The organism is Undibacterium umbellatum, from assembly GCF_014284125.1.
Taxonomy (GTDB): domain Bacteria; phylum Pseudomonadota; class Gammaproteobacteria; order Burkholderiales; family Burkholderiaceae_D; genus Undibacterium; species Undibacterium umbellatum.
The window spans coordinates 1-57,671 of the sequence record NZ_JACOFX010000006.1; the positions used below are offsets into that span (position 1 = coordinate 1).

Annotated in this window: 45 protein-coding genes (1 of these 45 running past the window's edge); 25 read left to right on the top strand and 20 right to left on the bottom strand. The window is 49.5% G+C overall.

Annotation, left to right across the window (positions count from 1 at the left end):
- Window positions 1–133: 133 nt before the first annotated feature.
- Both H8L47_RS13220 and H8L47_RS13225 read right to left on the bottom strand, forming a co-directional pair.
- Window positions 134–619 carry a hypothetical protein gene (locus H8L47_RS13220; protein WP_186954075.1) on the bottom strand — a complete coding sequence of 162 codons (486 nt, stop codon included), beginning with the start codon at window positions 617–619 and terminating at the stop codon, window positions 134–136.
- 39 nt (window positions 620–658) lie between these two features.
- A complete protein-coding gene (locus tag H8L47_RS13225; protein WP_186954076.1) occupies window positions 659–1,117 on the bottom strand; it encodes a hypothetical protein in 459 nt (152 codons plus the stop codon).
- A gap of 1,598 nt (window positions 1,118–2,715) precedes the next feature.
- On the opposite strand from H8L47_RS13225, the gene H8L47_RS13230 reads away from it, so the two are divergent.
- A complete protein-coding gene (locus H8L47_RS13230; protein WP_186954077.1) occupies window positions 2,716–3,195 on the top strand; it encodes a hypothetical protein in 480 nt (159 codons plus the stop codon).
- 230 nt (window positions 3,196–3,425) lie between these two features.
- Complete coding sequence (locus tag H8L47_RS13235) at window positions 3,426–3,974, top strand: STM3941 family protein (RefSeq protein WP_186954078.1); 549 nt, start codon at window positions 3,426–3,428, stop codon at window positions 3,972–3,974.
- A 34-nt stretch (window positions 3,975–4,008) separates the two neighbouring features.
- Here the strand turns inward: H8L47_RS13235 and H8L47_RS13240 are convergent, their stop codons facing one another.
- From H8L47_RS13240 to H8L47_RS13250, 3 genes are all read right to left on the bottom strand, one after another.
- Window positions 4,009–4,707, bottom strand: a complete 699-nt coding sequence (locus H8L47_RS13240; protein ID WP_186954079.1) for a phosphodiester glycosidase family protein — start codon at window positions 4,705–4,707, stop codon at window positions 4,009–4,011.
- 446 nt (window positions 4,708–5,153) lie between these two features.
- On the bottom strand, window positions 5,154–8,141 hold the full coding sequence (locus tag H8L47_RS13245; RefSeq protein ID WP_186954080.1) for a site-2 protease family protein: 2,988 nt from the start codon (window positions 8,139–8,141) through the stop codon (window positions 5,154–5,156).
- Window positions 8,142–8,373: 232 nt separating this feature from the next.
- Window positions 8,374–9,108 (bottom strand): helix-turn-helix domain-containing protein, encoded by a 735-nt coding sequence (locus tag H8L47_RS13250; protein WP_186954081.1) that lies wholly within the window; start codon window positions 9,106–9,108, stop codon window positions 8,374–8,376.
- Between the two features lie 201 nt (window positions 9,109–9,309).
- On the opposite strand from H8L47_RS13250, the gene H8L47_RS13255 reads away from it, so the two are divergent.
- The 8 genes from H8L47_RS13255 to sodC all read left to right on the top strand — a co-directional run bounded on the left by H8L47_RS13255 (window position 9,310) and on the right by sodC (window position 17,427).
- Window positions 9,310–10,272 carry a 3-oxoacyl-[acyl-carrier-protein] synthase III C-terminal domain-containing protein gene (locus H8L47_RS13255; protein ID WP_230413728.1) on the top strand — a complete coding sequence of 321 codons (963 nt, stop codon included), beginning with the start codon at window positions 9,310–9,312 and terminating at the stop codon, window positions 10,270–10,272.
- Between the two features lie 9 nt (window positions 10,273–10,281).
- A complete protein-coding gene (locus H8L47_RS13260) occupies window positions 10,282–11,286 on the top strand; it encodes an NAD-dependent epimerase/dehydratase family protein (RefSeq protein WP_186954083.1) in 1,005 nt (334 codons plus the stop codon).
- Window positions 11,287–11,378: 92 nt separating this feature from the next.
- Entirely contained in the window at window positions 11,379–12,137 is a 759-nt protein-coding gene (locus H8L47_RS13265; RefSeq protein WP_222616524.1) for an MBL fold metallo-hydrolase, read from the top strand.
- Window positions 12,134–13,507, top strand: coding sequence for a F390 synthetase-related protein (locus tag H8L47_RS13270; RefSeq protein WP_186954085.1), 1,374 nt, complete (start codon window positions 12,134–12,136; stop codon window positions 13,505–13,507). Before H8L47_RS13265 ends, H8L47_RS13270 begins: the two co-directional genes overlap by 4 nt.
- Window positions 13,500–14,657, top strand: a complete 1,158-nt coding sequence (locus H8L47_RS13275) for an ATP-grasp domain-containing protein (RefSeq protein WP_186954086.1) — start codon at window positions 13,500–13,502, stop codon at window positions 14,655–14,657. The genes H8L47_RS13270 and H8L47_RS13275 overlap by 8 nt, the downstream gene beginning before the upstream one ends.
- A complete protein-coding gene (locus tag H8L47_RS13280) occupies window positions 14,654–15,775 on the top strand; it encodes a GNAT family N-acetyltransferase (protein ID WP_186954087.1) in 1,122 nt (373 codons plus the stop codon). The genes H8L47_RS13275 and H8L47_RS13280 overlap by 4 nt, the downstream gene beginning before the upstream one ends.
- Window positions 15,772–16,791, top strand: a complete 1,020-nt coding sequence (locus H8L47_RS13285) for an aromatic ring-hydroxylating dioxygenase subunit alpha (RefSeq protein WP_186954088.1) — start codon at window positions 15,772–15,774, stop codon at window positions 16,789–16,791. Before H8L47_RS13280 ends, H8L47_RS13285 begins: the two co-directional genes overlap by 4 nt.
- A gap of 123 nt (window positions 16,792–16,914) precedes the next feature.
- A complete protein-coding gene (sodC, locus tag H8L47_RS13290) occupies window positions 16,915–17,427 on the top strand; it encodes a superoxide dismutase family protein (RefSeq protein ID WP_186954089.1) in 513 nt (170 codons plus the stop codon).
- 60 nt (window positions 17,428–17,487) lie between these two features.
- Here sodC and H8L47_RS13295 read toward each other — a convergent pair whose 3' ends face one another.
- Window positions 17,488–18,768, bottom strand: coding sequence for a GNAT family N-acetyltransferase (locus H8L47_RS13295; protein ID WP_186954090.1), 1,281 nt, complete (start codon window positions 18,766–18,768; stop codon window positions 17,488–17,490).
- 176 nt (window positions 18,769–18,944) lie between these two features.
- Here H8L47_RS13295 and H8L47_RS13300 point away from each other — a divergent pair, with 176 nt between their 5' ends.
- A complete protein-coding gene (locus tag H8L47_RS13300) occupies window positions 18,945–19,904 on the top strand; it encodes a ribonuclease Z (protein WP_186954091.1) in 960 nt (319 codons plus the stop codon).
- Window positions 19,905–19,921: 17 nt separating this feature from the next.
- Window positions 19,922–20,293 (top strand): hypothetical protein, encoded by a 372-nt coding sequence (locus tag H8L47_RS13305; RefSeq protein ID WP_186954092.1) that lies wholly within the window; start codon window positions 19,922–19,924, stop codon window positions 20,291–20,293.
- Between the two features lie 306 nt (window positions 20,294–20,599).
- Here H8L47_RS13305 and H8L47_RS13310 read toward each other — a convergent pair whose 3' ends face one another.
- On the bottom strand, window positions 20,600–21,775 hold the full coding sequence (locus H8L47_RS13310) for a serine hydrolase domain-containing protein (RefSeq protein WP_186954093.1): 1,176 nt from the start codon (window positions 21,773–21,775) through the stop codon (window positions 20,600–20,602).
- A 309-nt stretch (window positions 21,776–22,084) separates the two neighbouring features.
- Window positions 22,085–22,288: a hypothetical protein gene (locus tag H8L47_RS13315; protein WP_186954094.1), complete on the bottom strand. Its 204-nt coding sequence runs from the start codon at window positions 22,286–22,288 to the stop codon at window positions 22,085–22,087.
- A gap of 112 nt (window positions 22,289–22,400) precedes the next feature.
- On the opposite strand from H8L47_RS13315, the gene H8L47_RS13320 reads away from it, so the two are divergent.
- Entirely contained in the window at window positions 22,401–26,585 is a 4,185-nt protein-coding gene (locus tag H8L47_RS13320; RefSeq protein WP_186954095.1) for a hypothetical protein, read from the top strand.
- Window positions 26,586–26,723: 138 nt separating this feature from the next.
- On the opposite strand, the gene H8L47_RS13325 is transcribed toward H8L47_RS13320, so the two are convergent.
- Entirely contained in the window at window positions 26,724–27,443 is a 720-nt protein-coding gene (locus H8L47_RS13325; RefSeq protein ID WP_186954096.1) for a tetratricopeptide repeat protein, read from the bottom strand.
- Window positions 27,444–27,468: 25 nt separating this feature from the next.
- On the opposite strand from H8L47_RS13325, the gene H8L47_RS13330 reads away from it, so the two are divergent.
- Window positions 27,469–28,095, top strand: a complete 627-nt coding sequence (locus H8L47_RS13330) for an alpha-ketoglutarate-dependent dioxygenase AlkB (protein WP_230413729.1) — start codon at window positions 27,469–27,471, stop codon at window positions 28,093–28,095.
- A gap of 127 nt (window positions 28,096–28,222) precedes the next feature.
- A complete protein-coding gene (locus H8L47_RS13335) occupies window positions 28,223–28,948 on the top strand; it encodes an ATP-grasp domain-containing protein (protein WP_186954098.1) in 726 nt (241 codons plus the stop codon).
- A gap of 54 nt (window positions 28,949–29,002) precedes the next feature.
- On the opposite strand, the gene kynA is transcribed toward H8L47_RS13335, so the two are convergent.
- Both kynA and kynU read right to left on the bottom strand, forming a co-directional pair.
- Window positions 29,003–29,854: a tryptophan 2,3-dioxygenase gene (kynA, locus tag H8L47_RS13340; RefSeq protein ID WP_186954099.1), complete on the bottom strand. Its 852-nt coding sequence runs from the start codon at window positions 29,852–29,854 to the stop codon at window positions 29,003–29,005.
- 138 nt (window positions 29,855–29,992) lie between these two features.
- Entirely contained in the window at window positions 29,993–31,249 is a 1,257-nt protein-coding gene (gene kynU, locus H8L47_RS13345) for a kynureninase (protein WP_186954100.1), read from the bottom strand.
- A gap of 461 nt (window positions 31,250–31,710) precedes the next feature.
- On the opposite strand from kynU, the gene H8L47_RS13350 reads away from it, so the two are divergent.
- From H8L47_RS13350 to H8L47_RS13360, 3 genes are all read left to right on the top strand, one after another.
- Window positions 31,711–32,187 carry an Lrp/AsnC family transcriptional regulator gene (locus H8L47_RS13350; RefSeq protein ID WP_186954101.1) on the top strand — a complete coding sequence of 159 codons (477 nt, stop codon included), beginning with the start codon at window positions 31,711–31,713 and terminating at the stop codon, window positions 32,185–32,187.
- Window positions 32,188–32,220: 33 nt separating this feature from the next.
- Window positions 32,221–32,697: an NUDIX hydrolase gene (locus H8L47_RS13355; RefSeq protein WP_186954102.1), complete on the top strand. Its 477-nt coding sequence runs from the start codon at window positions 32,221–32,223 to the stop codon at window positions 32,695–32,697.
- A gap of 366 nt (window positions 32,698–33,063) precedes the next feature.
- Window positions 33,064–33,804: a hypothetical protein gene (locus H8L47_RS13360; protein WP_186954103.1), complete on the top strand. Its 741-nt coding sequence runs from the start codon at window positions 33,064–33,066 to the stop codon at window positions 33,802–33,804.
- A gap of 80 nt (window positions 33,805–33,884) precedes the next feature.
- Here the strand turns inward: H8L47_RS13360 and H8L47_RS13365 are convergent, their stop codons facing one another.
- On the bottom strand, window positions 33,885–34,391 hold the full coding sequence (locus H8L47_RS13365) for a hypothetical protein (RefSeq protein ID WP_186954104.1): 507 nt from the start codon (window positions 34,389–34,391) through the stop codon (window positions 33,885–33,887).
- Window positions 34,392–34,496: 105 nt separating this feature from the next.
- Here H8L47_RS13365 and H8L47_RS13370 point away from each other — a divergent pair, with 105 nt between their 5' ends.
- Complete coding sequence (locus H8L47_RS13370) at window positions 34,497–35,054, top strand: GNAT family N-acetyltransferase (protein WP_186954105.1); 558 nt, start codon at window positions 34,497–34,499, stop codon at window positions 35,052–35,054.
- Here H8L47_RS13370 and H8L47_RS13375 read toward each other — a convergent pair.
- Window positions 35,026–36,024 carry a type II secretion system F family protein gene (locus H8L47_RS13375; RefSeq protein WP_186954106.1) on the bottom strand — a complete coding sequence of 333 codons (999 nt, stop codon included), beginning with the start codon at window positions 36,022–36,024 and terminating at the stop codon, window positions 35,026–35,028. The genes H8L47_RS13370 and H8L47_RS13375 overlap by 29 nt on opposite strands.
- A 215-nt stretch (window positions 36,025–36,239) precedes the next feature.
- Here H8L47_RS13375 and H8L47_RS13380 point away from each other — a divergent pair, with 215 nt between their 5' ends.
- A complete protein-coding gene (locus H8L47_RS13380) occupies window positions 36,240–36,743 on the top strand; it encodes a glycine zipper 2TM domain-containing protein (RefSeq protein WP_186954107.1) in 504 nt (167 codons plus the stop codon).
- Window positions 36,744–36,803: 60 nt separating this feature from the next.
- Here H8L47_RS13380 and H8L47_RS13385 read toward each other — a convergent pair whose 3' ends face one another.
- Window positions 36,804–37,898 (bottom strand): serine hydrolase domain-containing protein, encoded by a 1,095-nt coding sequence (locus H8L47_RS13385; protein ID WP_186954108.1) that lies wholly within the window; start codon window positions 37,896–37,898, stop codon window positions 36,804–36,806.
- A gap of 141 nt (window positions 37,899–38,039) precedes the next feature.
- On the opposite strand from H8L47_RS13385, the gene H8L47_RS13390 reads away from it, so the two are divergent.
- Window positions 38,040–39,419, top strand: a complete 1,380-nt coding sequence (locus H8L47_RS13390) for a tetratricopeptide repeat protein (RefSeq protein WP_186954109.1) — start codon at window positions 38,040–38,042, stop codon at window positions 39,417–39,419.
- Between the two features lie 106 nt (window positions 39,420–39,525).
- Window positions 39,526–41,079 (top strand): murein biosynthesis integral membrane protein MurJ, encoded by a 1,554-nt coding sequence (gene murJ, locus H8L47_RS13395; RefSeq protein WP_186954110.1) that lies wholly within the window; start codon window positions 39,526–39,528, stop codon window positions 41,077–41,079.
- A 21-nt stretch (window positions 41,080–41,100) separates the two neighbouring features.
- Here the strand turns inward: murJ and H8L47_RS13400 are convergent, their stop codons facing one another.
- Window positions 41,101–42,024 carry an alpha/beta hydrolase family protein gene (locus tag H8L47_RS13400; protein ID WP_186954111.1) on the bottom strand — a complete coding sequence of 308 codons (924 nt, stop codon included), beginning with the start codon at window positions 42,022–42,024 and terminating at the stop codon, window positions 41,101–41,103.
- 177 nt (window positions 42,025–42,201) lie between these two features.
- On the opposite strand from H8L47_RS13400, the gene H8L47_RS13405 reads away from it, so the two are divergent.
- From H8L47_RS13405 to H8L47_RS13415, 3 genes are all read left to right on the top strand, one after another.
- Window positions 42,202–42,792, top strand: coding sequence for a TetR/AcrR family transcriptional regulator (locus H8L47_RS13405; RefSeq protein ID WP_186954112.1), 591 nt, complete (start codon window positions 42,202–42,204; stop codon window positions 42,790–42,792).
- 782 nt (window positions 42,793–43,574) lie between these two features.
- Window positions 43,575–45,194: a hybrid sensor histidine kinase/response regulator gene (locus tag H8L47_RS13410; RefSeq protein ID WP_186954113.1), complete on the top strand. Its 1,620-nt coding sequence runs from the start codon at window positions 43,575–43,577 to the stop codon at window positions 45,192–45,194.
- Between the two features lie 55 nt (window positions 45,195–45,249).
- A complete protein-coding gene (locus tag H8L47_RS13415) occupies window positions 45,250–48,924 on the top strand; it encodes a response regulator (RefSeq protein ID WP_186954114.1) in 3,675 nt (1,224 codons plus the stop codon).
- A gap of 229 nt (window positions 48,925–49,153) precedes the next feature.
- Here the strand turns inward: H8L47_RS13415 and H8L47_RS13420 are convergent, their stop codons facing one another.
- The 5 genes in view from H8L47_RS13420 to H8L47_RS13440 are tightly spaced (at most 17 nt apart) and all read right to left on the bottom strand, a layout consistent with a single transcriptional unit that may run on beyond the window.
- On the bottom strand, window positions 49,154–49,942 hold the full coding sequence (locus H8L47_RS13420) for a YfaP family protein (RefSeq protein WP_186954115.1): 789 nt from the start codon (window positions 49,940–49,942) through the stop codon (window positions 49,154–49,156).
- A gap of 17 nt (window positions 49,943–49,959) precedes the next feature.
- Window positions 49,960–50,739, bottom strand: coding sequence for a YfaP family protein (locus tag H8L47_RS13425; protein WP_186954116.1), 780 nt, complete (start codon window positions 50,737–50,739; stop codon window positions 49,960–49,962).
- Window positions 50,736–52,502, bottom strand: a complete 1,767-nt coding sequence (locus H8L47_RS13430; protein WP_186954117.1) for a DUF2300 domain-containing protein — start codon at window positions 52,500–52,502, stop codon at window positions 50,736–50,738. The genes H8L47_RS13425 and H8L47_RS13430 overlap by 4 nt, the downstream gene beginning before the upstream one ends.
- Window positions 52,480–57,141, bottom strand: a complete 4,662-nt coding sequence (locus tag H8L47_RS13435; protein WP_186954118.1) for an alpha-2-macroglobulin family protein — start codon at window positions 57,139–57,141, stop codon at window positions 52,480–52,482. Before H8L47_RS13435 ends, H8L47_RS13430 begins: the two co-directional genes overlap by 23 nt.
- A 9-nt stretch (window positions 57,142–57,150) precedes the next feature.
- Window positions 57,151–57,671, bottom strand: partial view of a DUF1175 family protein gene (locus tag H8L47_RS13440; protein ID WP_230413731.1) — the 3' portion only. Its footprint extends 205 nt past the window's final position; only the last 521 of its 726 coding nucleotides appear in the window; its start codon lies off the right edge, out of view — the gene reads right to left on this strand; its stop codon occupies window positions 57,151–57,153.

Consider the following 57,671-nt stretch of genomic DNA (forward strand, 5'->3'; position numbering starts at 1 on the left):
ATCCAAGCATGACTGGGTGATCGGGTCGCCACTGTTGGATTGAGCGAGCGCAATATATATTTGTATAGCTTGCGGTGAAAGACCTTCCAAATTCATCCCAGAAAGATATTTTTCTTCGTCGGTCATTGCGATATTAGTTATCATCCATATAGAGCAAGCAGCCCATGTGTTTATCGTCGATCGCGCAGAAAAAAAGTTCCACGGTATGACCAACCAGAGGACTCCAACTTAATGAGCTGAAGTTACCATCAAAATGGAAATTAACAAAAGTATGTGGACTATCAAAATCCTTTAGGAATTCCGTCGCAATTTTTTCTAGATCTTCATTTGAATATTTCTGAGACGAATACATAGACATTTCATTTTGCAGCAAACAAATAAGGCTGGGTATTCTTTCGTGCTCATCAATTTCATGCAAAATCTGAGGATGAATTGCAATACGTGTTTCCCCAAGACCGTTGAGTTGTTGAATCGCTTGCTCGTTACCAAATAGAGATACGATAGATGAGGCGGTTTTTGCTCCAGTATTGTTGGCAAAATATTCGATTGCCAAATACCCATCGCACCATAGCTCTTTGTAGTCATCAAGAGTTGCCTTAAATGAGGCTGGTATTTTCAAGTAGACGCCCCTAATTTGATCGTTGACACTTTGGGATGGTTACTCAGCAGGAAGATCATTGCTGTTCCAATCATCTGTGAAGCGTTTCCACGACAGACCAACTGCTTCAAACTCATCGCCATATTTGCCCTTGTTGACACCTAGAAAGCGCAAGGCTTCATTTATTGCATTTTGTGATAAGACAAGTGGTGAAATGACTTTTCCTTCTGATAGCAGGAAGTTTGCTTGTGTTCCATCTCCACCAAAAAATTCTGCTTCAATGTATGCGGCTTTGCAGCTTTCACTTAGGGTTTCACATAGATCTAGCAACTGTGGAAGGATGTCTTTGGCATCTCCATCGGTAAGCGGGCAATGCGGTATACCATAGAAATCTTGTGCTGCAGTTGTTATAGGAATCATGTCAATGCCGCAACGAAGGCGCAGAACTTGAAGTTTTTTTAGAACAATATCTGGAAAAGTACCGGACTTTGCGACAACTGCTTGAAGTGTGTAAGCCATGGAAATGTTTAAATTATGGGTGGACCAAAATATAGTTCTTGCTGGGCTGTTAAAACCTGAACGTGTGGATGGGTGTTTCTATATATACAGAACCAGCTACGCTTCTTCAACAGCATGCGCGACTCGTTGTAGCCCCGATTGTGCGTATTCTACAACACTGGCGTTTGCCTGCCGTCGATAGACCAAAGCCTCAAAGGTTCACCCTACACGTATCGATCTGCAAGCAAATTGCATCCATCGAAATCCATTTCACCCCCTGGCGCGCAGACATCCCCCCACCACGCCTGCCCGCTAAATAGGTCGCTTTTTACTCAAATATGCGTCACCAGTTAGGGTCAAGCCAGGCTTACGTTTGCGGCCGCATGGATGGCACCAAACGCTGACGCAATTTGACGCAAATTTCATGTGATGAGCACCGTAACCGTTTCGGTATTCGAAACGGTTGATTAGCTGAGGGGTTAAGCACCTCAGTTGTTTTTATAATAGAAACAGTTGTACAGATTATCTGTACGGTCATGGAAAAATGTCAGTTGAGGTGATAATCCCCTCAACTGACATTATAATAATCACAGTCGATTTTCTGAGTTATTGGGGTTTCCCCAATAATTGGCGTTGTACCAGCCATCGAGATGATCTCCATAGTTCCGAGATTAGGACTGTCAGTCGTCAAGGCTTGCCCGATAGCGGGTTTCTCTTCCATCCATTGGGGTTTCCCCAATGGTTCTATGCCATTTCAACTATGGTGATTATCACCATGATTGGGGCCAGTTGTGGCGATTATCCCCACAACTGAAACCGTTTTGAATGGCAACCATCATGATTATCCTGGTAGTTGAATACGGTCTGTATATAGGAAAAACCCTAGTTTTCCCTAAATTTGGGACGGCCTCGGGAAAAAGGTAACCAAGGTAATGGCATCGATAAACCATTGTTAAGTGACTGATTTATATAGATTTATCTGGTTACTTTATTTGGTAACTTTTGGTAATTGAAAAGGTAACTTATTTTTAAGTCTTTGATTTATAAGGATATCTATAAATGAAGAAAATACTCTTTATATAGGTAACTAGAATACCTCTACATTACCTTATTATTACCTTTTGTTATTTGCTGGAAAGCCTTACGTATCAAGGGTTTTCGCGGTTTTAGGAATTTCAGTTACCTAGGTTACCTTTTTCCCGAGGGGTACTTTATTTTAGAGTTGCCCTGCTTTTATGCTGCAAATTCCCATTCGACGTAATATTATTGCGCTCGAAGATTGTTGCTCATTTATGTATTGTCTTCTATGTGGCTGAGGGGGGAAGTGTAGATTTTGTAGGTCATGCTACGAAAAACTTACGAACTTTTCTTGTAAGTAATTGATTTTAAAAGAAATGAGATTCCTGTCGGCGGGACCAGTTTTGGCACTAACTCCAGATAACATCGGTTAATTTGGGCTAAAATTCATTAATTCTGATGCGTGTTGTATTAAGTATGCAGTTCGAATGTCAACTTCCCGTCAAACTTTCTTCTCGTAATTTTACTGATTCCCAGGTCTTGGTGACCATCACCATCTTGTCTGGATTTGTTATCCAGATAAATTTCTCATTGAGGTTGCAATGTATTTCTGGAAACTGGATTTATTGAAGAAGCAATTGATTGCAAAGGGATTAACTGAGGCTCAGAGTTATTCCTATATGCTGGTGTATGCCATTCTCAGCGCAATAGCAATCGAGATGATGGCATATGTCCCCCACGAAACTGTGGATGGCTGGACTTATTTTGCGTCCATCATGAACATATTGATTCCTGCGATTGGCACGATGATGGCTTTTAAAGCCAATGGCGGTGCATCTGGCACGCAATTTTTGCCCCGTTATGTCAGTATTTCTCTGATCTCTTCCATCCGTTATCTGGTATTGATTCTCTTGTTGATGATACCGCTGACCACAGCCGCGATTGTGTCGCAGGGAGTAGTCGATATATTCGAGAGCCGGGTGTTTGACCTGCTGTTTCAGGCAACTTACGCTTTGCTATACCTATATATAGTCAAACAGATGCGTGAAGTCGCAACGGCGCAAACCGATGTTGAAAATTGAAGCTTATTCAAATCCCCAGGATGGCAACGCCATCCTTAATTCTCTTGATTCCCTTGAATCAAACATTGCCTGAAATAGACATTGTGTAGCTAACAATGCTTGCAAGTGGCCAGGTAAAAAAAATTATACTAATATTCCTCTGTTCCTGAGTTTCACCGGAAATGATATTTCTGGCTTTCATTTGAGAATATGCCGTCTTCAAGGCGGATCAATCAGAGCGACAGAGGATTATGCATACTGAAGACGAAAAAGTCATCGAGTTAAGTAAAACCAAATTGCGGTTATTGGTCGCTGGCTCCATGATATTTGTGATCATGGGTCTCTGGATGGTGCTACTTGATAGTTCTCAGATTGCCTCTCAGCGTCGTTACAATAGCCCAGTCCTGACGTATGGCATAGGTACAGCAGGCATTCTGTTTTTTGGATTTTGCGGCGCTGTCGGCATCAGAAAATTGCTGGATAAAAAGCCTGGCCTGATATTAAATTCCTCAGGTATTCATGATAATAGCAGTGCTGTCTCGGCGGGTTTTGTCCCATGGTCTGAGGTTATTGGTTTCAGCATTTTCGAAATGCAAAAACAGAAAACACTTGTTATCATCGTCCGCGAACCTGAGCGTTACATCGAGGCTGGTGGCGCCTTCAAGCGCATGCTTAACAGGATGAATTACAAGATGTGCGGCAGTCCTGTCGCTATTTCAGCCAATTCTCTCAACGTGGGATTTGATGAATTGCTGAAAATCTGCAATGCCTATTTGTACAAATACCAAAAGAATATCTGAGCAGCTTACTTGTTTATTTTGGTGGGGCGGTAGCTTATCGCACTACGCCAATAATCGGCCCCAAATCTACGGTGCTATCGTTACGGTCAAGGTCGACAGAATAAATGCCTGAAATACTGCCATCCAGGTACAAGGCGTCCTGACAGTGTAATGTGTCTCTGAAAAAGCTTGCCATTTCATGAAAATTGACTGGCTGCTCGCTGATGACGAAGATAGCTTTTTTGCCGATGACGCCAACGCCGTTGCGCTTTAACCGAGAAGTTGATTCAGGCCTGAATGCAGGATGAACCTGGCCCTTTCTCAACAACAGGGGCCCAGACTGTGTGGCGAGCAAAACACCATTGGCAATGGCTGGATATTCTGAGGATTCAATCACTTGCGGCCCGGCTTGCGTGAGCAGAAATACACCATTTGGTTTCAGAAAAAAATTGCCCCAGGCGTCTGCCAGGTTCAGTGCCGACACCTGTTTGGCATTTTGCACATACAAACCTACGGGTGAATAATCAGAGTGGTACATGCCCGCATTCATGGCAAAGCGTAATTCCTTGTTTTTGCCTGCCAGCCATGTCTTTAAAGTATCGAAGCGCTTGAAGCCCTTGCCGTTTTCATCATTCAGGAATAACTGCAGTTCCTCGTGTTCGGTATCAACACTGATAACCGTAAAGCGCGGGTCGGCAGCTTGGCATGTCAGGCTGAACAGCAGGCAAGCCAAAACAGAAATGAAGGTTTTCATTAAATGATACCTGGAGGCGTGAAGTGACGGCAGAGAGGTCTATCTCCATTTTACAGCATGCGTATGCCTGACTTAAATTCAGGCATCATTGAATATTTTCTCTATGGTAACAAGTTGAAAGAGCCTGAATTAAAGTATCAGTTTGCCGTGCAAATCGTCAGCGTTTACAGGACCAAGTGCAGCCGTGGCCATCCTACTGCAGGCCGGCGTAACCAAATATCTCGTGCAGTGCCTATGATGCCGGAGGGGAGTAATTGATAGAAAATATTTGCAAATTGCACTGGAAAATTAACGCGTATCGATGTTGAGGAAGCTTATGCAAAAAGCATACGATTGTTGTTTGCAGATAAGTCTTAAACGTGAAATATCTTCATGTCAGATCCAACCGGTGATAAGGGCAAGTGCTGAAACGCAGTAAATTTCTGACCTCGCATTAACATGCAAAATTAGCGCGGTATTTGACTCGTATTTAAGCGTGGCACGCACCTGATTTCTCTTTGCTCGATATTGAGCAAGGTTTGCTGAAATTGACTCTTCCATGCACTGCCATAGTTGGTGATCTTGCATATAGGCTCGGTGTTGCCAGGTTTTGTATTACTAAAATCGCGGCGTGTTTTGTGCTGATTTTCAAGCAGACGCCCGGCGATTTTATTTGCCTCATCTTGTTCACCGCTTGCGCGCAAGCTTTCTATCAGCATCAGATCTGCCTGATAATTGCTGGCCGGTTGGGCGCGCTGTATGAAAAAGTCCATCAGCCAGTTGCCTGTGCCCGGTGATTGTAGCAGGTTCAAAAACTGCGCCTCTTGCCTGGCCTGAGCATAGTCTTTTTGCAGCATGGCGATCATCCATTTGATTTGATGATTTTCCCTGTACATCGTGTCAGCCTGCCGGCGATTTTTTGCTTCGGTGTTGTAGGAAGCCAGCAGTTTTATGGCTTCTGCAAATTGCTTCTTACCGACCAGTAACCAGGCCTGATCCACCTTTAAGGAATGGCAGAAATAGTTGTCAGTCTTTTTTTCAGCGCAAGCATAGTCATTGGCTGCCAGTTGTAATTCTTGCGCAGCTTCGTCTGCTTTGCCAGACATGTAATAGCTGCGCGCAAGCATTTGATGTGCTTGCAGGAGTTGGGTGTCGTCCTGGCTCTTGTCTTTGGAGAACAGCTTGACGATTTCCTGTTTCAGTAACAGGTGTGCCGGATTATCTGTCTCTATATCTCTTGCCTGTAATACTTGGGCGAGTAAACGTGCATCTTCTTTGTCGCCCTGAGCATACAGTCTAGCACGTAAAACTGCCTCTGCTTCTTGCAGGTAGTTGGCGATGTCGGCATCATTTTTTGCTGCGCTTTCCAGTTCATCTTGCCCGGACCAGTTGCGTAAAGCGATAGCCATGGCAAAGGCCGCATCTGCGTGATGGTAGGTTGCCTGCACCGAGTTATTATTCTCGGCATAGTAAATTTTGGCGATGCGCAGCGCATCTTCTGCGTCGTTGTCGCTGGCTTCTTCCAGTGCGGCCTTGAGTATTTTTGCTCTTTCATTGCCCTGTGCTGCGGTGATTTTGTCAGCGCGAGCCGACCTCAGCATACTTTTTTCTTCTTCCCATGTGCTGGCAGTACCCTTGACGTCAGTCTTAGCCACATTGACGGCTTGTACGGGATTTGTCGATGCCATGAGCGAAGACAAACCTTGCCCGGCCATTTTCAATATGGTATTGGGTGCAGAGTAGAGTAAGCCAGACAATGCGGCGATGGGCAGGATAAGGCAAGTCAGATAAATGGCTATTCCTGCGCTGCTCTCACGCCATCCTGGCAGACCACCCAGATAGCGCGACAATAAACTCTGGCCTACTTCAAGCTTGCTGCGATAGGTCCAGTTTGCAAAACTGGCTTGATCAAGAAAGTCGTACAAATCACCAGCGGCATTGGCAAAGTCCATGTGATTGGATGGTCGGGCTTTTTGCCTTAGTAGCAAAGAAGCAGCTTTGGCAATTTTGAATTGAAACTGGGCGCTGATCAATATCACCAGACCCAGGCCCAGTAATACTTTGTCATTGATATACATGCCGTAAGCTAACATAGCCAGACTGCTGGCCAGTGAAAAAACAAAGCGCAACCAGGGCAGGCGAGCAATGAGTAATAATTCTATGATGCGCCCGCCATCCAGCGGTAACACAGGCAAGAGATTAAAGCCATTGACCAGCAATGATGCCAGGGCTGCCATGGTCAAATACGGGCCCCATGAGGTGTTCATGATGCCTGGCTCCCAGACAATCAGGGCAAAGCTGCATAGTGACAATAGCAATCCTGGCATCGGGCCTGCCAGATAGACCAACATATGTGTCAAAGGACGAGCTTCGTGTTTTTCACCACTGGTGATGCCACCCATGCCAGGAATGAAAAACACCTGTACATCTCGAAATCCTGCCAGCTTCATTGCCAGCCAGTGGCCGCCTTCATGCAAGGCAATCACGCCTCCGATGAGTAATGCGCCAGTGATACCCCACCACCAGGATCCCAATGCCAGGAAGACCAGGGCAGACAAGCTAAAGCTTGCGTATTGGTACCAGCGCGGCGCCAACATGGAGCGCAAGGTGCACAGCGTTCGTACAAAAGAACAACGGTCGCGCAACTGGCGCGCTGCCAGCATATCCGTTGTAAGCGAAATTGTGTTTTCTGAAGCAGCGCTTCGTGCACTTTGCTGATTGATTTTACGCATATTCCACGCCATTTTCATCGCTGGAAAAATACGAAAACCATAGATCGTTTCATCACCACGTTGCTCGCGTTGATATACCTTGCCCTCTCGTTCAAGGCGCACGAGCCAGCGATCTACCAGGTTCTGTGCAATTTTTGGCGCGTCCGCGGGGTCACTGCGTTGCACCGTAATCAGCTCGCGCACATGCAAATGCGTCGCTAGTTGTCCGGCAAATTCTGCGCTCTTGTCATCAATCACACTGACCCGTGCAGGGAAGGGCACCATGGTTTGCAGCATGCCGTTTACTGTTAGCAAGGCCTTGCCGTCAATGTATGTGTTCCATAGATAGATGGTGTACGGGCGTTTATCTACAGTGGCTTCAGTAAGTACAACTTCTGCATGGACATCCTGGCCCAGATGGTGATAGACATCGATGTAGCTGACCGGGATATCATCAGCCGCCACGATGGAACGTTCGCGCCAGCTATGCATGTAGCGAAACCCCGCCTGCTCCATTTCCAGGCGCGCCTCATCGAGTATAGGCAAGAGATCACCGCTGGCTGCGCGCAAACACGGTGTTTTGCGTGGCGCCCACAATTGCAATTTCAGTAAGCGGTTCACGCCTATCAGCAGAGCCAGCACTTGCAATATCAAAAAGACGGCTACAACCGTCACACCCAAACCCCACCACAGGTCCATCCCAATTTCCACCCAAGTCTCCACCAGCAAAAGTATCAAGCGCATTGTCAGCTATATGGCTGGAAATTGCGAGGGTATGAGTTGGATTGAAGAATAAATCAATCGATTTGATATGTGAAATGGCTTGCCAGCCAATCTATCATGCGTATTTATTTGCCATTTTGATAGTATTTATTCTTGATTGTTCGTCCTCGTGAATTGCTGAAGTTGCATGGCTTATGAGTGTATTATCGTTGAGGGCATCTGCGCTCGATTACAAGCTGAAATGCCATTCGTTCTATTTTCTGCGCAGTGTTTTAAATACTCTTGGTTCCCAAACGCGCATAGCAAACAGTAACCCAGTACCATGGCGCTGTGTCAGCGGCACGGCCAAGCTTTCCTGATGCAGGTCAGCAAAATCCTGCTTCAGCTTTCTTAGTTTTGCCTGGAATTGCATGGCGGCAGCTGGTGCCAGCATGCCATTTAAAAAAACGAAACTGTCATTGGCTGCGTGAAAGCCATCGTCAACGAAATCTCCCAGTGCCTGTTGCCGGAATAGTTGTCTTATTGGCCCTTCTGGCAACCAGTCAAAATCGCGGCTGACATTGAGACGTATGCGATTACCTGGCAACAGGTCGATTAACCTGAGCCTGTCGAGATGCAGTAGATGCTGCAGACATGCAGTTTCAGAAATCTGATAAGTCTTGATGACATCTGCCATGCTCCAGTGATTCAGCGTGCAGACTGCCACTAGTAACAATATAGAGTTGGAAGCCAGTTCTTTTTCTTGCTGCAAGCTCAGATGTACGATATGCGGCTCATCAATGGCAGCTTCATTGACCAGTTCCTGTATTGTCAGGTTGGCGAGTGCAGCCAGTTGCGTCAATCTTTCCAGCGATAGGTTGCCATTTGAGAATATACGTTTGACCGTGGGTTCGGACAGCGACAGTGCTGAGGCGATTTTGCGGTAAGTGTAGCCGCGTGATTTTAGTAAGCGCTTTAATGTCGCCAGCAGGCGTTTAGCTTCAGTCATGAGAGAGTTGGACGGTGATGATATTAAAATTGGTATCAATATTTGATCCTTCTTGGATTATATGCCATCGGTTTTAACGGAAATATTTATTTATTTGATGCTTTTGCTTATGATGAGTTCATTATATGAATGTGCCGATTGGATGTTAGCCGTATGGAGAATTACTTGCACACGCGTCATGTCAGAATCATAGGAAGTGGAATGGCTGTACCAGCATATGAAGTCAGCAGTGCTGCGTTGGATGCCAAACTGGGTTTGCGGACAGGAACGAGTCTAAAAAAAACCGGGGTGCGCAGGCGCTTTCTCTCGACTACAGAAACTGCTGCACAACTTGCAGCACATGCTTGCACCACAGCATTGGAAGATGCCGGTCTGGTCTGGGATGAAATTGATTGCTTGGTTGCTACCTCTGCAACCATGGACCAGGCCCTGCCTTATAACGCCGCGCTGATTCATGCGGAGCTAAAATTGTCTGGTCGCCGCACGACGACTTTTGATATTGGTGCCAGTTGCATGTCTTTTTTGACGGGTCTGGATACTATGAGTTACCTGGTCGAATGTGGTCGATATAAAAATGTGATGCTGGTTTCATCCGACATTGCCACTTTTGGACTAGATTGGAATAATTTGACTGAATGCGGTATTTTTGGTGATGGTGCAGCAGCGGTAGTGATACGGCGCTCATTGCCGACGGAGTCTTCTTGCATATTGTCGTCGCGCAGTGTGACAATATCTGCAGGGGTAGAGCATTGCAAAATACCAGCCGGTGGTTCTCGCTACCATCCACGCAGGATGTTGACGTCGATTGATCCCTTGTCAGTTTTCCAGATGGAAGGGCGCTCGGCCTTCAAACTCATTGCAGCGGAAATGTCTGGTTTTGTAGAGGGTTTGCTAGAGACTGCTGATGTGAACATGAGACAGATCACTAAGATAGTTCCGCACCAGGCCAGCCAACTGGCCATACATCATCTGACCAAACGTCTGGAAGTATCTAGTGAAAAAGTCATGAATATTTTTGCAGACTATGGCAATCAGGTTGGAGCTTCTTTGCCGACTGCGTTGCATCTTTGCAGAACAGGGCAGCAAGTGCAAAGAGGTGACCGCATGATGTTGATAGGTTCAGGGGCAGGCCTGACGCTGGGTGGCATGGTGCTGGTTTACTGATGTACTGATATGAAAATTCTCATAACTGGTGGAACAGGTTTTCTTGGCCGGCATTTGGTATGGCAACTGGCGAGAGACGGTCATGAGGTCTTGTTCACAGGGCGCAATGCAGATGTTGCCCGCAGCATAGTGCTGGCTGCAGAAAAGCCGGTTGAGTTCGTGCCTTTGGAACATGGCAGTAAGCATGCTGGCGTACAATTACAGGCTTGCAGCACTGGAGCTGATGTACTGGTACACAGCGCTGCACTGACTTCGCCTTGGGGTAGCCAGTTTGCCTTTCAAAATGCCAATGTAGCGTCCACCAGCGAAGTGCTGGCGGCATGCCACGCAAATGCCATTCCTTGTCTGATCAATATTTCGTCGCCCAGTATTTATTTTAATTTTTGCGATCAGTTGGGCATACGTGAAGACATTGCCTTGCCATCAGGCGTGAATGAATATGCGCGCAGCAAGCAAGAGGCTGAACGACTGGTCATGGCTGCGGCTATACCCTTGCGTGTGATACTCAGACCCAGAGCTATCTTCGGCCCCTGGGATAATGCCTTGCTGCCGCGCTTGCTACGCCTGTTAAGATATGGGCGGTTACCATTGCTAAGAGGAGGGCGAGCTTTGCTGGATATGACTTATGTTGACAATGTTGTTCACGCCGTCAAGTTGTCCATAAAGCTGGCACCATCAAACGGAACAGAGGTATTCAATATATCCAATGGCGAGCCGATTGCCGCTGCTGACCTGTTTGCAAAAATGGCGGAGCAATTTGGCATTCCCTTGCAAACGGTAAACAGGCCTTATTTCGTGGCTGACCTGTTTGCCCGCTTGCTGGAATGCGCCGCAAAGTTTCGGCCACAATGGGAGCCACCATTTACCCGCTATTCGCTGGCAACCCTGGCTTATTCACAAACCCTGGATTTATCCCGCGCACGTGAAGTGCTGGGATATAGCCCCATCGTTACCCTTGATGAGGGCATAGACCGCACCGCGCAGTGGTGGAAGCAGCAAGGCTTGCAGGCATGATCACGCCACGCCTTCAATTCCATTGGCTGAAAGCCGGACACTGCAATCATCCAGAATGTGTCGCCATGCGTGGTGGGCGTTGGCAGAGCGTGATGTTTCCAGCCCTATGTGGATTGCTGATTCATCCAACACGCGGGAATATCTTGTTTGACACTGGCTATAGTAATCATTTCCTGCAGGCTACCCAGCCATTTCCTGAGCGCCTGTACCGCTGGACGACGCCGATGACACTGGCACCAGAAGAAGTATTGACGCAGCAACTGGCACAATTGGGCATACAGTCTACAGATATTAACTATGTGGTGATTTCGCATGTCCATGGTGACCATATAGCCGGACTGCGTGATTTTCCCTATGCAAAATTAATCATCTCGCGCGTTGAATACGATAGTGCCAGCAGCATGTCGCGCTTGGGTGGTTTGATGCATGGGTTTCTGTCCGCATTGCTGCCACCGGACTTTGCTGAAAGGGTGATTTTTGTCGAAGATAGTGTCAGCCTGAATCTGCCCGCTGAGCTTGCCGCGCTTGGCACCGGTTTTGATATTTTTGGCGATCGCAGCCTGATTGCCATACCCTTGCCCGGTCACTCCAAAGGGCAGATAGGCGTCAGCTTCAAGCGCCATGATGACAGGCGGATTTTTTTGGTTGCCGATGCCTGCTGGTCTATGGGCGCGTTGAAAAACAATCAGTTGCCGACCTGGTTTGCCAGCCGCATTTTTAGCAATGTCAGGCAATATCAACAAAGCTTTTTGGGGTTGCGAAAAGTAAGCACCATAGCCGATGGCGCAGTGTTGCTACCATCACATTGCCAGCAAAGCTGGGAGTATTTGAATGGCGGTCAGCAAACATGAAATTGACTGATTTTTGCAGGCTGGTATTTCATTTTGTCAGGACGCGCTGGCTGTTACGCTTTTCAAGCAGAGCTGCAATGCGCGCCTGGCAGGGAAAAAAGATTGCAGCCTTTCTCAAACAGCAATTGCCATTGACGCCATTTTACAAAAAGTATGCTGGTTTGACTTTGCAGGAATTGCCTGTGATTGATAAAGCCATTTCGCTGGAATATTTTCAGCAGATGAATGTCGCCAATATTAGTCTGGAGCAGGCCAGTGCCATTGCACTGCAGAGTGAAAGCAGCCGTAATTTTTCTGCTGAACTGGATGGAATTACCGTTGGTTTGTCCAGTGGTACTCAAGGGCCACGCGGCGTATTTTTAACTTCGCGTAAAGAACGCGCCAAATGGGCAGGCATCATGATGGCTAGAGCCTTGCCTGCAGATTTGTTGTTCAGCCTGATCTTTCGCTCAGCACCAGTCAAGATAGCATTCTTTTTGCGGGCGAACAGCAATCTTTATACTACCTTGAATAGCAAGCGCATCCATTTCAAGTTCTACGATTTGTATAAAGGTGTGGATGTACATCTGCCAGAGCTGGAAGCGCAGTCACCAACAATGCTTGTCGCCCCAGCGCATATCTTGAGCGGGCTTGCAGAACTGAAATTAAAGGGTGTTTTGACCATCTCGCCCCAGCGTGTCATTTCTGTGGCAGAGGTATTGGAACCCGACGACAAGTGGCGCATAGAAATTGCGTTTGGTCTGCCTGTACATCAGCTTTACCAATGCACAGAAGGTTTTCTCGCCTACACTTGCGAGCTGGGTGTCTTGCATCTGAATGAAGAATTTGTCCACATAGAACCAGAATGGCTGAATCAGGAAAAGACCCGCTTTGTCCCCGTCATCACTGACTTTACCCGCCTTACCCAAAAAGTCATACGCTACAGGCTCAATGATGTATTGCGGGTTCGTGATACGCCGTGTCCATGTGGTCGTGCCAGTCTGGCGCTGGCTGCAATAGAAGGACGTTGCGATGATATATTGTGGTGGCAAAAGCGCGATGACCATGAGCTGGCGGCAGTGTATCCTGACATGCTCAGGCATGCAATTACCATGGCATCGATTAGCTTACCTGATTACCGACTGGAACAGCATGGCAATGAATTGCGGATTGCCATCGATTCAGGCGAAGTTGAAATGATGAATGAAATGACTGTGGCGATCACTGGCCTGGCGGGCCGTCTGGGCTTGCGAGCACCCACTTTGAAAAATATGGCTTATGTGCCAGGTGAGGTTAGTAGCAAGCGCAGGCGCATACGCTGCGTCAGTCGACCTGACATACCTGACATACGACGTGTCCTTGAAGAAAATACAGAGGTAGTGCATGCCTAATGTCTTGATAATGGGGGGCAGGGCACCAGCAGCACTTGACCACGCGCGTCGGTTTTCCCAACAGGGCTGGGCTGCTTATATCGCAGACAGCGTACCTTGCCGTTTGTCTGGCTGGTCATCGGCGGTCAAAGCCAGCATACAACTGGCTGCACCCAGCCAGCATCCCCAGGCATTCATTGATGACTTGAATCGCACAATAGCGCGATATCAAATTGATTTGCTCATGCCTACTTGCGAAGAAGTGTTTTTTCTATCGCGCTACAGAAAATACCTGCCTGCCAGCGTCAGAGTGCTGGTCGATGATTTTGATAAACTGCGCACTCTGCACAGCAAATGGCATTTCCTGAAACTGGCAGAGCAATACGGCGGCAACCCACCACTCAGCCGCCTGGTCAGCAGTGTTAATGAGGCCCGTGCGTGGGCGGGTAATACTCCCTTGGTGCTCAAGCCTGAGTATTCACGCTTTGGTGTGCATGTCCGTCTTTATCCACAAGGCATGCCTCACAACTTGGCTCCATTGGGGCAGCAGGGCGCATGGGTAGCGCAACATTTCAAGCCCGGACGCGAACTCTGTTCATACAGCGTTGCTGATCAGGGACGCTTGCTGGCCCACGTCGTGTATGAGCCCAAACACAGGCTGGGCAAGAGTTCCAGTTTTTACTTTGCACCCTATGATGCGCCGTTGATACGTGAGTTCGTCGCAAAGCTGGTAGCGGCAATCAACTACACAGGACAGATATCATTTGACTGGATAGAATCGCAGGGCGGTATCCCCAGCGTGATTGAATGTAACCCCAGAGCTGTCAGCGGTGTACATCTGTTTGGTATGCAGGATGCACTGCCTGCCGCCCTTGCAGGCCAACTGGATGACTGCGTGCAGCCATCAGCAGCAACCCCACGCATGCTGGCAGCCATCATGCTGAGTGCGGGTCTGATACAGTCCATGCGAGAGAGGGAATTTCGCGCATGGTGGGCTGACTACAAGGCAGCGGGTGAAGTGATAGGCGTTGCACAAGATCGCTTGCCATTGCTAGGTGCATTGGCTGATATGAGTTCATTCGCTCTGATGGCATGGCAACAAAAATGCTCCATGCGTGAAGCCGCAACCAGAGACATAGAGTGGGATGGACAGGAGTTGGCCGAACCATGATGCTTGTTGAGCAAAACCAGATAAACCATGAATTTACTTCCGGCGCGGAGAAGTTCGCACAAATTCATGCTAGCGATGCACATGCTGTATTGATCAATAATGTGCACGCAGATATGGATATGTTGCGGGTCGATGGTCTGGTTTTTCCTGTCACCGTGAACTCAGGTAAATTCAATGATGCCTGGGTGTGTTCCCCACTGACGACCTACTGGCGTTATGCGCAAGAAGAGATGTCACGCTATGCTCATGTCATGGGAAGGTTTTTGTTTTCATCGATCTGCCATGTGTACGGATATTTATTGAAGTTTGCCAGGATAGATAAGGCTGTCACCATCAATAACTGGGCCTTGAGTACCAATATCTATCCCGCTCTCGCTAATGAGCAAGTGTTAATACAGGTGATTGCAAGCGCAAGCGCGAAATGGCCAGATCATGGCATCTGGTTCCGCTCACTGAACAAGGAGCTTAATGCTGACTGGATCACTGCCTTGCGTGAACAGGGCTTTACGCTGATACCAAGTCGTCAGGTATATCTATTTGAGGATCTCAAAAACGGTATCAGACAACATGCGAATTTACAGCGTGATATGCATTTACTCAAATCAACCGAACTATCGCGCGTCTGCAATTGCGAAATTCGGCAGCAGGATTATGGCCGTATTGCAGAGTTGTACAAGCTACTTTATCTCGATAAATATTCACAGCTCAATCCAGAATATACAGCCAGTTTCATGCAGGCCTGGCATGCGGTCGGACTCTTGCATTTTTATGGTTTTAAATCGGCCGATGGTGTGTTGCAAGCCGTTGTCGGTTTATTTCAAATGCAAGGTGTGGTGACTGCACCCATAGTTGGCTACAACACTGCATTGCCGCGAGAACTTGGTTTGTATCGGTTACTGATGGCCGCTGTATTTGAGCATGCAATCAAAAACAATATGATCGTCAATCTCAGTGCCGGTGCTGCGCATTTCAAGCGCTTGCGTGGCGGTAAGCCGTCCATTGAATACAGTGCAGTATGGTCTGTGCATTTACCCATGCGAACGCGGATAGTTATTGCATGCCTGGGCTGGCTGACGACTAAAATAGGCATTCCTGTCATGAAGAAATATCAATTATGAGCGGCCAGTGGAACCCTGCTGTTTATGCATACTGGTTTGTTGCTGCTTGTAGTGCAGACCTCAGACAAAAACCAATCGCCGTGACAGTACTTGATAAACCATTGACACTGGTACGCTTGCAATCAGGTGAGTTGCTCGCTCTTGAAGACCGTTGCCCGCACCGGCAAGTGCCCTTGTCGCAAGGCCAGGTGACTGCTGAAGGTTTGCAATGCCCATACCATGGCTGGACCTTTGGTAGCGGCGGACGCTGCATCAAAGTTCCCGGTTTGCCACTACAGGCTTGCCTGCCGCAGGTGGGGGCGCGTGCATTTGATGTCAAGGAATTTGATGGGTTGATCTGGGTCAGGCTGGCCAGACATGGCCATGTCGAAAGTGATTTGCCTAAGCTGGTTACTGATTTGCCTACGGGTTCCAGACGGTTTCTGTGGCAAACCAGTTGGTCTTCATTTATCGTCAACGCACTGGAAAATTTCCTTGATCCCCTGCACACGCATTTTGTTCATCCAGGTCTGGTACGCAAAGACACCCAGCGCCACAGCGTGGAAGCAGTTCTCACAGAGACTGCAGATGGTTTTGTAGTGGACTATCGAGGGCAAGTACAGCAATCCGGCATACTCTATCGCTTGTTCGAGTCGCCTCGGATCTCTGAGCGTGCTTACTATACACATGCTGGTTCGACGCAAATAGAATATTGCTATCAGGATGGCAGCATCGTGCGCATCAGCCTTCATTTTACTCCACAGTCTGCGGATGTGACACATGTGTTTGCCACCATGCATATTGAGAACCGATGGGCACCGGCCTGGTTATTGCGTTTACTGGTATGGCCTTTCCTGAAGCGGGTTGCATCGCAGGATGCGCATATGCTCGCCTTGCAGACGCAAAATTTGCATAGGTTTCCAGATGCTTGCTATGCCTCCACGGAGCTTGATCAGGTGCGTCGCTACATTGAAAAATTCTGGCTGGATACTGAAATCAAGCTGCCCTCAGGCAATAGTATTACTCTATATTTGTAACACCATGTAATGCTGGGCTATTAGTGCCGTTCCTAAATTGCCAATCGCATGCCAGTCGCGTATATTTTCAATCCTTACGTCGCGATGTAGACGTTGATTGAATTTCTTTAAGGTAATAACTCCATGAAAACCAAATTAATTTTCTCCCTGTTAAGCGCCTTGCCGCTGATTGCAGCGGCAGATGTAACAGTGAACATGAATCAGGTAAATGAAGCCGGTGTTGGTAGTAAACTGGGGCAGATTGTTGTGTCTGAGAGCAAGTATGGGTTGGTGTTTACACCTGCCTTGGCTGGCTTGACACCTGGCTTGCATGGTTTTCATGTGCACCAGAATGCGGATTGCAGCAGCAAGGAAAAAGATGGCAAGCTGGTTGCAGCGCTGGGTGCTGGTGGCCACTATGATCCAGAAAACAGTAATCGCCATGGCACACCGTGGGGTGATGGTCATATGGGCGATTTGCCCGCTCTGTATGTCGATGCCAGTGGCAATGCCGCTCAACCTGTACTGGCACCGCGCTTGAAAATGGCGGATATCAAAGGCCGGTCCCTGATGATACACATAGGCGGTGACAATCACTCAGATCATCCGGCAGTATTGGGTGGCGGTGGTGCGCGTGTGGTGTGCGGCGCATTCTGAATCTGATTTGTCAGCAAGACTGTCTCAGGTGTTGAGCCGGAAACAGTCTTGATGTGAGCTTCAAGTTGGTGATTCGTTTTTTGCCGCTTTTTCCTTTTTGAAGGGATTGCGGTCTGGCGCATCATCATGCTCTATGCCTAGCAGCAAGCGTTTCATGAGTTTGTTGAGGACGGGTTGGCGGTGGCGTACGAATACACCAAAGGTTTGTGGTTTGGCACCCAGCGCTGCTTTGGGTTCCAGCGCTGTGCGGCCATAAGAAATACGCTTGCAGCCAAGGTCTATGGCGTCGGCGATACCAGCATGCAGCAAACGCAGGTAAATCGGTAGTTCTTCTGCGGCAGTGCGGTCAAAGCCGATGTGATATGCAATGGCAGTTTCACCATCTGCGATGGAAATCAAAAAACCCAGCAAGTGCCCTTCGCGCTTGATGACGCTACAGCGGAATTTGTCGCCTGCGGCAGCCTGAAGTACAGGAAAGTACTCGGGCAGTAATTCAAATGGGCGAAAACTGGCATTCACTTGCACGGCTTTGTATAAGGCAAAGATGTGGTCGAGTACTGGTGTCAGGTCATCCAGTCTTTCCAGCGTGCAGCCGGCTTCATCCATGGGCTTGAACACGGCATTGCGAATGCCGCTGCGGTATTTGGATGCCAGGCTGGCCAGGTAGTCATCGTAGTTTTTCCATGCCGGAGCAAGGTCCAGCACCATGTTCGGTTCTGTTTCTACATAGCGATAGCTAAGGTTTTCCAGATGGGCTGCCTGGTCTATATAAGGATCATGCAAATCCTTGATCATGACAAAATGGGTCTTGCCTGCAAGTTTTTCTGCCTGACGTACGCGATACAAGACTTCGACAACCCCATGCCATGCCAATTTTGGATCGACATCCCTGGCAAAGGCAATGCCATGCTGGCCGAAAGTCAGGAAATTGCCGCAACTGAGTATGCGCTGCCTGGCATGCTGGGCCAGTTGATCCAGCGGCAATCCCCACTTCTTGTCTGTATCTGCCGGCTTTTCCGGGCGCGCTTGTGCCAGACTGATGTCGGCAATTTGCATATAGACTGCCGCCACCAGTTGACGATCTGTACCCGTGCCATCGAAAATCAGGGCATAGCGGGCTGACAGGTTGAGTGGCAGCACTTGTTCAAGCGCCGTCAGATATTCAAGCGACATGAAAAAGCCGGATTGCGCCGCCAATTCTTGCCATGCTCCTGCATCCAGCATGCTGATGGAGTCAGCAATGGCATAATACAAGTCAGCAGGGCCACGCAGACGCTTGCGCTCTTTCTGGCGTTCCCTGAGAGCGCTGGTAATCGATTGCAGTGCGGCAGGAATTTTCATGTGTCAGACTCAAGATGAATGGTGAGTTTGCATCATAAGCGTAAAACTATCTGTTGAACAACGCATAGAACAGGGTGTCGTCGCATATAGTGAAACAATTTGCAACATCAGTAAATTTTCATCATTAAAGCCAATAAAGTGTGCATGGACAGTTAGCCATCAAGTAAAAGGAATTTGTGGATATTTTATTTTTAGGCACCTCCGCAGGTGCGCCAACCCGCCAGCGCAATGTAAGTGCTTTGGCTTTGTTGCCTGATCAGGGCAGCGCATGGTATTTGATTGATTGTGGTGAAGCTACCCAGCATCAGTTATTGAATACTCCATTGTCGGTACATGGCTTGCAAGCGATTTTTATCACGCATGTGCATGGTGACCATTGTTATGGTTTGCCAGGATTGCTGGCCAGTGCTGCCATCAATGGTCGCAAAACACCTTTGCAAATCATCGCACCGGCAGGCATACAAGCCTGGCTGGAAGCTACTCATGCGATGTCGGAATCTTTTTTGCCGTTCGAATTGCAGTTTATAGCGGTCGAGGAAATGAAAAGCTGGCAAGACCATACAGTGACAGTGCAGGCGACCATGTTGTCGCATCGCGTACCTTCATTCGCCTATCGCTTTACTGAAAATCATACTGAAGCTGTGTTGGATACTGCCAGATTACAGGCCGAGGGTGTACCTGCGGGCCCCTTGTGGGGGCGTTTGAAAAAAGGAGAAGATATCCTTCATGAAGGCAAGACACTGTCCAGTGCTGATTATCTGCACTACCCCTATCCACTGCGTGGCATCATCGTCGGCGGTGATAATGATCAGCCTGACTTGTTGCGCGAAGCCAGTGCAAAAGCGCAAGTGCTGGTACACGAAGCCACCTATACGATAGAGATAGCAGAGAAAGTGGGTGAGCGTGTGCAGCACAGTTCGGCCGCTGCAGTTGCAAGCTTCGCGGCCTCGGCAGGCGTGTCCAATCTGGTGTTGACACATTTCAGTGCCCGTTATCAGGCAGACAGCGAGAAGTCGCCATGCATCAGTGAGATACAGGCTGAAGCGGAAGCGCATTATCAAGGTAATTTATTCCTGGCAGAAGATTTTGCGCGTTATCGTCTGGATAAAACAGGTGTGTTAAGTAAGTTGGCTTAAAGGATACTGGAAACGCTATGATTGAATTTATCTTTGAAGTGTTACTGCAACTGGTTTTTGAAATTGTTGAAGCGGTGTTTTCTTCTGGAGTGAAGCGTAGCAGGCAGACACGGCTACCACTTTGGTTGAGCGCAATCGTGTATGCCGGGTTGGGTGTCTTCGCCGGTTTTGTGAGTGTGTGGATGTTCCCCCAGGCTTTTTTACATGGCAGTATTGCCCGCATTGCCAACTTATTGTTGACGCCAGTGCTGATGGGTTTCCTGGCCGGCGCGTTTGCCGCCTGGCGCGGCGGGGATCAGCAAGGTATCTTTCTTAACCGCTTTGCCTGTGCTTATTTGTTTGCGTTGTCCTTGGCGATTGTGCGGTTTTTTGTGACTCAACATGCCTGATTTTTTACGCTTGTCCGCACTCCGCTTGTCGTTTTGCGTCCTTAGCCTGGCTTTGATGACTTGTTCCAGAACTGCCTCTGTAACCAGTCTGGACAATGATAAGTTGACGGGCCTGGTTTTCAAGGACTGAAAGCCAGCCGAAAAGGATAAGGCGATTGCTCATCCTTTTGTCAAAGTGAAACAGGATAGTAAGGGCAAGCAAGTGTTTCGTTACGACTCCGCTACTGAGCAGTAGCAACTCAGTAGCGGAAAACATTTGCTTCCCGAATGGTAGTGCCGTCGCCACAGTAGCGACATCGCTTTTGCTTATTGAGGTAATAGCGGGCGCAGTAAAGAATCTGCAAATTCATCCAGCTTGTTCATGACGCTGGGGTCATAGCAGTTGCAAGCGATAGCCAAAGCAATGTTCTTGCTGGGGATAACTCTGTTGCTGGCGTAATAGGTCAGTTCCGTACCATTATGCAAGCTGACATTGCCCAGGCCCTGGGCATTGACTACATTCCAGCCCAGACCATATTCATCAATCGGGGTATGCATAAGCTGGAAATTCGCCTTGCTCAAATAATTGCTTTGTCCTTGCAAACCACGCAAGTGTTCACGCAAAAATACGGCATAGTCGGCCAAGTTCAAATTCAGGCCGCCAGCAGCGTTGATGAAAAATGCGTAGCGTGGGTCAATGACTGGTGGCGTGACTGTCCATTTACCTGCAACCAAGGTATGTCCGGCATTATTGTTGATGCCAGCATCTTCAGGGAATCCAAAATGAGCCTTGATGTTAAGGGGGGCGAATACTTCCCTTTGCATCAGGTTTTCATAGCTGTCACCACCAGCAATTTCTGCCATCAACCCGGCCAGGGCATAGCCTATGTTGGAATATAGCAGCTTGCTATTGGGGGCATATTCTGGCGCATCCTGTAACAGTAGCACGGCTAATGCGCGACGGTCTGCCAGCAAATCGCCAGACAGCAAAGGCAAGGCTTTTTCTATGGTCGCTTCATTCACTTCGCGCGGCAGGCCCGAGCGATGACGTAGCAGTTGTTCTACTGTGACATTCAAATACTCGCGGCGAATTTGAGTGCGCCAGGCTGGAAACACTTCGACGATGGTCGTGTCCCAGCGCATTTTCTTTTGCTCTACCAAACGGCCTATCATGGTCGCCGTAGCTGCCTTTGTCAGTGAGCCAAGCTGGAACAGATCAGTGCTGAGAGTAGTCTTGTTGCTATTGATTTCCCTGGTGCCGGTGACCACACTTTCTACTTTATCCTGATTGACTATACTGACAGAAATCGCAGGCAAGTTATTGCTGCTGCGGAAGCGTTCGACTTCAGCACGCAAGGCTTCGCCAGTTAATAGTGCTATCGGCTTTTGCACTTCTGTGGTCGCGGCGGTAGTAGGCGCCGAAGGGGTTGAGCTGCCTCCGCAGGCAGTCAGTATGCCGCAAATGCAGACTGCAAGCAGTGTCAAATTCAAGCGTGTATTCATAGTCCAGCCTTATAAAGTAGGCCGTCAACGTCATCCGTATAAATGAAGGTCAGCGGCACTTTGGTGAAATACCAGGGAGCCAAACTTGGGGAGTGTTTGGGATAGTACAGCGGGCGCAGTATTACCATTTCTTTGTCAATAGACTATGGTTTGGTGCAAGGTATAGTTTTTTGAAACGCTGAGTACCGTTTGGCAGAACTTGCAATGACAGTCTGGCGGGATGTGATGTCGATGCCTCAATCTTTACTGCTGAAATAAAGCTGCTGCCAAAATTGCCTTTGCAAAGCCTGATCTTGTCTGGCATATTTTTTACTGCTGTGTAAGTCCAGTATATAGATTTGCCCAGCCGAATTTATATGGGAGCGCAGGAAAAAAATAGCGCCAGCGGTACATAGGGCCAACACTGACAATAGGGCAGGCATAGACTGGCAGATCAGCACTGCGCAGTTTGCTGTCTTGTGCAGTTTTATTTTCACATAGTTCATCTGCCAATTCTGAGGCTGCGTTTGCCATGACTCATGGTGGTGAGTAATAAATTGTATTCCTTGTGGTGATTGTAAAATATGCCACTATAATTGCTCTTACTTTATGCAAACGCTCGGGTAATAATATGCTGAAAAAATGGATGACTTTCCTGCTCCTCGCATGCAGCAGTATTGCCAGCACTGCTGCAGAGTTTCCTGTGAGTGCAGTGCCTGATCCCTTGAAAACATGGGTGCCATGGGCACTGGATGGGGTAGAGAATGCAGGCTGCCCGCAGCTAGGCCAGGCAAATGACAAGCAATGCGTATGGCCAGGCGTGCTGGAAATCAAGGCCCATGCCCAAGGGGCGAGTTTTACTCAGGAATTAGAAGTCTTGCGTGACACCTGGGTTTACCTTCCTGGAAATGCGCTGCATTGGCCGCAGGATGTCAGTGTGGATGGGAAACCGCAGCCAGTCATCGCGCGTGAAGAGCTACCCATCATTAAACTGACACGCGGTACGCATAAATTGGCTGGACGCTTTTTCTGGTCTGCCGTACCAGAATTCTTGCCTTTGCCTGACAGTGCGGCCTTGCTTAAACTGGAATTGAATGGCAAGCCAGTGAGCTTCCCGGTGCGTGATGAAAACAATCAACTGTGGTTGCAGCGCAAGGCAGAAGCTGACGCTGGTGAGCAAATTCAGTTAAGGACTTTTCGCAAAATCACCGATGGCGTACCCATCATCGTAGAAACATATCTCCGCCTTGAAGTATCTGGCAAGGGGCGTGAAGTCAGTCTGAGCCGCGCGCTCTTGCCAGACCTGATCCCCTCGGAACTGCAATCGGCCCTGCCAGCTGTATTGCAGCCTGACGGCAGCATGAAGGTACAGGTAAGGGCCGGCAAATGGGATATACGCCTGCTGGCACGCCATCCGGGCGCTGTTAAAAATCTTGCTCTGCCTGAGGGGAATGGATTGATGGCGGAAGAAGAAGTCTGGTCCTATGAAGCAACACCCATGATACGTACTGCTGCGATAGAAGGACCATCCACAGTAGATCCCCAGCAAACGACATTGCCACAAGAATGGCGCAACCTGCCTGCTTATCTCATGCATGCCGGCAGTACATTTGGAATCAAAGAGATACGTCGAGGTGACAGCGATCCGGCACCCGACAAACTGTCCATACAACGCCGTCTATGGTTAAGTTTTGACGGTTCCACCCTGACCATGAGTGATCAGATCAAGGGCGACATTAGCCGTTCCAGTCGTCTCATCATGGGTGATATAGCCCAACTGGGGCGAGTCAGCCTGTCCGGACAAGATCAGTTGATTACCCGTGGTAATGATAAACTGGCGGGCATAGAAATCAAGCGTGGCAACATCACAGTAAGTGCAGACAGCGTGGTTGGCAATGCCACACGCAAGTTATCTGCGGTGACCTGGCAGCAAGATTTTGATAAGTTAGGCATAGAATTGATATTGCCTGCTGGCTGGCGTCTATTGCATGCGGGAGGGGTCGACAAGGCAGAAGGGGCCTGGTTGTCACGCTGGAACTTGCTTGATTTTTTCGTTGTGCTGGTGATTGCGCTGGCTGCCGGAAAACTGTGGGGCAAGCAATGGGGCGTGCTTGCCTTGTTTGCTCTAGTGTTGTCCTATCAGGAGATGGATGCGCCACGCTACTCATGGATAGTCTTGTTGGCGCTAACGGCTATTGTTCGGGTCTTGCCATCTGGACGCTTTCAAATCTGGATCAAACGACTGCAGCAAGCCAGCCTGCTGGTGCTGGTATTGTTGAGCCTGGCATTTGCAACCCAGCAAGTGCGATCGGCTTTGTATCCCGTGCTGGAAACGGATGGTAACGCTGACTATGGATTTCAGCGTGCTCAAGTTGATGAAGCACCTGCGCCCGCTGCATCAGTTGCCGTGCCTGCCGAGGTTAATGCGCAAGTGCAGGGCGGTGCGGAAGCACCGCCGCCCCCTCCTGTGATGAATGAAGAAAGTATGCCCATTCAAAGAGACGCAAACAAACTTGCCAAAGCCAATGCAATGAATTCATATAGCATGGTCAGAGCCAAGTCGGCAACTGGATCGCGATCCACCAACTACCAGGCTATGGACCCAGATGCCAAAGTGCAGACCGGGCCAGGTTTGCCGACCTGGAACAGGCGTTCGCACCGTCTGATCTTTGATGGCCCGGTCAAACAGGATCAGCAACTGGATCTGTGGCTGTTGCCGCCTTGGGCGAATAAAATACTGGTGTTGCTGCGCCTGATTTTGTTGGGGGTCTTGCTGGTTTGTGTAAGTGATCTCTGGAAAGGTCGAGGGCGCGGACCAGGCAGTGCCAATGCAACTGCTACCAGCGGGTGGCGCTGGCGTGGTTTGGGCAAAACAGTGTCCATCGTGCTTATCAGCAGCCTGGCTGCCCTGGCGAGCCTGCACAGTGAACCTGTGCAGGCACAAATGCCCAGTAAAGAACAACTGGAAGAACTCAAAGAGAAACTCATGCGGCCTGCCGAGTGTCTGCCAGACTGCGCAGAAATCTCGCGCATGCTGGTACAAATCAATGGCAACAATGTCAGGTTGGGTCTGGATATCGATGCTGTCATCGAGACGAGCATTCCTTTGCCAGGTGGCATCAAGCACTGGCTGCCAAGTGATGTGCGTCTGGATGGCAAACCTGCCTATGTGCGTCGTACCGGTGACGGAACAATCTGGTTGTTGGCACCAGCAGGGCGTCACAGACTGGAACTGACCGGCGAGTTAATGCTAAGTGATACCTTGCAGTTGCCGTTGCCGCAAAAACCAAGGCGTGTTGACATCCTGGCTGATGCCTGGGATGTTGCAGGTTTGTCTGACGACGCAGGTGTTGCAGATACCTTGCAATTCAATCGTCGCGTCAAAGCCAGCAATAAGACAGAAACCTCAGCCTTACCCAGTTTTTTGCATGTCACCCGACGCTTGATATTGGACAAGGAATGGCAGGTGGAAACCACCGTGTCGCGCCACACTCCTCTGGGTCAGCCTGCTCTTGCACAAATCCCCTTATTGCCTGGTGAGGCAGTGACCACCGCCGGTTTGACAATCAAGGATGGCATGGTGGCCGTTAACCTGGGGCCTCAGACAGATAGCATCGAGTGGCGTTCAAATCTACCTCAGTCTGCGCAGATCAAACTCAGTATTGGCAAGCAAAGCAATTGGGCTGAGACATGGATAGTCGCAGCCTCAGGTATCTGGCATTTGAGTGCGACAGGTCTGCCGCCACTGGCCAGCGATGCCAATAGCGGTGAAAACGATGGCGAACTGGTGTTCCGACCCTGGCCGGGCGAAACGCTTGCCCTGAATGTCGAGCGCCCGCAAGCCATCGCTGGTCAAACCCTGACCATCGATCAAAGCAGGCTGCTGGTCAGCCCTGGCAGCAGGGCAACCGACTATCAATTAAGCTTGCATTTGCGTAGCAGCCGTGGTGGTGACTATACCCTGACTCTGCCAGAAGGTGCAGTCCTGCAGCGTGTCAGCATCAATCACCAGGTCAGGCCATTACGTGCAAATGGCAGGCAACTGGTGTTGCCGGTTATGCCGGGTGCCCAAGACATAGAAGTGCAATGGCGTCTGGACCAGGGCATGGGAAGCAGTTATACAAGCGCTTCCGTCAATTTGCAGCAGGCGAGTGTCAACAATACGCTGCAATTGAAGTTGCCACATGATCGCTGGTTATTGCTGGCTAGTGGCCCCGGCATGGGGCCTGCCATCCTGTTCTGGGGCAAACTCATTGTCTTGCTGATGGTCGCTGTCGCTCTGGGGCGTTTTGCCGGTTTGCCTGTGACTACCCGCCAATGGCTGCTGTTGACACTGGGTTTGACACAAGTTGCCTGGTGGAGTGCTGCCCTGGTCGTGGCCTGGTTCTTTGCCTTTGCCCAGCGTGCAAAAATGGCCGAAAGTACGACCGCAAGATGGTTATTCAATCTGCGTCAATTGAGCCTGGTCGTCCTGACCATGATAATGCTTGGGGTTTTGCTGGCCGCAGTAGAAAGTGGTTTGCTGGGGCAGCCTGACATGCAAGTCAGCGGTAATGCATCCAGTGCGCATAATCTGATCTGGTATCTGGACAGAGCAACAGCGGATTTGCAAGCTGCCTGGGTATTGTCCTTGCCCATCCTGGTCTATCGCGGCCTCATGCTGATCTGGGCGCTATGGCTGGCCTGGTCATTACTGAGCTGGTTGAAGTGGGGCTGGGCTGCATTTGCCAGTGGCCGTTTATGGAAACAAAAACCACGTGTACTTGAAGCTGGAGGTTCAATGCCTGAAGTGGCAGCTAATGTCAAGGCGCAAGCCGCCGATAACTCGTAGTGATGAAAAAAGTCAGGGGTTGCGATCAATCCCTGACTTTTTTTATGAGTCCAGAGTAGCAAAGTATTTGCTTGAATGATCATCACTCTCTGATCTTGTGCGAAATGCTGCGGCGGGATCAAGCATACAAATATTCCGTTATTTTTGCATTTCCTGTACCTGCTGCAGAAATTGTTGAAATGATGAAGCATGCTCAGGGAATCGACTGATCCCCTCAGCAAAAATTTCTTCAGCTGCGGTCAATTTGCCCAACCTCAACAAGCATTCTCCCTTGGAAAAGAAGGCGCTCATGCCATCAGGATTAAGGTAAAGAGAAACTTCGAAATCCCTGAGTGCATATTCATAGAGAGCTAATTCCATGTAAGTGAAGGCACGGTTATCTACGGCTTCAAAGAATAAAGGGAAAAGTTCGATGGCCTTGCTATATTCTTCTATCGCCTCGATTCGCTTGCCTTGATCACCAAGAGCATAAGCATGTTTGTAATGCTCACTTGCCTGGTGAATGATTTCTGAAATTTCTTGACCAGTGAAGTTCGCATAGCGGGGGAAATCAGTGTGTTTCAGGTACTCGACAAAACCACTCAGTTCTTCTTCTGTTGCCTGGGTATTGCCTACTCGCTCCCATCCTGAATTGAAGTTTTTTGCGTCAATCGGAGCGTGCCACACTTTCACTTTGGCCGCCTTCAAGGATGCCAAATCCGGTTTGTTGAAAACTGATTCATACGTCAGGCAATGCGCGGTAGCTTCCCCGTCTGGCCACGAGTCCAAGGCTAGAATTTTCATGGCTATCCAGCCTGGCTTTTTTTCGCGAATGATCAGGTCACCTGGGGTGAGGGCTATTAGTTGTGTGACTTCCACTTCAGGTTTCCTTTATTGAATTGTTTTGATTGGCAATCGCAGTTTAATATATTTCTATCTTTTGAATGCAAAATGCAATAGATTGACATCTTTCCATTGCAATCAAATCTCTTCAGCACTTATGCAAGCGCCAGCAATTTATTTAAAGCCAGATTTCCTCTTCGCACCAGAGGTCTTATTTTCCAAACTTGAAAATGAAATCATCTGGGATGAGAGAATGCGCGCCCGTAAGACGGCGAGCTTTGGTGTGGCCTATGATTATTCTCAAATATCGTATGCACCGACACCCATGCCAGATTTTTTACAAGTGATTTGTCTGGCTCTGGAAGATGAGTTGGGCTTCCGTCCCAATAACTGTCTGTTGAACTTTTACACTGACGGTAATTCGTCCATGGGTTTTCATTCAGATTCGACTGATGAACTGGCAGAGGGTAGTGGCGTTGCCATCATTTCGCTAGGCAGTTTGCGTCATATCGCCTATCGCAGCAAACAAGATAAAAACCAGGAGTTTTCATATCCATTGCTTCCCGGAAGTTTGTTGTATATGTCTGCAGCCATACAAGGCGAGTGGCTGCATGCCATTCCTAAAGAAGCAGGTGCTGGCGCGCGGATTAGCATGACGTTCAGGAAAATTAAGCGCTCCTGTGGATGACAGCGAGGCCCTTTGCATCTCTGGAAAAAATGCGTGGGAGATGAGCCTCTTTTAAAAATAGTTTAAGAATTTTATGCACTGGATTATACAAAATAATATCTTCTCAGAAACAGGTTGGGATCAGTTGTTGCAAACGATCGATCGCTTCGGGATTTCTCATTCTGTTCACAAGGTCGTGCCATTTGTTGGCGAGCTGGAACCGCCAGCAACTATTGGTCATGATAACGTCATTTGCATAGGTTCCTATTCCATGCGTCATGCTGCCAAACGACATGGCTGGACGCCTGGGGTATTTGATTTGTTCGAGCAGGATTTCGGCCAACAACTCAAGCATTGGGGTGAGCATATGCTCAATGCCAGTTCAGTTATCAGTAGTTTTGCCGATGCGGTTTTTACCGATGATTTCATGTTCGTACGCCCATGCAATGATTCCAAGTATTTTGCTGGACGTGTATTTTCACGCGAAGAATTTGAAACCTGGCAAATCCAGGTTTGCGATTTACAACTTGAAGATGGAAGCAGCCTGACGCCGCAGACCTTGATACAAGTCGTCAAACCTATCCTGATTTACTGCGAAGCGCGGTTTTGGGTAGTCAAGGGGTGTATTATCACCAAGTCCATTTATAAGCGTGGTGACCGGGTGATTTATTCGAGTGAAGTGGATGACAGTTTCACGCAATATGTGGAGGAGCGCATTGAAGAATGGCAACCGCATGAGGCATTTGTCATTGACGTGTGCGATACCGAGCTTGGTTTGAAAATTGTTGAAATCAATACCTTGAATTCATCAGGCTTTTATGCCGGAGATGTGCAAAAGCTTGTGCTGGCACTGGAAGAGGCTTTTAGCGTTTGACTTACTCGTGCAGAGGAAGACCCCTCTGCACGAGTATCGACTTTTCTTGCTTTCTTACAGCGCAGTCCGCAATGCAAACAATTCCGGGAACAACACCACATCTAGCATCTTGCGCAGATAGCTGACACCTGCAGTGCCGCCCGTGCCGGTTTTGAAGCCGATGATGCGCTCTACTGTAGTGACATGACGGAAGCGCCAGATGCGGAAGGCGGTTTCCATGTCCACCAGTTTTTCTGCCAGTTCATACAAAGACCAATATTTTTCTGGTGTTTGATAGACTTGCAGCCAGGCTGCTTTGACGGACTCATTGGCGACTATGCCTTGCGACCAGTCTTGTTGCAAACGGTCTGCATCAATCGCAAAACCCTGGCGTGACAAGAGCATGATGGCTTCATCATAAATAGACGGTGTACGCAGAGAAGCATCGAGAGTTGCATGTACTTCTGGCTTGCTTTCATGGACAGTCATCAGGGTGGCGTTCTTGTTACCCAGCAGGTATTCCAGTTCACGGTATTGATGTGACTGGAAGCCTGACGATGCACCCAGGTAAGGGCGTATTGCCGTGTATTCGCTAGGCGTCATGGTGGACAACACATCCCAGGCATGTACCAGTTGATCCATGATGCGGGCCACGCGTGACAGCATCTTGAAGGCGGGTGGCAAATCATTGCTGCGTATATGCTGGCGCACTGCATGCAGTTCATGCAGCATCAGCTTGATCCACAGTTCACTGGTTTGATGCTGGACGATGAACAGCATTTCATTGTGATTGGGTGAGCGTGGATGTTGCGCCGTCAGTATCTGGTCCAGGCCCAGATAATCGCCATAGCTCATGGATTCGCTAAAGTCCATTTGTGCGCCATGCCATGCCATGGGGCATTTGCCAGCTTGTTCGTTGTTGCTCATGAGGTTTCCTTAAAATGTTTTCTACCTAAAACCATATTACACAGAGACGGAGAGGTCGCACAGAGAAAGGCGAAGAGCTTTTTATGCATTTTGTTCTTCTTTGCTTTTCTCTGTGTCTCTGTGTTGAGGGGTCTTGAATCAAGTCACTGCATTTCGTTCAGCGTTGGCATCGTAGTCTTTGCTGTCGAGTATATCGCGCAAGCCTTCTGCTGCATCCCAGACATCGACAAAGCTAGTGTACAGCGGCGTAAAACCAAAGCGCATGATAGCGGGTTCGCGATAGTCACCGATGATGCCGCGATTGATTAGCGCCTGTATCACGGCATAGGCATGTGGGTGTTTGAAGCTGGCCTGGCTGCCGCGTTGCTGGTGCTGGCGAGGTGTTACCAGTTCCAGTGGGTGTGATGCACAACGGGCTTCTACCAGGGTGATAAACATATCCGTCAGTGCCAGCGATTTTTTGCGTATTGCCTGCATATCTGTCTTGCCAAAAACATCCAGTCCACAGGCAACCATAGCCAGTGACGTAATTGGCTGGGTACCGCACAGGGCGCGGCGTATGCCAGGCGTAGGTGTAAAACCCGGGTCCATGGCAAAGGGGCTGGCATGACCCCACCAGCCAGACAACGGGTGATGGAATGTCTCTTGATGACGTGCAGGCACCCAGATAAACGCAGGCGAGCCAGGTCCGCCGTTCAGGTATTTATAAGTACAACCAACGGCAAAGTCAGCATTCGCGGCATTCAGTTGTACAGGAACTGCGCCAGCAGAATGGGCCAGGTCCCACAAAATCAATGCGCCATGTTGATGTGCAAGGGCAGTGACGGCAGTCATGTCATGCAGATAGCCAGTGCGGTAATTCACATGCGTGAGCATCACCAGTGCCGTGCTGTCATTGATGACTTGCGGCAGTTCTTCTGGAGAGTCGATCAACTGGATTTGATAACCACGATTTAGCCAGCGGGCGATGCCTTCCGCCATGTAGATATCAGTAGGGAAGTTGCTGCGTTCGGTAATGATGGTTTTGCGTTTGGTATCAGCCGTCTGTATCTGCAGTGCTGCGGCGATGGCCTTGAACAGGTTGACGGATGTCGTGTCGGTGACGACCACTTCATTGACTTCAGCACCAATCAAGGGAGCGAGTTGATTGCCCAGGGTGGATGGCAAATCAAACCAGCCAGCGGTATTCCAGCTCTTGATGAGATCAGTGCCCCACTCGCGGGTAATGACATCTTGCGCTTTTTGCAGGGCTGCCTTGGGGCGGGCACCGAGGGAATTGCCGTCAAGGTAAATCACACCGGCTGGCAAATCAAATTCTTCACGCAGGGCTGCCAGCGGATCTTGCATATCAAGCTTTTCGCAATCGCTGCGGGTGATAGTGGTGGTTTGTGTCATTACAACAGGCTCCTTAGTATGTGGCATCGGGGGCTGGCATCAAGCCCGGCAAGTTTTTTACAGACAAATCAATTCATGGTCTCAAGAAGCGATTTCGCCGGAGACGATGACTCGTGGAAAAATATGCAGAGATTTTATGCCGGATTGTCTGAATTTTTCTTGCAAATTGCAGTGTGAAAATCAAAGTTAATAGAATATTCTGCCGATTATATTTAAGATTTTGATATAAAATGCATTAATGAGTTTTTGCATTGCGCAAAGGCACCAGATTGTTTGTGTTTTTGCAATTGCTTGCTCTTCTCATCTGCTAGTAATAATAGATTAAAAGACACAGGCCCCGGCGAGATAGATAAAAGGAGGGATGCTTGCAAGTAAGCTTTTCTGCATCTTTTTTTCTCAGTGTGTCCTCTGTGCCTCTGTGTTGAGAGGTTTTGTCATCAATAAATAAGTAGATTAGTCAAATGCAACTCGACGCCACCGATCTTAAAATCCTCCAGCAATTACAGGCCGATGGCCGCATCAGCAATCAGGAGCTTGCTGATAAAGTTTTTTTATCCCCGTCATCCTGCTTGCGTCGCGTGCGCATGCTGGAAGAGGCTGGCATCATCCACCATTATTGCGCTGTTATTGATGCTGCTGCAGTCGGGCTGGAAGTGGATGCCTTTGTTCAGGTCACTATGCGCCGCGATGTGGAACAATGGCATGAGAACTTTTCGCAAGCGTTACTGCAATGGCCGGAAGTCATCGGCTCTTATATCATCACTGGCGACGCCAATTACCTGTTGCGCGTGCGTGCCCGCAATCTCAAGCATTATTCTGCTTTTGTGCTGGAACGACTTTATAAGACGACTGGCGTGCTTGATATACGCTCGAACATCGTGTTGCAAACTTTAAAGGATACACAGCAAATCGCGACCAGCCTGCTAGTGGCTGAATAATATTCTCTTCTACCGCGTTACCATCACTCTGCCATGATTTCCTTTGATATTGACGAGTATCGTTACAACCTGCGTGCAGCCGCCATCATTCTAGATGGCGACAGGGTGCTGCTGCACAAAATCGAAGGCGATGCATTCTGGTGTGTACCTGGTGGCCGGGTAAATGCAGGAGAGCTCGCTTCCAACACGGTGGTGCGGGAGATGCAGGAAGAATTGTCAGAACCTGTTAGCTGTGAAAACCTGTTGTGGACTGTTGAGAATTTTTTCTCTTATCGCGGTCAGCAACATCATGAAATTGGTTTGTATTTCTTGGTTCGCTTGGCATCAGATTCACGCCTGCTGACAACAGTAGGCCCTTATGTGGGCAATGAAGGTGACTTGAAGCTCACTTTTGCTTGGTTCAGTCGGGCAGAGTTGGCAGATCTTGATATCCGTCCTTCCTTTTTAGCGCAGGCGCTGGCAGCTCCAGCCCTGCTCATGCAGCATGTGGTACATCGTGAGCACGCTTAAGTGGCTCCAGAAAATCAACTGCTTTGTATCTTTTTGCCATTTTCGCTTGAGGCGGGAAAAAAATAGATCCGTCCGACAGTCAACGCTTACAAGTTTTTAGGACTGGTCCGATATCTGAAAATTGGTCTTCTGATTACACTGTGTGCAGTATATTCAAAGTAAAGAAACGTAGATGGATAGCAGGAATATGCATGTATTTTTTGATGTCCCTTTTTTTTTTGCTTTGAACTTACATCTATCTGTACACCAGCTAAAAAGTAGGTACAGGGTTTTGAGGGATCTCGAAAATCCCCTTGCGCAATTTTCGCATTGGATTGCGGATCGTATTGCGTATTGCATTGATTAACCAGTATTCAGGAGATTTATATGAAGAACGGACGTCAGCAAGACAATTCTTTCCAGGAACGTGATCGTCAAATCAGGACGCACCATGCCTATAATGGCAGCCGTCACGAGGGCTATGGTGATAATCACGAATTCGATCAAAACAGGGATGTACGCCATGCATCCTCAAACTACACCAATGATTTTGGCCGTGAACAAATGCAAAGCCGTAACTCGGGTTCGCAAGGTTTCTACGGCGTAGACGGTGGCCGTCAGCAAGAGCCGCGCTACGCCAATGACAATGGCCGCACTTATCCTGAACAGCACGATCGTCAGAATGTAAGTCAGGCCGGCCGTTATAACGGTCAGCAATCCAGCCAGGACTTCCATAGTAGCCAGGCCAATGATGGCCGTTATCATCCTAACGACTTCGGTCAATATGAACACAATGGCGCTTCCTCTCCACGCCAGTATTCAAGCGACCGCGACGGAAATAACCGCGGCGACAGCCAGCAAGTGACGCGTGGTGGCTATGAAGATACACGTCATGGACAACATTTTGACCATGACTATCATCAGTGGCGCAATCTGCAAATCGAAGCGCTTGATAATGACTATGATGAATGGCGCAAAGAGCGCTATCAAAAATTCTCAACGGAGTTTGATACATGGCGCAATGGTCGCTCAGCCAATGCTGCAAAAAATCCGCAAGACAAGAATGTTCAAAACACGGCAAGTTCTGCTGCCGCTAGTGACAGCAATACGACGAGTAAGTCCAAGTAAGTTCGGATAGCCTGAACATTAAAAGGATGTTTGGAAATAAGGGAGGGCAGTTTTTTGCCTCCCCTGTAGCTATTTTTCAATCAAAAGTAGTTCGTAAACAACACAACAACAATCGGTGACGCCAGGCCAAGCAACATGCCTATGAATGCGTCCTGCATCGCGTCTGTCAATGTGCCGGTTATTCCGCCAAATAAAAAGCCCGCTACGGCGCCATAGCCTGCCATGATGAGATATGGCGATCTTCTTTGCCAGGTAAAAAATAGTAAGCCTATTCCGCCCCCAGTCAAAGTAGCAAGCAAGGATAGCGGTGTTGATAAATCCGGATAGCCAGGAAAGCTTGTCCACGTCAATCCCAGTAAGGGCCAAAATAAGAGGCAAACCCAATGTGGGCCGAACAGTGGAAAAATGAAGCGCTCCAGGAATGAAAAAACAAAACGTGAAATACGTCGTGATTTCATGTCGCTGGCATATTGTTCCCTAAATTTCCTGTTTCTTTCACGTCTGGCAGCGCCCTTGCCAGTGGAAGTATTTCCGTGCCGTTGGGGAGTTTCTTGTGAAATATTTTTTAAAGAATATTTTCGTTTCATCGCTGCATCGGCAGTGCTATCAATATATTATCGAGTTAAAATTTTTTCTGGATAAATTTTCTGGGTCGCCTGAGTTGTTGCGCATAACTAGAGACATGTACACATATGCAAATACAAACAAAAAACCTCGTCTTGCGTGATTTTTCCATCCAAGATTTGCCATTGTATACCGCCTTACGCAGCCATCCTGATTTCCAGGTTTATTACGATGATGACGATGTTACGCCAGAAAAATCTGCCTTCTTGCTCCAGCTTTTCATGCAGCAAAGCCAGGAAAACCCGCGTCAGAAATTTCAATTGGCAATTTGTGGAAAAGATGGCGTACTCATGGGGTCATGCGGCATAAGACTGGAAGCAGCGGGGCAGGCTTCCATGGGATTTGAATTGGGTGTGCCCTGGCAACATGCGGGCAGGGCAAGAGAGGCGGCGCAGGCCATGCTAGATTTCGCTTTTTGCAAATTGCAAGTGGATAGGGTATATGCCGAGACCCTGGCTGAAAATCAGGGAGCGACCAGAGTCTGTCAGTCGCTAGGGATGCGGCGAGCAGGTATTGATATGGCATCGCGCTTTTTCAAAGGGAGAAAGTGGGAGGCTGTACTCTTTGAAATCCACGCGCAAGATTTTATGCTCCTGGCTAAAGATGGCCAGGCACTTGCGGGTTGAACGCGCTGCTTGTTAGCACGCCATAGGCTATCGTCGCGGCAACAAGAGAATATGCTATCCTCGGTAACCAGTCTGCTACCTGTTTTTGTTGCAGTTGCAGGCTGGCATTTTCTCCCTTGGCATAGCGCGATAGCATTTCAGGTAATTTCCCACTTGCCTCGCCAGTATGTATCAGGCCTGGCAGAGTATCGTCGTGAATGTCGGGTAAGCTGCGCACTGCATCAGCCAGCGTTGCTCCTTTTTGCATTAATGGCAAAATGCGCGCGAGCTGGCGCCGCAACAAAACATTGCTGGCCCCTTGTAAGCCTAGCTGCAGCGCATCAAACATGGGTAGGCCAGCTTCCAGCAAGAGTGCCATGCTTTGCCAGAAATCACAGAGATTGCGACGTTTATGCATCTTGCCAAATATTGGCACGACCAATAAAAACTGATCAAGCCAGGACACTGAGGCATGTACTGGGCGCACCTGGAAACGACGGTATGCATAGATTCCGCTAGTGGCCAAACCCGCAGCGAGCAGGATAGTCCTGGCGATCTGCCAAAGATAAGCCCCCATGCTTAGCGCACCAGTGACCAATTGCGGCAAGGGTGGAATGAGCAGTGAAAGGATGCCCATGAGAGCAGGTAGCATCAGGCGCGATTTGATGCTGGCGATCTGTTGGGCTTTTTCCTGATAATAGCTGGCCAGTTGGCGATAAACAGGCGTGGGGTCGCCAGCCGCCAGGGCTGCTCCTATCAAGCCTGCTTCCAGCGGTGTCCATAATCCACTATGCAGGCCCGCATCAGCCAGGTTTTTACCGCGCTTGACGCCTTGCAAGGTCGCTACCATTCTGTCCTGATAGGGAGACGGCAGTTTCATCATCGGCAAGGCTTGCAATGGGGCGATGCCAGCACGGCTTAATGCCGCCAACTGTTGCAGCAAGTCAGCGCGTATGCGGTAGGGTAAAGCCAGATGCGGCGAATTCTTCATGACTGTATTGTGCCATGAACTCTCATGAGTCCACCAAATTCAACCGTGGCCCCAGATTAAGCTGGATAGCCTGGAGCATGTTCACGTTCATTATTTCATTGCGTGCCAAGCCTTTCGTTACATTTACTTACTACCGTAACATAATCGAGGTCAGCTTATTGCTGGCTTGGCGCGTTATTTGCTCATGAGTCATCATTAAACTGAAGGAGATCAAGATGGAATTAGCTACTACCAACAAGCGCATACACCCATTAATGGCAGGTGCGGCCTGTTCAGTCATTCTGGTGAGTCTCCTGGGTGCCGCTGCCATTACAGGCGTGTTGCCCAGTTCAAACAGCACCAATGCGCCCGCCAGCAATACCGTGCCAGCCCTGGGGGCCAATGGCAACCTGACTTATCCTGCACCAGCAGCGAATAATCAAAATCAGCCTGCAATGAATTATGCAAATACTGCGCAGACCTCACAAAACAATTATGTTGCCCCCGCTCCGGCTCCTGTCAGAGTTGCACAGAATAATAGTCATCGTCAGCCAACCAAAAATTATCCTTCGCAGCCAGCGCAGGCAAATAATAGCCCGGTCGGCATAGGGGTGGGCGCCGTGATTGGCGGCTTGATTGGTAGCCAGGTGGGTAATGGCAATGGCCGTACACTAGCAACTATCGCTGGTGCTGTAGGTGGTGGCTACGTAGGTAACGAAGTAGCGAAAAGAAATCCATAATCTGGACGTTATTTATGGCGCAGGCGGCGTGTCAGAAAAAACTGGCACGCCGTTTTCATTTTAACGTGTATTCATCAGCGAACGTAATAAGTCAGCTGCGGTGCCCTTATTGGCCCAGGTTTGCGACAAATCCAGGTCACCATTGGTGCTGACGATGATGAGGATATTCTGGTGTTGCAAATCCACCAGGTTCAATATGCGTACACCGGCTATCCAGCCCTGGCGTTCGACGATCATTGCAGGCGCAGCATTGTCGCCAGCCTTGAATGGGTAAGACCAGACGCCGATTGCACCACCGACACTATTTGGTTTGACCATCTCGTCGCGACTTTTGCCTGACAAGAATTTACCGCGCATGAAAGCCAGATCAAATGCATATAAATCAGCAAGCGTACCAAAGCTGGAGCCAGCCGGGCCATAGCTGGCAAAATTGACTGCTGGCTCAGGCTTGCCGCCAAGGGTGCCGTGGACATGGGTTTTTACGTCTGGCTGGGCGGCAGTGTAGTAGCCAACTTGTTGCATGCCTGCCGGGCTGAAGATGCGTTGCTGCAGCAAGCTCAAAAAACTTTGCTTGTTGATTTTTTCCAGCAAGGCACCAAGGACGATGTAGTCGCAATTGTTGTAGTCAAATTTGGCCCCTGGTGCGGCAGTGGATGGACCTGCACATAAGCCAGTAGCGAATTTTTGTATGTCATCGCCACTATTGGCATCCATCATATGCATGGCCGGATTGATCATTTCATTGTACAAGCCGGAATAATGCGTCAGCAATTGGCGCAGGGTTGCGCTGCGTGCCTGCACATTGGGGTAGTCGGGCCAATATGTACCCAGTGCCTGATCGAGTTGCAGCTTACCTGCTTCCACTTCCTGCATGACCAGGATCGCTGTCATTTGTTTGGTGATGGACGCAAAGCGGAAGGTTTGGCGGGTGTCGGTGACATTGCCAAACGCCTTTTCCAGTAATACCTTGTCGCCACGCGCAGCAAATACCAGGCCCTGGAAGCCGCTGTTTTTCAGATTTTTTGCAGCATCCTCCAGGCTGGGGATAGCTTTGGGGCTTGCTGCCAGGCTGGAGGTGGCATGCAAACCCAATGCCAGCAAGCTTGCGGCCAGTAAGCGCAGGGTGCGTTGTATAGTTAGACTGTATCTTGTCACGACAGGCTCCATTCATTAAGGAATATGCATATCATACAATTTTTGCATCTCCGCATAGTTTAACAAATGTATCGCCAGGACATGCGCTGGCAGCTTGTTGCCACCTATAATGTTTTGGTTCCTGGCGTCCTGAGTGTATGCATGAAGACCGATACTGCAGAATCCCTCTTTTATGAAGCCAATCAGTTAATGGCTGAAGGGCATTTCATTGCTGCTGAAGACAAGCTGCGAATGGCCTTGCAAATAGAGGAAGATCTGGCAGAAATACATGCCAATCTGGCCTGGCTCATGCAGCAGCAAGGGCGCTATGCAGAGGCAGAGCCAGCTTATCAAAGAGCACGCCAACTGGCACCTGAGGACACACAAATAAGTTTGAATTTTGGCGTCATGCTGGCTCAGCAAAGGCGCTTTGATGAAGCAGAGCAGCTATATCAACTGGTCTTGCAGCTAGAGCCTGATTCTGTCTTCGCGCTGTCTAATCTTGGTGTCTTGCTGGCCAGCACCTGGCGTGAAGCAGAAGCCGAGACTTGCTATCGTCAGGCGCTGGAACTGGAACCGGCTTATCGCAAGGCATCCTTCAATCTGGCTTATCTGTTGCTAAGACAGGGCCGCTATGCAGAAGGCTGGTACATGCTGGAGGCGCGCGATGGGCTTGAAGTACTGGACAATTGCCTCAGCGAAGAGCCTGATTTTTTTCGCTGGCAAGGGCAAGACCTCAGTGGTAAATCCATCATCATCCTGTTTGAGTCTGGTCATGGTGACATGATACAGTTTGTCCGTTACGCCAGCCTGTTAAAACAGCGCAAGGCTGTAAGCGTCAGTTGCTTGTGTCATCCACAGCTCAAAAAACTGTTTACCACGCTGGATGGCCTTGATAATGTATATGGCTTTGATGAGTTTATCGTTTTCAGTGACTGGGATTACTGGGTGCCAATACTGAGTTTACCTGGCTTGTTTCAGACCCGGCTGGAGACAATTCCAGCAAGCCTGCCTTACCTGCATGGTGCGCCGCAGGTAAGGCAACACTGGAGCAATGCCATGTCAGTCGCAGGAAGTAGTTTGCGCGTAGGACTGGTATGGAAAGGCAATCCAGGTTTTGAGAATGATGCAGATCGCTCTATTCATGACCTCAATGTCTTGCGGGCATTGGCAGATATTCCTGGCGTGCACTGGTTCAGCCTGCAAAAGGGGGAGGGTGAAGAAGATATTACTGCCTCCTCAATGCCGCAGCCTATCACTGCACTTGGCGCAGACATTCATGACTTTGCTGACACTGCCGCGATTCTCATGCAGCTTGATTTGCTGATCGCCGTTGATACCGCCGTCGCCCATCTGGCTGGGGCTCTGGGCAAGCACTGCTGGGTCATGTTACCCGCATACCAGACTGACTGGCGCTGGCTCAAGGACCGGCATGACAGCCCCTGGTATCCGGAAGTGATGCGCTTATTCAGGCAGACAGTCCCTGGCGACTGGTCAGGCACACTACAGGAAGTGAAAAGCGAATTGCTTAAGCTGATATAAATAACACATTTTAGGATGATAATTTTGATAATTTTATTTCGAAAGAAGCAATCGCCAATGTGGCAAATATGACCCCTCTCTGCGCTACAAAGTATAATGCCGCACCATGAATCTACTAAGAACCCTTGCCGCCATGAGTGGCATGACCATGTTGTCGCGCCTTACCGGCCTGGGGCGCGATGTATTGATCGCTACGCGCTTCGGTGCGGACGCCTATACTGACGTATTCAACATTGCATTCCGCATTCCCAATCTCTTGCGCCGTATGTTTGCCGAAGGCGCTTTTTCACAAGCCTTTGTTCCCATCCTGGCAGAATACAAAAACAAGCAGGGCGAAGCCGCCACCAAAGACCTGGTCGATCATGTCGCTACCCTGATGACGTGGACGCTGGTGGTAACCTGTATTTTGGGTATCTTAGGCGCACCGGTATTATTGTATTTCATGGCCAAGGGCTATGTCGGCCAGGCGACTGAATTCAATGTAGCCATCATCATGACGCGCATCATGTTCCCGTATATTGGTTTCATGTCCATGGTGGCGCTGGCAGGTGGCATACTGAATACCTGGCGCGAATTCAAAGTGGCAGCATTTACGCCAGTTTTATATAACCTCTCATCTATCGCTGCTTCTCTGTTCCTGGCGCCTTACCTTGAACAACCCATTTATGCATTGGCGATAGCCGTATTTGTGGGTGGCGTATTGCAGTTGGGCATACAAGTCCCTGCACTGCTCAAGATAGGTATGTTGCCAAAGATTAGTTTCAGGGTAGGCACAGCCTGGCAAGATGAAGGTGTGCGCCGCATCGTGCGCAATATGGTGCCAGCGATACTCGCGGTGTCAGCAACCCAGATCAGCATTGCTATCAACACCAGCATTGCCTCCAGCCTGACAACAGGAAGCACTACCTGGCTGGCCAATGCAGACCGCTTGATGGAATTCCCTACCGCATTGCTGGGGGTGGCACTGGGGACTATTTTATTGCCCGGTCTGGCCAAGGCACATTCTGACGGCGATACTGCAGAGTATTCAGACTTGCTGGACTGGGGCCTGCGTCTGACTTTCCTGCTGGCCTTGCCCGCTGCTGTGGGCCTGGCGACGATACCTGAAGCCCTTACTGCCACTCTTTATCACTACAGCAAATACAGTGACCATGCTGTGCAAATGACCTCCAATGCCCTGGTAGCCTACGGCCTGGGCTTGCTTGGCCTGATCGTCGTCAAGATATTGGCGCCGGGTTTTTATGGCAAACAGGATATCCGTACGCCAGTAAAAATTGCTGTTGCCGTCATGCTGGTGACTCAGGCATTGAATTATGTCTTCGTGCCGTATTTTGATCATGCTGGTCTGGCCTTGTCAGTGGGCCTTGGCGCGTGCGTGAATGCGATTTTCCTCTACACAGGTTTGCGCAAACGCGGTATTTACCAGCCCAGAAAAGGCTGGCCCATGTTCCTGCTTAAATTGCTTGCTGCGCTATTGCTAATGGCAGGCGTCGCCTTGTGGACTAAAGATCAATTCCATTGGTTGGCAATGCGCAATACCCCCATGTTGCGCATTGCCGCTCTGGGCTTCGTATTGGTCTCTTGTGCAGCGACTTATTTTGCTGCGCTGGCGCTGATGGGATTCAGGCCCAGGGATTTCAGGAAAGTGACCAGGATTTAGAGTAATGCGGATCTATTCTGGTCAGGCTTTGCATTCTTGGTCATGTTGCATTTTTTGTGTCAGCCAGGTCGTCACCATTGGCCAAAGCAGCAACTCACTTTGTCGCTTAAAAAAACCAAAATGACCGATTTTCTTTAGACCCAATTTGCTTACTTCGATCAAACGGAAATCTGCTGGCTGTACAAGGTAAGCATCGTGCAGCAAACGAACACCATTTTCCAATAGTAATTCGTCGTCATTGAAGGCCAATCCCAAAACAGGATAAGCCGCAGTGGCATAGGCTTCGCGAGCGCCTGGCTCGCCCGTCAACAAATATTCCGGTGTTAAACACCAGCGCCGCCATTGCAAAATCGCGCCGCTAGGCACGTCGCCAATCACTCCAATCCGCGCTCCTGGGAAAAATCCAAACAAGCGGCAAAGTATCGGGGCCAACACATACCATAGCAAAGGCGCTCGCCGCCTCGTATTTGGTGTGTTGTGGCGCATTGCGCCGCTGCCAGAAGCCACAGTGATCAGCCCGCTCAAACGCTGACGTGACGGCAGTAGTGGCGCGACTTGGCCGCCGAAGCTATGGCCAATAGCAAAAAGAGGTAGCGTAGGATCATAGTCGCCTGCTGCACAGAGCACGGCGTCATAATCTTTTTCTATCCATTCACTCAAGTCAGTTTTCACGTGGCGCATTGAACCTTGTAGCGATGCACCGATGCCACGATAGTCAAACGTCCAGACCCGGAATCCTTGTTGCGCCAAAAAACCCGCAAATGAAGTATAAAACACTTGCGCTACAGCCATCGCTGGTGCAATCACAACCACGCCACGCACTGGCCCGGTAGGGTCGTACCTGTGGGTGACAAGTACTTGGCCGTCCCTGGCGACGACTTGCTGGCGGGTGCCGTTTACTGTTTCAATCATTGCAGCAGGACTAAATGGAGCTTGGTTTTGCATGGATTTGCACCGGAAAGTATCATAAAAAAATTGGCAGCTCGACCTTGCGCCATACCAGCCACGACAAACATGGCATAAAATTGACAACAAGGTTTTTACCAAATAAAACCGAAACGTCGGCGCAAGCTACATTAGAATAGTATTCTAGAATACTATTCTGTGCAACTCTATTTATACATGGCTACTTCTAAAATAAACCGCAAACAAGAAATCCTCGATGCTGCCTTACATTGCTTTAATCAACACGGCTATGCTGCCAGTACTATAGAGATGATTAGAGAGCTAAGTGGCGCCAGTGTAGGCAGTGTGTATCACCATTTTGGCAACAAAGAGAGTATCGGCGCGGAGCTGTATCAGCTAGCAATGAATGACTACCATGCCATTTTGCAAAATTTGTTGGAACAAGCGCAAAGCGCAGAAGAGGGGGTTAAGGCCGTAACTTGCTCCTACGTGGACTGGGTAGCGAACAATCCTGAAATGGCACGGTTTGTCTTGTATAGCCGCGGTCAATTGGTCAAGAGTGGCGCGGCTGATGCCCTTCAGCAGCAAACTCAATCGCATCTTCTTTTAATTCGTGATTGGTTTAAGCCCCACATTAGCAGCGGCCAGATCAAGCGTCTGCCTTCTGAATGTTATGCCTCGCTGGTACTGGGAGCCGCTCATGATTACGCTCGACTCTGGCTCTCAGGCCGAACACGCACTGATATCAAAGAGTTTCGCGATATTTTTGCGGATGCAGCATGGTTGGCGTTGCGACCTGGAAATTGAGGAAGTCGGCCTTTAAGCACATCAAGCACACTACACTGATCAGATTTGCAACAGGAAATTTTCGGGTGTAAGAAATTTTTTTGAAGAAAAGAGTTTATTTTGCAAACCTGATTGCAATGCTAATCGAATACGGACTAGGAAATCACATCACCTACATCAGAGTCAACACTCACATTGATAGCAATATCGCCAGCGATAGTCTTACTACTATTGTTTGGCTTCAATTTGAGATAACGACAAAATTATTAAAAATAGTAACGGTGGAGGATGAACAGAAAAGACTCAGACTGTGTAAAAACGCTGAGTTTTTTTCTCAATAAAAATCGACCTTTCAAAAAACTCGCTATCAGATTTATTCGATATCGGAAAGGGTGAACCTATCCAAGATTTTTTGTGAATTTTACGTTTGGCACAGCCTGGACTGAAAGTGGACGGTCATCGATTCACCGCCCAGTCTGAGGCGGCGATATGCCATTCCGGGAAAAATTGCGCCTTCTGATCAATAACGCGACTGAGCCGAAAATTCCACGTAAAAGCAGTTACGTTGCCATCAACATGGTCTTCAAGTTGTATAGAAGTCATTTTCCTGAAAATTCAGTAAAAAATCCTTTCCTGCGTAAAACGAGATTCTTGCTTATTGAGAAACGGAGAAAATTCAATACATATGCCATTTTACTGATAAATCATGTTTGTCAGATACACCAGAGTGGAGGATACTTTAGTCAGCACTATCAAATGGACAAGACACAATATTACGTAGCCGAACACAAAAGGACGCGTGAATGAAACAGGACATTACATTTTTGGTGGTGGACGACATGGAGGGTATGCGACGCATACTTATCAATAGCCTCAACCAATTAGGCATACGCAAGATAATTACTGCAGCCAATGGAAGCGAAGCTTGGCGTATCTTGCAGGTACAGGCGATCGATGTACTGATTTCTGATTTGAATATGCCAGTCATGACAGGCATAGACCTTTTGCGAAAAGTGCGCAGCACGCCAAAACTGGCAGACATGCCTGTGTTGATTATGACCGCTGAAACAGAGCGCTTTCAGGTGCAGGCGGCACTTGAGGCGGGAGTATCTGAATATATCATTAAACCTTTCAACGTAGCGGCACTGGAAGCCAAGCTCGATCGTGTCATCAAGCAGCCACGACCGACTTCGTTGGAACAAAGGAAAGTCGTTCCTGCAGTCTTGCCGCCGACGGGGCAATTGGTGCCCAAAACAGCAGAGATTTCATTAGCACATTCCGCAAATGCTGCCACCAAGCCCATTATTTTGGTAGTTGACGACATACCAGACAATCTTGATATCCTCGTTGACTTGTTGAGTGACGAGTATCAGGTAAAGGTTGCCAATAGTGGCGTGCGAGCGCTGAAAATACTGGCATCAGGCAAGATACCTGATCTGATCTTGTTGGACGTGATGATGCCTGAACTAGATGGTTTTGAGGTTTGCCGCCAGATCAGACTTAATCCGTCCACAGCAGATATTCCTGTCATGTTTCTGACGGCAATGAACGAAACGGTGGATGTTACTAGAGGTTTTTCTGTAGGCGCACTGGACTTTATTTCGAAGCCGGCAGATCCACCTATCTTGCGAGCAAGGATAGCGACGCAGTTACGTCTGCGGAACACGTTTGAAGATTTACGGCAAAGTCGTCTGGCCTTGAAAGAACAAAACGCGCTGTTAGAAGAAAATCTTCGGCTCCGTGACGAGTTTGAGCGCATTGCGCAACATGATCTCAAGAATCCCATAGCAGGCATCATCAATTTTTCTTCCAATCTGCTAAGCGAAACACAGTTAGCAGACGAGCACAAAGAAATTATCGAGTATATAGAGCAGTCTGCCTACAATGTCTTGAAAATGGTCAATCTCTCGCTGGATCTTTACAAGATGGAGCAGGGTAGTTATATCTATCACCCTAGTAAAGTGGATTTAGGCAAGCTGTTGCAGCGCATACTCAATGAAGTCATTTCCGAGTTGAATGCCCGTGAAATTAGTGTTCAATTCAGCTCCCACTGCGAAGCAACTCCTGCGCCGATAGATTTGTATATCGCCGGCGATGAAATATTGTCGTATTCCATGTTTAGTAACTTACTGAGAAATGCGATGGAAGCCGCAAGAGCGCATACAGTCATCCAAATTGAACTGGAATCTACCGATGATTGGGTCACGATAATCATGACCAATGATGGCGCAGTACCAGAAGGGATACGTGAGACTTTTTTTGAGAAGTTCAGCACCTCGGGCAAGGAGAGTGGAACTGGTCTGGGCACTTTTTCTGCACAATTGATTACCCAAACTCAGGGCGGAAAAATCAGAATGGCGACGTCTGATGAGTCCAACACGACAACGCTGACGGTTCGTTTGCCTAAAGCAAGCATAGCTTGAGTTGGCAAGTTGAGGCATTTGAGAAAAATGCCCTTACATCTTAAAGGAGGTAGGCATGCCTGTAGGCGAACTCGAAATGCTTGCACATATCATTGTCATGCTGGCGGGCCTTGCCAGTCTTGCTTGGGGCTGGTTAGGTTGGCGACTAAATATCTCTCGCGTATCTGCAATTAACTTCAGCCTGGCGAATATCATGCTGTTGGCGGGCAATCTGGCGGCTTTGTCGCTGCGTTCGGATCGTAGCGTTGTGGAATTTTATCAATCTTTTAATCTTGCTGACGTGATGTTTCTGGGGGCAGCGGTGCTGTTTCGTGTTGGACTTCGGGGACTGTATGACTTACCCCCCCCTGGCGTGCGGGACTATGCAGTGATAGGTGTCGTTGCGATTGTAGCATTTGGTATATATATGCTTGGTATGCCAAATGTGGCAGGTGTATTGGTTTTGTTGGCGACATCAATGGTGGTTATGCAAGTGTTGTACGACACTGATCAAAAAATGCGTGCACGCTCCGGCACGACAAGGCGATTGCTCTTGCTTTGGCCCATAGCGGCCGCCGCAGGCCTGCTGTTATGGCGTGCATTCGATGATGTGCAGGCTATCTTCAATGCGCATGGCGACATGAGTGCAACGTTCAGGGGCAAATATTTCCATCTCTATTTATGGTTGGCACTGTTAATCACGATGGTTATTAATGCCACCTTGATTGGCCTCACCATCAACATGCTGGTCAGGAAATTGCATGCACAAAACAACAGCTTGCAAAATATCCTTGATACTGCTCCCGTAGGTGTGGCGGTTAGCATTGACGGCATCGTGCGCTTTGCCAATCCGCGTGTAACTGAGTTGCTTGATATGAAGGTTGGAGACCCATCTGCGCAGTCGCTGGTGTTGCCAGAAGACCGTGACAGGATAGATAAGGAGATGCTAGCCCAGGGAATGATCAGCAACATGGAACTGCAAATGTATTGCCCGCACCGCACAGTGCGCGATTTGCTCGTGACCTACTTGCCGACAGACTTTGCAGATCAACCTGGCATTCTGGCATGGCTGGTCGACATCACTGATCAAAAAAAGGCTAACCGCGATATCCGTCAGACTAATGATGAGCAAACCGCTATTTTTGAATCAGCTACGCTGGGCATAGCATTCATCAAGGATAATATCATAACCAGGGCCAACCATAAACTTGAACAACTATTTGGCTGGGAGGCAGGCCAGATGTTAGGGCTGTCGCCAGCAATCTGGTCAAATCAGGGTGTAGCGGCGGAGGATGGTCCTTATCAAGACTTGTTGCGTGGCGAGATTCATCACAGTACCCAAAGATTGACGCGGAAGGATGGCAGCTCATTCTGGTGCAGGTTGGGTGGTAGCGCTATTGACAGTAAAGATTTGTCGCGAGGCTCGGTCTGGCTGTTTGACGATGTTTCGCAAGAACGTGAAGCAGCAGAACTGATGCGCAAAGCCAAGGACATGGCAGAAGACGCGACACGCATGAAATCAGATTTCCTGGCAAACATGAGTCATGAAATCCGTACCCCAATGAATGCCATTATAGGCATGACCCATCTCGCACTGAAAACTGAGCTTAACTCCAAGCAACGCAATTACATCAGCAAAGTCGATGCGGCAGCGCGCAATTTGATGGTCATCATCAACGACATTCTCGATTTTTCCAAGATAGAAGCAGGCAAGCTGCAATTTGAAATGCGCGATTTTCGCCTCGAGGATGTGCTTGATAACCTGGCAGATTTAACCGTCATCAAAGCCCAGGAAAAAGGACTGGAACTCTTGTTCGATGTGGCTGCCGACGTACCAACGTCCCTAGTTGGTGATGACTTGCGCTTGGGCCAAGTTTTGCTCAATCTGGTTGGCAACGCTATCAAGTTCACAGATCAAGGCGAGATTACAGTACGCATTCAATTGCAGGAAGCCCAAGAACAGAATTTTTCAGATCAAGTAGTCCTTTGCTTTGAAATCATTGATACAGGTGTTGGGCTCAGTCAAGAACAATGCGCCAGGCTTTTCGACGCATTCTCGCAAGCAGATGCCTCCACAACCCGCAAATATGGTGGAACCGGACTGGGTCTTACCATCAGTAGACGCCTGGTCGAATTGATGAAAGGTCAGATTGGTGTAAGTAGCCAGTTGGGTGCAGGCAGCTGTTTTTACTTCACCGCCAGTTTTGGTCGATATGCGCAACAGAAAGTTTTACCAACAGCGGTCCATGACTCGCATGACCTGCGCGTCCTGTTGGTGGACGACAATGCTCGCGCCCGTGAAATCTTGCTGGCAATACTGAAGTCGCAGCACTTTTCCGCCACCGCAGTGTCCAGTGGCAGAGCTGCGATAGAGGAACTAAATTACGCAGAAGAGCAATCCCAGCCATATGGTCTGGTGCTAATGGACTGGCTAATGCCTGAGCGCGACGGGCTGTTTACATTAAGGGAAATGCGTGACATACCGGTTTTAGCAAAAATACCTGTTTTCATGATGGCAACAGCTCATAGCATCGATGCCTTGCTGGAAGAAGCGGGGGAAACCAGAATAGATGGTATCTTACAAAAACCAATTAATCCTTCTTCTCTGATTGACGCAATACTGATGTCGCTGGGAAAAGAAATTTTGAACCCTGGACGCAGGCAGCAGCGCCATGCAGCAAGCAACGAAGCTGAAGAAAAAATGCAAGGTGCCTATTTGCTCTTGGTTGAAGATAACAGTGTCAATCAGGAACTAGCAACGGAGCTTTTGCAAAATGCGGGGATAAAAGTTGACATTGCTAATAATGGCCTCGAGGCCATCTCCATGATAGAAATTCACGACTATGATGGTGTCCTTATGGATTGCCAGATGCCGGTCATGGACGGTTTTTCGGCCACTCGTCAAATACGCGGAATGCAGAGGTTTGCGAAGCTGCCCATTATTGCTATGACCGCAAACGCAATGAGCGGTGACAAAGAGCTTTGCCTGGACGCAGGCATGAATGATCATATCGCCAAACCTATCGATGTGAATCAATTGTTTATAACTTTGGCTCGTTGGGTGACCCAAAAAGTATCCGTCCCAGATGTTGGATCGTCTGCTTCTCAGGAAGTGCTGGGGCCTGACATCAAGCTGCCAGTCATTGCTGGATTAAATCTGGACTCAGCCTTGCAACGTCTCGGCGGGAACCATGCGCTACTTTTAAAACTCATACAGCGCTTCGCGGACAATCAAAGAGGCACCATCATCAATATCAGGCAGGCCTTGATGCGCGATGATTTGAGCGAGGCCATACTGGCGACTCATACCATCAAGGGACTTGCGGGGAATATTGGTGCCAGCCAAATACAATCTCTGGCTGCTGAATTGGAAACCGCATTACGAAATGATCAGACAGACAGTTTGACAGTAATCCTGCCGAGCTTTGAGCAAGAGCTTGCCATCCAATTGAAACACATTGAACTAGCTTTGCCTGACAATATAGCGGGTACTATACCTAAAGTAGCAATAGCAGAAACTGTGGATATGGCGGCGCTCGCCATACAGTTACAACAACTCGCAGAGCTGCTTGCTGATGACGATGCGCGTGCAGATAAACTCGCTACTCATATTTTAGGCGAGCTACGCCAGCTTGACCTGGCCAATCAAGCCAATCAGATCAGCAAACATATCAGCAAATATGAATTTGAAGAAGCGCTGGAAAAACTCAAGGAAGCAGCGCAGTTGCTGGGAATCGGTTTGAGGGAATAGTCGTTCTCGATAGAGCAACCGACGGACTTCGGTATACACTTTCACGGTAATTACCTTGAATTCGCTTTAAGTAAAAGTTGCAAGGATAGGTCAATTTACCTGGTCAATATGGAGGGTTTTGTTGCGTTATTTCTCAGAGGGCGCAATTTTTCAGGAATTGCAGATCAACATGTATCTTGCAAGAGTGCAACCAGAAGGAATTGCGGTTTTTTTAATAAAGTCATTCATTTTAAAACATAAACGACTTTACCAAATTCAAATCCCCGATCTTGCGTAGCGGGATGACAAAGCTTTCGCGTTTTTCCTTTGCTGTATTTTCATAAAACACCAGGGTCACGCGGGTGGTGATGATAGGTTGCTTGCGCTGACCTTCATCAAAGTTATATCCGCCTGCACCATAGTTACCCCAGTAGTTGACGAAGACATGGTAGGCACCATGCTTGGGCGCGATGGTGGTGAACATTTCTGGACCTGCTCCATCAACGCTGTCTACATCCAGTCCTCCGCCGCCGTTCAGTATGGGGGCAGCAAAAAAGGCATGCTGGCCATCCGGTGTAATGATGTGCAGGTCAACCTCTGCCTCAGGAGCATCCCACGAACAGATGACGCGTAACTGTGGTGACAGTTGCTGGGTATTGGCTTCGTAATATTGCACGCGTTGCAGGCTCTTGCCGTCTGGTCCCTTGATTTCTATATTGTTGGAACCGCTGCCAAAGGCGTAATGGCGTTCATAGCGGCCGTCAGTGCCGTAATTGAGCACCATGGGGTTGCCATTGACGATGAGGGTGTGTTTCCTTTGTTTGCCCGCCTCAAGGATATGACCTTCAATGAGAGTGCGGTTTTTTTGCGTGCCACGGTCTATCGGAGGCAAGGGATAGGAAGCACGTGTATCACCGGATTTGTCGGTCAGACCGCCATAATTCCAGCCACCACGCGGACTGTTGATGGTGGGTTTGTCTTCAGCACCACAATTGGCGGCAGCGATGAAGAGGGTGCATGCCAGCAGGGACGGTTTCATTATCGTTTGCATGATCATCATGGATAGGTAAAGGATTTAACCAGCGTCAGTTCGCCGGGTTTGCGCAATGGCACCTGAAAGCTTTGCTGTTTTTCTGACAGTGTGCCTTCCTGGCTGATGATGGCAACCCTGGCGATAGTCAGATTTTTTTCATCGCCCCCACTGCCGTAATAATTCACATAGACATGATAGCTACCCTTGGGAGGGGCAGTGTTGGCATAGATTTCCGGTCCATAGCCAGTGGTAACATCGACGTCCAGTGCGCCACCATTTTGTACCACACGGTTACCATAAAACACATGCTGACCATCAGGTGATACAACATGCAAGTCCAGGTCAGTGCCATCGCTGTCCCAGGACAATACCACGCGCAGGCGGGCATTCGGGCGACTGGTGTTGGTGTCAAAAAATTGTACGCGTTTGACTTCACTACCATCGGGGCTACGCACTTCTACATTATTGGAACCTGAGCTGAATGAGTAAGGGCGGGAAAATTCACCACCTTCGCCTATGGATAAGGGCATCGCAGCACCATTGACGATGAGCTTGCCTGGTTTTTTCTTGTTGCTGGTACTGATTCGCCCCTTGATGAGTGCCATTTCATTCTGGCCTTCAGCATTGACTGACACCGCAGGGTAATGCACAGGCTGTTTAAAACCTGCGGCTTCGCCGCCACTATTGCGCCAGCCGCCACGTGGCAGTTCTACGCTGGTGTCTGCCATCGCACAGAAAGGCAAGGCAGCAAGCAGGCTGTTGACCATGCAAACAATAATTCGGTTTGGGTAAAACTTGATCATGTTGATCCTTCTATGAGACGTCGTGCCAGTTTTTCTACATAGTCTTCATTGGCGCCGTTCGGATGAAACCGTAAAGCCAGGTGCAGGTATTCATGGGCGAGAGTGATGCGCTCGTCCAAGCTGCGCCATCCACGTACGTAGATGCGCATGCGCTTTTGGTCTGAATAGGGGTTGCCGCTTGCCAGCGAACAGACTGTAGGTGGTGTGTCCGGGCTTTCAAAGCCGGGCTCCCGACTCAGTACTTTTTGCCATTTGCTGCTGGCCTTGCTTAGCCAGGTCTGTGCTGCTGCCAGCGGCTTGCAATCAGATTTGCCATTGAAGCTGGCGATGCTGGCTTGCGGATAACTGGTGGCTAAAATGCGTTCAAAATTCCAGCCCTGATTTGCCTGCCTGGTTGCTTCCTTTAAAGACATGCGGTTGGCGCCCGCACTGTCGTTGTGATAGCGTACGTTTGCCCCCTGCAGTATCAGGTCATCAGTGAACCAGGCCGCAGCCATGGCCGCATCGGTGGGCGCATTGGCGCTGACGCGTTGACGGGTAGTCGTATCGGCAATGCGCCAGCAGCCGTGATCAAGAGTAGCGTTTTGTACCAGATAGGTACGCGCCGCAATCGCCAGGCTGCGGGCGGTGTGTATATTGCTGGCATCGCCTTCACGGTCTATCACGCGCGCGACGTAATCATTGACGGCGAAACGGCCGGTGACTTGCGGTGCCATGCCTGGAGAGCGTTGCAACATCAGGCTGCCATTGCTATTGATGTCCAGGCTATTGCCGTTGGCGAATTGCAGTTTGTATTTGCCAGACAGTGTTCCAGCACGCGCTGGAGCACTTGCTGCGGATGTAGACAATACTTCGCGCAATGGATAACGCGCAAAAAAATCCACATCCACGCAATGCGCTTCGTCACCGACGTTGTCCATATGATTGATGCCTGCCCAGCGCGGTGCAGGCAGGGTAGTTGCCAGCGCACTGGCCCAGGTCGTGAGAGTAGACCGGCTGGAGCCACGGGCTCCAAACCAGAATGGCGTGCCATCGGCCAGCCAGCCGGCTGCACCACCAAAGGCACTGTTGTCGGGTAAATGCCAGGAATAGGTTTTGTAGCGTATGCCTGTACCCAGTTGCGCCCAGGCTTCGCGGCCATAGCCCTGTACAGCGGTTTCCAGCAAGGCTGTGCGGGCAGCGGCGCGGGCTTGCGGGGAAAATTTGTTCAGGGTTTCCAATAGTTCTTTTACGCTTATCTGGGTATCTGGCTGTAATTGTGCTGTGCGTTGCAGCCAACTGGCATCGCTGCGGCTTTGCCAGTAGCTTTTCCATGCCTTGTCGTTGACACCCAGGCGCGCTGGCGAAAAATACGGGGCGCAGGAGCGTGCCAGGGCAGAGTCGCGTTCTACCTGTTCACCTGGTTCACAACAATACAAGTCTTCATTTTTTTCCTGTTTTTCACGAAAGTTCTCTCGCAAATCTTTTTTGTTTGTGCAGGTATATGCGGCTTCCTGAATGTGATTGTCTTGCAGGTATGCATAGACAAATAACTTCCACAAACTACCGAGGGGTATCTTTTGTTCTGTGAATTTGCTGTCTTGAGAATTTAGAGAGCGCACTTCCACCTGGCCGTCACGCAGCCAGGCGACTGTTGCTGTACTGGCTGCATCTGCTGCATAAGCAACTTGCGCAGATCCAGCCAGCGCGACTACGGTCGCGCTGGCAAGCATGATGGTGCTGATCGCTTTACGGGCAGGATCAGCGGATTTCCATAAACGCACGTGACTTGTCCTCAAAGGCTTTTTGCTCTGGCTGATACATGCGGTAGTAGCGAACAGGCGGCAGGGCGAACTTGCCGGTTTGCGCCGCACGCACCAGATGACGTATCACGACCTGGCCATCGAGTGCATCCACTGGCACGGCATAGCCGCGTGGAGTTTGTTCATAGCGTGCACGTTCCATGGCTTCCATATCTTTGCCGCCTGGATAACGCAGGCTGATACCCCAAGTGGAGCGGTCAGCTGAGGTACCAGGTGGCAAAGGTACTTCAACAATGCCAAAGTTCAGTTCAGGGCCGGATGTGCGGGTGAGTACCACTTCATCGAGATAGACTTCATCTGTCTTCAGTGCAGCACCGTCACCCAATAATTCCAGCTTGAAACCTGCTTTACCTGCAACTGGCTGCACAGGTGCACCTGTGGCTGGATTGACAGCAGGTTTGCTGGCACTGCTTGGCGTTGGTAGTGCTTCTGGTACCAGACGGTAAATGCGGCGCTCCACTTTCACAGGTAAACTGGATTTTTCCGGTTCACGGCTGTCAAACTGGGCAATCGCCATCATGCCAGCACTTGGCGTCGATGCCATTTTGATGACCGTTGGTGTTGGCGTTGCGGCGGTAGTATTCCAGCGGTACACGCTTTGACCTGTGATGGTTTCGCGCGCTTGCCAGCCAGCTTCCAGTTCGACCTTGGCCATGTTATTGCGCAGCAGGGGATCATTAGTACCTGATTTTCCACCCATGGCGCGATAAGTCCACAACAGACTCAATGCGCGATCAATAGTTGGCGATTCTGACCTGACACGTTCCAGTACGGCAGCAGCATCACTGGCCGGGCGTTTACCTGTCAGTATCAGCAAGGCTTCACCCAAAGGCAGGTCCGCCTGGTGCACGCGGACTGCAGCTTCTGGCAGGGCTGCTGTCGTAACACTAGTCAGATTTCCTTTGCTTTGCTGAACTACGTAGGCCGCCAGCAAAGTGCTCATGGCATGTTGAACATCGTCATCCTTATTGGCAAAGATCATGCTGTTCATGCCTGAGCGTGGAGTGATCACGACAGGTTTTGCAAATGCCCCTTTGGCACCGAGTTCTTCACTCAGGGCTTCTGCCATGGAGCGTATCGGCAAACCCATGTCCTGCATCCAGTAAAGCATCAGGGCGCGTTGCCAGTGTGATTGCTTGACACCATCCTTGCGGTAGACATCATTGAGCTTGTCAAAGTGGCCTTCTGGTAGTGACAGTTTCAAGGCGCGACTGGCATGCCAATCTGCATAGTAGGCATAGGTGGTCAGCAGGGCATCGCCATCTTTTTCTGGCACACTCCACCAGCCAAAAGTCGCATTTGGCCCGGCCATTTGCGCCAGACGGAAGCGGTAGCTATACAGCCTTTGCGTGAGTTGTGCTGTCAGTCTCTCTTCACTAGGCAAGGTTGATTGCAAGGCCAGGCTGTAAGGGATGAGGCGGCTGGAAGTTTGCTCAACACAACCATATGGATAGTCGATCAAATCATCCATCAAACGGCGGAACTGCGTGCTGGCACTGTCAGCAAATTGCAATTGCAGGTTGCTGGCATCAGGTGGCAGTTTCAAGACTGTTTCCTTACCAGTCACGGGCACACTGACCGAGCGCTGGCTGAGCCAGTGCACAGGGATGATCTTCAGTGGCACATTCAGCGCGTCGACAGTTTTGCCGCCTACGGCCAGGGACAGGTCTATCTTGTTGTCGAGACCATTGGCTTTCAAAGGTACGGAGATAAAATTCGCTCCCGGTTTCAGCTTCAGGCTTTCTTGCTTGTTGACGCCGGAGCCAGTGATGTTCAGGCTGGCACTGGCATCCTGGTTGCCTTGATTAAAGATGGCAACGCTGGCATTCGGTGCATCCTGCACACGCATCCAGTTCGGGCTGGTCCATTTTACATAGAAGTCTTTATCTGAACGCACGTAAGCGATGTTCTGGCCTACATTGCCGCCCGCTTCCGTCGCACGCACGGTAATGCGCCAGCGTGTCAGGGAGTCTGGCATGGTGAAAGTCAGGCGGGCGCGGCCTGCGGCGTCCGTCGTGACATTCGGTTGCCACAGAGCGGTGTCCTTGTCTTCACGGCGTGGTCTTTCCAATACCTTGATGGCACGTTCATGGGTTTGCCCGTTGGCAGGCAAAGCCAGCTTGGATGGCGGCACTGCCAGGTCATAGGCGATAAAACTCAGGCTGGCAGAGGTGCGTACATTATTGCGGCGCGGGTGATAGAAAAAATCAGAAATGTCTGGTGCAATTTCAGGCTGCAGCACATAGATCATTTCATCGACCACACCCACGGTCAACTGGCTGCCCGCGGCTGGCTTGCCGTCGACCATGGCTGTCAGGTCCAGGGTGACTTTGTCGCCTGGTGCGTAGACGGCCTTGTCGGCTTTGACGGCGACGTTGATGCGCGGCTGTTCTACTTTTAAACCCAGGTTCTGGAAAACATAATCAGCACCTTTGACATACACCACAGATAGGGTGATGTTGGGGCCGTACGTATCTTGCACAGGGATTTCAACTTTCCACTGCATCGGTGACAAACGTTTAGCGCTAAGCCAGCCACTGGCATTGCTCATCAGGGCGGTTTTTTCTACCTTGTCACGTTCCAGTGTAAATAGCGCCTGATCGACTTGCTGTGGGAAGGTGATCAGCGCACTGGCAGTTTCACCTGGCTTGTAGCTGGTCTTGTCGAACACCATTTCTATAGAACCTTGCGGCGCACTGACGCCAGCACCGCTGACATAATGCGACGTCGCACCCAGAATATTGCCTGCTGCATCACGCACAGACAGGGTATAGGTGCCAGGTTCAGCAAAGGCCAATGTTAACTTGCTGGCGTTGGCGAGCTTGCCGTTGGATTTTTTCTGGTTTTCCAGTCTTACCCAGTCCCATGTTGCCGGGGCACTGACTGTGCTGACGGTATTGCCAGGTACGGGCAGGGCAGTCAGGGCAAAGTTCATGTTTTCGCCTACGGCAGAGAAGGCGCGTTCTGCCTTCAGGCTAAAAGTGCCAGCGCTGCGTTCTACCAGTATCTCTTTGGTAGAACGTACGCGGTACGCAGCGCCATCTGTTGCCAGTACCGACAAAATATAGCGGCTGGGTTCAGTCGCAGCAGGCAGCTTGAAATCCACAAAACCACTGCTATCGGTCGTAAACGTCGTCGTGCTCATCTGTACCGGGAACTGGCCAGCGTAGCCCAGATCACCTTCAACGATGGTCAGGCGCTGGGCGCGTACTGTCAGGTCTGCCTTGGCATTGACCACTGGTTTGCCATCGGGGTACACCAGTTGCAACTTGCCCTTTATTTCTTCATTGGTTTTGTAATCCTTCTTGCCAGGGAAAACATTGATTTCAAAATGCGGCTTTTGATACTCAGCCACACGGAAAGCAGCGCCATAGCTATTGCCCTTGTAGCTGAAACGCAATTCATAACCACCAGCGACGGCATTGTCGGGCAACTGGAATACCGTATCCCCACCAGACTGCGGTGTCATTTGCAGGGTCTGTGCTGCCACCGGGAAACCATTTGCATCAAATACCTGCAACTTCAATTCACCTGCGGTGATGGCAGTGGATTCGCGGGCTGATACAAAGGTACGGCCGAGGAATTTCACGTACACGGTTTCACCAGGACGGTACAAGGGACGATCAGTCACTGCATACAGTTTGGTGTTATAGATTTCACTATCGTAATAATAATTTTCAGCGACAAACACGCCGCCTTTGCTGTCTTCACCATAGACATAAGTCTTTTCAGGTGCATCACGTTCAAAATTGACGATACCGCTGGCATCTGTCGCACCTGTACTCAGGATGCCTGCGCCATCAGTCCATACTGTCTTGGCATCAGACACTGGCTGGCTAGTGCGGCGGTCAGCCACCCAGACCAGCATTTGTTTACTGGATACCTTGGTCACAGCGATAGAGTCAGAGATAAATACTAAAGTCACAGCGCGATAGCTGCCCACCATGGCTTCCACCAGATACAGGCCAGGTTCTTTTTTACCCAACGGTATCAGCACATTACCTTTTGGTGACACGATGAATTCACTGCTGCTACCGTCGAGTTTGACGCCTTTGGGCGGTTGTATCGCTTGGGCGATATGCACAGGGTAGCGGAAGCTATCGACCAGGGTATGAGCCTTCAGCGGCTGGTACAGCGGGTTCATTTGCTGTGGTGTCGGCGCTTTTACCAGCGGGTGCAGGCGTACTTCAGGTACTTGCGAAGTCACGGCTTTCCTGGCGTCGGATGAAAACAGCTTGCGCCACATACGGCGTGAAGCATCCCACCAGTTATCCCAGGTACGCGCCAGCGCATCAGATATGCCTTTACCCTTGTAATTGCCTTTGGCATCTATGCGGTGCAAATTCTTTTGCGCCTTCAAGAATTCCAGCGGGTCTTTGACTTTATAGACATACACGTCAACACCGCCGAGTTCAGAAATCTGCCCCATGTCCTGGGCTTCCAGTCGCACCATGGCATTGTCGCCAGAGCCATAGGCTGCGTCACTGAGCAGGAAGAAGGACGAGCCGCCATCCTGTGCCAGCGCAGGCATGAATAGCAACATCGCGCACAGCGCTGTCAGTAAAGTGAAATAACGGGATTGTTTGAGTTTGGCTTTCATTGGGCGCTTTCAGGCGGACAAGAAATTGAGGCGATACACGCCAGCAAAATTGGGATTATCTTGAGTAGGGTGCCAGCGCGTATCGCGCCATGCTTGCAAGTCGCGCAGCTTGACGGCGCGCAGACCATTGTCACTAGGCGTGACTGTGCCAGTGTGATAGGCGATGTAAGAATTCATCCACACCATCAGATGCTGGGCATCGCCCTGGTCATAGAATAGCAAATCGCCAGGTGCTGCCAGGTTGCAGTCCTTGCCGCGAAACCGTGCATTCTCTTGCACCATTTCTATAGCGCTGACATAGGCCGAGACCGTACCGTCAGCCAGCCGCCATTGATGGCGCACTGATTGCGTATTTTGATCAAGGGCTATCTCTGGCGGCAGGGCAGTGCCCAGCATGCCATTTGCCCGCTTCCATTTTTCATCATGCTCTCGCAGGGATTCGGCCACCGCAAAACGCACCAGACCTACACAGTCACGTTGTTGCCAGCGTGGTGTCGGTCCGGCAGTCAATTGGGCGGCAATGATGCGTG

Excerpts from the sequence above, each read along its gene's own strand:
- H8L47_RS13225 (WP_186954076.1), bottom strand. The coding sequence starts at position 1,117 with ATGGCTTACACACTTCAAGCAGTTGTCGCAAAGTCCGGTACTTTTCCA.
- H8L47_RS13230 (WP_186954077.1), top strand. The coding sequence starts at position 2,716 with ATGTATTTCTGGAAACTGGATTTATTGAAGAAGCAATTGATTGCAAAG.
- H8L47_RS13235 (WP_186954078.1), top strand. The coding sequence starts at position 3,426 with ATGCATACTGAAGACGAAAAAGTCATCGAGTTAAGTAAAACCAAATTG.
- H8L47_RS13240 (WP_186954079.1), bottom strand. The coding sequence starts at position 4,707 with ATGAAAACCTTCATTTCTGTTTTGGCTTGCCTGCTGTTCAGCCTGACA.
- H8L47_RS13245 (WP_186954080.1), bottom strand. The coding sequence starts at position 8,141 with ATGCGCTTGATACTTTTGCTGGTGGAGACTTGGGTGGAAATTGGGATG.
- H8L47_RS13250 (WP_186954081.1), bottom strand. The coding sequence starts at position 9,108 with ATGACTGAAGCTAAACGCCTGCTGGCGACATTAAAGCGCTTACTAAAA.
- H8L47_RS13255 (WP_230413728.1), top strand. The coding sequence starts at position 9,310 with ATGGCTGTACCAGCATATGAAGTCAGCAGTGCTGCGTTGGATGCCAAA.
- H8L47_RS13260 (WP_186954083.1), top strand. The coding sequence starts at position 10,282 with ATGAAAATTCTCATAACTGGTGGAACAGGTTTTCTTGGCCGGCATTTG.
- H8L47_RS13265 (WP_222616524.1), top strand. The coding sequence starts at position 11,379 with ATGTTTCCAGCCCTATGTGGATTGCTGATTCATCCAACACGCGGGAAT.
- H8L47_RS13270 (WP_186954085.1), top strand. The coding sequence starts at position 12,134 with ATGAAATTGACTGATTTTTGCAGGCTGGTATTTCATTTTGTCAGGACG.
- H8L47_RS13275 (WP_186954086.1), top strand. The coding sequence starts at position 13,500 with ATGCCTAATGTCTTGATAATGGGGGGCAGGGCACCAGCAGCACTTGAC.
- H8L47_RS13280 (WP_186954087.1), top strand. The coding sequence starts at position 14,654 with ATGATGCTTGTTGAGCAAAACCAGATAAACCATGAATTTACTTCCGGC.
- H8L47_RS13285 (WP_186954088.1), top strand. The coding sequence starts at position 15,772 with ATGAGCGGCCAGTGGAACCCTGCTGTTTATGCATACTGGTTTGTTGCT.
- sodC (WP_186954089.1), top strand. The coding sequence starts at position 16,915 with ATGAAAACCAAATTAATTTTCTCCCTGTTAAGCGCCTTGCCGCTGATT.
- H8L47_RS13295 (WP_186954090.1), bottom strand. The coding sequence starts at position 18,768 with ATGAAAATTCCTGCCGCACTGCAATCGATTACCAGCGCTCTCAGGGAA.
- H8L47_RS13305 (WP_186954092.1), top strand. The coding sequence starts at position 19,922 with ATGATTGAATTTATCTTTGAAGTGTTACTGCAACTGGTTTTTGAAATT.
- H8L47_RS13310 (WP_186954093.1), bottom strand. The coding sequence starts at position 21,775 with ATGAATACACGCTTGAATTTGACACTGCTTGCAGTCTGCATTTGCGGC.
- H8L47_RS13315 (WP_186954094.1), bottom strand. The coding sequence starts at position 22,288 with ATGGCAAACGCAGCCTCAGAATTGGCAGATGAACTATGTGAAAATAAA.
- H8L47_RS13320 (WP_186954095.1), top strand. The coding sequence starts at position 22,401 with ATGACTTTCCTGCTCCTCGCATGCAGCAGTATTGCCAGCACTGCTGCA.
- kynA (WP_186954099.1), bottom strand. The coding sequence starts at position 29,854 with ATGAGCAACAACGAACAAGCTGGCAAATGCCCCATGGCATGGCATGGC.
- kynU (WP_186954100.1), bottom strand. The coding sequence starts at position 31,249 with ATGACACAAACCACCACTATCACCCGCAGCGATTGCGAAAAGCTTGAT.
- H8L47_RS13350 (WP_186954101.1), top strand. The coding sequence starts at position 31,711 with ATGCAACTCGACGCCACCGATCTTAAAATCCTCCAGCAATTACAGGCC.
- H8L47_RS13355 (WP_186954102.1), top strand. The coding sequence starts at position 32,221 with ATGATTTCCTTTGATATTGACGAGTATCGTTACAACCTGCGTGCAGCC.
- H8L47_RS13360 (WP_186954103.1), top strand. The coding sequence starts at position 33,064 with ATGAAGAACGGACGTCAGCAAGACAATTCTTTCCAGGAACGTGATCGT.
- H8L47_RS13365 (WP_186954104.1), bottom strand. The coding sequence starts at position 34,391 with ATGAAACGAAAATATTCTTTAAAAAATATTTCACAAGAAACTCCCCAA.
- H8L47_RS13370 (WP_186954105.1), top strand. The coding sequence starts at position 34,497 with ATGCAAATACAAACAAAAAACCTCGTCTTGCGTGATTTTTCCATCCAA.
- H8L47_RS13375 (WP_186954106.1), bottom strand. The coding sequence starts at position 36,024 with ATGAAGAATTCGCCGCATCTGGCTTTACCCTACCGCATACGCGCTGAC.
- H8L47_RS13380 (WP_186954107.1), top strand. The coding sequence starts at position 36,240 with ATGGAATTAGCTACTACCAACAAGCGCATACACCCATTAATGGCAGGT.
- H8L47_RS13390 (WP_186954109.1), top strand. The coding sequence starts at position 38,040 with ATGAAGACCGATACTGCAGAATCCCTCTTTTATGAAGCCAATCAGTTA.
- murJ (WP_186954110.1), top strand. The coding sequence starts at position 39,526 with ATGAATCTACTAAGAACCCTTGCCGCCATGAGTGGCATGACCATGTTG.
- H8L47_RS13400 (WP_186954111.1), bottom strand. The coding sequence starts at position 42,024 with ATGCAAAACCAAGCTCCATTTAGTCCTGCTGCAATGATTGAAACAGTA.
- H8L47_RS13405 (WP_186954112.1), top strand. The coding sequence starts at position 42,202 with ATGGCTACTTCTAAAATAAACCGCAAACAAGAAATCCTCGATGCTGCC.
- H8L47_RS13410 (WP_186954113.1), top strand. The coding sequence starts at position 43,575 with ATGAAACAGGACATTACATTTTTGGTGGTGGACGACATGGAGGGTATG.
- H8L47_RS13415 (WP_186954114.1), top strand. The coding sequence starts at position 45,250 with ATGCCTGTAGGCGAACTCGAAATGCTTGCACATATCATTGTCATGCTG.
- H8L47_RS13420 (WP_186954115.1), bottom strand. The coding sequence starts at position 49,942 with ATGAAACCGTCCCTGCTGGCATGCACCCTCTTCATCGCTGCCGCCAAT.
- H8L47_RS13425 (WP_186954116.1), bottom strand. The coding sequence starts at position 50,739 with ATGATCAAGTTTTACCCAAACCGAATTATTGTTTGCATGGTCAACAGC.
- H8L47_RS13435 (WP_186954118.1), bottom strand. The coding sequence starts at position 57,141 with ATGAAAGCCAAACTCAAACAATCCCGTTATTTCACTTTACTGACAGCG.